Genomic DNA, 57,671 nt, shown 5'->3' with positions numbered 1-57,671 from the left:
CACGGGCACCGGCACCGGCACCCACCAGGGCGCCACCGCCACGCCCACCGCGCCCGCCGCGCAGCACGCGACCCAGACCGGCACCGGGGCCGCCGCCGTCGCGCAGACCTCCGTCGTCCCCAAGGGCGCGGTCGCCGCCGGCCCGGAGCCGGTCGCCGCCGACCACTCCCTCGCCTTCGCGGGCGGCGCGGCCCTGGCGGGAGCGGGCGCGGCCGGTGTCGCCCTGGCCCTGTTCCGCCGTCGCGGAACCGCCGCCTGACCCTCGTACGCCCCACGCCCCACGCCCCACAGGGGCCCGGTGCCCCGCCCTTCCCCGGGCGGGGCACCGGTCGTTCAGCCGCGCTCGGCCGCCAGGGCCGCCAGTCGCGCCAAGGCGCCGTCGAGGACCTCGCGGGGCGGGGAGGCGAGGCCGACGCGGACGGCGTCGGGCGCCGTGCCCGGGCCGACGGCGAAGGCGCTGCCCGGCGTGACCGCCACGCCCGCGCGGTCGGCGGCGGCAGCCGTGAAGGTCTCGGCCCGCCACGGCGCGGGCAGTTCCCACCAGCAGTAGTACGCGTACGGGGAGGTGCGGAGGGCGAAGCCGTCGAGCCGGCGCAGGACCAGGGCGTGCCGGGCCTCCGCCTCCGCCCGCTTGGCGGCGGCCGCCTCGGCGACCGTGCCGTCCCCGGCCCACCGGGTGGCGGCCGCGAGGGCCAGCCCGCCCACCGTCCAGGCACCCGAGCGCAGGGCGTCGGCGACGGCGGCGCGCAGCCGGCCGGGCACCACGAGGTAGCCGACGGTCAGGCCGGGGGCGAGCCGCTTGGAGAGGCTGTCGACGAGGAGGACCCGCTCGGGGGCGTGGGCGGCGAGCGGCGCCGGCGCGTCCGGCACGAGGAACGCCCAGGTGGTGTCCTCGACGGCCGTCAGGTCCAGACTCCGCAGCAGCTCGGCCAGTTCGGCCCGGCGTCCTTCGCCGGCGGTCGCGGACGACGGGTTGTGCAGGGTCGGCTGGAGGTAGACGGCGGCGAGCGGCGCCGCCCGGTGGGCCGCCGCGAGCGCCTCGGGCCGTACCCCCTCCGCGTCCAGGGCTAGCGGCACGAGACGGATGCCGAGACGCTCGGCGACCGCCTTGACCAGGGGATACGTGAGCGCCTCGACGCCCAGCCGGCCGCCGGGCGGGACCAGCGCGGAGAGCGCGGCGGCGATCGCCTGCCGGCCGTTCCCGGCGAAGAGGACCCGCTCGGGGTCCGGCGCCCAGCCGGGCCGGGCGAGGACGGCCGCCGCCGCCTCCCTGGCCTCCGGGGTGCCGGTCGCGGCGGCCGGGCCGGAGACGGCCTCGGCGAGGACGTCGGGCCGGGCGAGCGCGGCGAGCGCGCGGGCCATCAGCTCCGACTGGCCCTCCGCGACGGGGTAGTTGAGCTGGAGGTCGACGGGCGCCGCGCCGGTCGCCTCGGCGAGCGCGGGGCCGGGCAGCGGGGGAGCGGCCCGGACGAAGGTGCCGCGCCCGACCTCCCCGACGACCAGGCCCCGGCGGGCGAGTTCCCCGTACACCCGGATCGCGGTCGAGTTCGCGATGCCGTGGCGGCGGGCGAACACCCGCTGCGGCGGCAGCCGGTCGCCCGGCCGCAGCCGGCCCTCCCGTACGGCCGTCTCGACGCGGTCCGCGATCCGCCGGTACTCCTCCACCCGGAAACCCCCTCCCCGGTGGCGGGGCCCTCGCGCCCCGAGCCATTGCACCGAGAGCAAAGATCTTATTGCACCGAGCCGGAGGCGCTGCCTAGCCTTCGGACATGCCCACCGTCGAAACCCTCGCCACCCACGTCTTCTACGAGGACCGGGGCACCGGACCCGCCCTCCTCCTCGTCCACGGACACCCCTTCGACCACACCATGTGGCAGCCCCAGATCGACCGCTTCTCCCGCACCCACCGGGTGATCGCCCCCGACCTGCGCGGCTACGGCAACACCCCGCTCGGCGCCATGACCCACTCCACCGACCTCGGCGAGTTCGCCGAGGACCTCGTCGAACTCCTCGACGAACTGCGCATCGAGGACTGCGTCCTCGCCGGCCTCTCCATGGGCGGCCAGATCGCCATGGAGCTCTACCGCCGCCACCCCGAGCGCGTCCGCGGCCTCGTCCTCGCCGACACCTTCCCCGCCGCCGAGACCGAGGACGGCAAGAAGGCCCGCAACGCCATGGCCGACCGCCTGCTGCGGGAGGGCATGCACGGGTACGCCGACGAGGTCCTGGACCGGATGGTCGCCCCGTACAACACCCACGCCGCACCCCACGTCCACCGCATGATGCGCGCCACCGACCCGGTCGCCGCGGCCGCCGCACTGCGCGGCCGGGCCGAACGCCCCGACTACCGCGAGACCCTCGCCGCCGCGACCGTCCCCGCACTCGTCGTCGTCGGCCGGGACGACACCTACACCCCCGTCGCGGACGCGGAGGAGATGCACGCCCTGCTGCCCGACTCCACCCTCGTCGTCGTCGAGCGGGCCGCGCACCTGCCCAACCTCGAACGGACCGAGGAGTTCGACGCGGCGCTCGCCGCGTTCCTCCGCTCACTCGTTCGGCCCAACTGAAAGTTCGCGATCATACGAATGCTCCGACGATGGGGCCATGAGCCAGAACACCGCACCCCGCAAGCCGACCCAGTCGAGCACCGCCGGATCCTGGGCCGCCGGAGGAACCCTCTTCGCCGGCGTCCTCATGCTGGTCACCGGCTTCATGGACATCTTCCAGGGCATCGCCGGCATCGCCGAGGACGACGTCTACACCCGCGTCGGCGACTACGTCTTCAAGTTCGACCTCACCACCTGGGGCTGGATCCACCTCATCCTCGGCGTCATCATCGCCATCGCCGGCTTGGGCATCCTCAAGGGCGCCGAGTGGGGCCGGATCGCCGGCATCTCCCTGGCCTCCCTCAACATCCTCTTCCAGTTCCTCTTCCTGCCCTACCAGCCGTGGTGGGCGCTCTTCTCCATGGCCGTCTCGATCTTCGTGATCTGGGCCCTGGCCACGGACGACGCGTACGGCGCCGACGAGAAGTACTGAAGGGCCGGCCCATGACCCTCGGAAGACGCACCACAGGCCTCGCGCTCGCCCTCGCCACCGGCACCACCCTCGCCCTCACCGGCTGCGACGCCGCCAAGGACGCCGCAAACGACGTCATCGCCTCCGCCACCGCCGCCGTCGCCTCGGCCGCCCAGGAGAAGATGAACGAGATCAAGGACGGGGTCGACGCCGCCGCCGACGTCAAAGCCGGCCAGACCAGCGTCGACGGGGACCGCACGGTCGCCGAGATCACCGCAACCAACCCCAAGGACAAGACCGCCGACTACACCGTCATGGTCAACTTCCGCGACGGCGACGGCAACCTCCTCGACTCCGTCGTCCTCAACATCGACGGCGTCGAACCCGGCAAGTCCAAGTCCGGCACCGCCCGCAGCAACCGGACCCTCACCGGCGACACCACCGCCGAGATCGCCCAGGCCCTGCGACACTGACCTCCGTGGACCGAGCCCTTGCCGCCGAACCCGCCCCCGACCCCACCCCGGACCCCGCGCGGACACACCCGCCGGAACCCCGGCGGCCGGTGCGGCCGCACGAGCCCGAGCCCGCACCCGCCCGCCCGCACGAGGCCGTGACGGCCACCGCGCCGGCCGCCCCCGCACCGCCGTCCCTCCGGCCCAGGCACCGCTTCGGCGCCTGGGCCGCGGGGCTGCTGCTCGCCGCACCGGCCGTGGTCACCGGCTGCCGACTGCTCGACACGGACGCGGTCACCCCCGTACCGCAACTCCTCGCCCTCCTCCCCTGGCTCACCGTCCCCGCCGCACTCGCCGTACTCCTCGCCGCCGCGGCCCGCCGCCGCCCCCTCACCCTCCTCGCCGTCGTCGTCCTCGGCGCCACCGCCTGGAGCTCCCTGCCCCACGCCCCGCGCACCGTCACCTCCCACGGCCCGCCCCTCGCCCGCGTCAAAGTCATCGCCTCCAACGTCGAATTCGGCCAGGGCACCGACGCGTTGACCGACATCGTCCGCCGGGAACACCCCCAGCTCGTGTTCGTGTCCGAATGCGACCGCGCCTGCGGACGGACACTGACCACGGCCTTCGCCGCCGAGCTCCCCCACCACGCCGCCGTCGAAGCCGACGGCTCCGTCGGCTCCGTACTTCTCAGCGCCTACCCGCTCGTCGACCGCGGGACCATCCCCGCCACCATGGGAATGCCCGGCGCCACCGCCGACATCGCCGGCACACCCGTCCGCCTCCAGCTCGCCCACCCCATGCCGCCACTGGCCCACCAGGTGCCGCTCTGGAAACGCGAACTCCGCCGGATCGCCGACACCGCCGCACGGCAGACCGGCCCCACACTCGTCGCCGGCGACTTCAACGCCTCCCAGGACCACGCCGCCCTCCGCGCCGTCCTCGACGCCGGCCGCCTCCACGACGCCGCGCGGTCGGCGGACGCGAGCCGCACGCCCACCTGGCCCATGGAAGGACCCCTCCCGCCGTTCGTCCAGATCGACCACGTCCTGGTCAGCGACGACTTCACCGTCCGCGACGTCCGCTTCCTCGACGTCGCCGGCTCCGACCACCGCGCCGTCCTCACCGATCTCGACCTGCGCGCCCCGCGCTGATCCGCCACGCTGGAAGGCATGGACAACGAGGAGATCCTTGACGACATCGGCGCCCTCGTCGAAGAGGAACGCGCCCTCCGGCAGCGCACCGGCGGCCTCCTCCCCGAGGAACGCGCCCGCCTCGCCGAACTCGAGGTCCGCCTCGACCAATGCTGGGACCTGCTCCGGCAGCGCCGCGCCAAATCGACCCCCTCCGCCCCGCGTTGCAGACACCCGTTCCGCCGAGGCGCTCCCCATCCCCACGCCGTTGCGGGCAATCGTTCCGCCGGGGCGGTGCCCACCCGTCCCGCCCCAGCGGGGCGATTGCCCACACGGCGGTGGGCGGAGGGCGGAGCCCACGCGGCAGCGGGCGCGGGCCCGGACGGTGAGCGGTCCGGCGGGGCCGGGGTGAGCGGTCTGGCGGGGCCGGGGTGAGCGGTCTGGCGGGGGCCGGGAGATGGGGGGTCCGGCGGGGGCCGGGAGATGGGGGGACAGTACGTTGGGCGTATGGTGCGGAGTGATCGGTATGGGCGGCTTGCGCCGCCTGTTTGGCTGACCGCAGGGCTGAAGCCGACGGCGACGCCGATCCCCTGGGCCGCCGCGACCCGCGCGTCCGTCGCGATGGCGGCACCGCTCGCGGTAGGGATGGCGGTGGACGAGCCGGCGTACGGGGCACTGGTCTCCATGGGCGCCCTGTCCGGGGTCATCGGCGACACCGCCGACGCCTACCGGATGCGGATCTTCAACATCGCCGTACCGCAGCTGTTCGGTGCGCTCGGCGTCACCCTCGGCACCCTCGTCTTCGGGCACGGCTGGGTCGCCGTCGCCGCGCTGACCCTCGTCGCGCTGCTCTCCGGGATGATCTCGTCGATCGGGGCGGTCGCCTCCGTGTCGGGGCTGCTGCTCCTGCTGAACTCCGTGGTGGGGGCGGGGCTTCCGATGCCGGGGCCGTGGTGGAAGGCGCCGCTGCTGCTGACGGTGGGCGGCCTGTTCGTGCTGTTTCTGACTCTTCTGGGGTGGCCGCTGCGCCGCGCCGCCCCCGAGCGGGCGGCGGTCGCGGCGACGTACCGGTCGCTGGCGGAGCTGTACGAGGCGACGGGGACGTCCGCGTACGACGAGCGGCGGCAGGCGGTCACCGCCTCGCTCAACCAGGCGTACGACCTGGTCTTGGCGCGGCGGACCCGCCAGCACGGCCGGGCGCCGGTCCTGGTCCGGCTGTCGTCGCAGCTCAACGTGCTCGTACCGCTCCTGGAGGCCGCGCCGGCCGCGCATCTGAGGGCCCGGTTGTTCGGGCCGCTGCCGACGGCGGTCCCGGCGGCCGTCCGGGAGCTGGCGGACGCAGTGGAGGAGGGCCGCACGGGGGCCCCGACGCTCGACCTGCCCGTGCCGGAGCGGCCGGCGGAGAAGGCGGTGGACCATGCCCTGCGGCATGCGGTGGCCGTCGTCCACGGGACGGACCCCGACCCGTTCAACGTCGACGACCGGCTCGGGCGGCCCGCCGCGCTGCGGGTCCGGGCCCGCCGGGCGGCCCGCGCGGTGCTGTTCTCGGAGGCGTCCTGGCGGTACGGCCTGCGGCTCGCGCTGTGCATCGGCCTGGCGCAGGCGTTCGTCTCGCTGATCCCCGTGCCCCGCTCGTACTGGGTCGCGCTGACCGTCACGTTCGTGATGAAGCCGGACTTCGGGTCGGTGTTCTCGCGGGCCGTGCTCCGCGCGGCCGGCACCGCCGCGGGTCTCGTCCTCGCCGCGCTCGTCCTCGCCGAGGTGCCCCGCGGCTGGTGGGACGTGCCCGTGATGGTGGTGCTCGCGGCCCTGGTCCCGGCGTTCTCCGCGAAGGGGTACGCCTTCCAGACCGCGGCGATCACCCCGGTCATCCTGCTGCTCTCCGACGTGCTCAACCACCAGGGCTTCGACCTGGTCATGCCGCGGCTCTACGACTCGCTGATCGGCTGCGGCATCGCCCTGATCGCCGGCTATCTGCTGTGGCCCGAGTCCTGGCACACCCGTATCGGGGACCGCCTCGCGGACGCGGTGGCCGACACCGCCGCCTATGTGGCACGGGCCTTCGGGAAGGAGGCGGCACGGACCGACCACGCCGACCGCCACCGGGCGCGGCGCAAGCTCTACCGGGACCTGTCGGCCGTGCGCTCGGAGTTCCAGCGCGCGCTGACCGAACCGCCGCCGACCGGGACCAGGGCCGCCGCCTGGTGGCCGCTCGTGGTGGCCGTCGAACGGATCGTGGACGCGACGACGGCGGCCCGGATCCGCGTGAGCCACGGAGCTCCCGCCCCCGACCCGGCCGAGGTCGCCGCCGTGGAGCGCGAGTTGCGTGAGCTCGCGGACGGGCTGCGGGCCTCCGACACCCTGGTCGAGGTCCGTTCGGAACTCCCCGGGGACGAGAGCGGAGTCCTCGAACCACTCCGCCAGGAGGTCCGCGCGGCCCGCGCCATCGCCAGTCCCGACCTGCGGTAAACCTCCCCAAGGGGGCGTACCGGCGGACTTACCGGCGGTCACGGAACGGAACCTTCCCCACCGCCGTTACCGGAAGCCACCCGGGCGACTACGATGCGCTCGATTCACCGTGATCCGCACCCGCCGCCGTCGGCAACCGGCCCGGCGAGCGGCCCACTTCGCCCTGCCCTCGCCCTGCCCTTCGCACCGCACTCCGCACCGCCCTCCGCCCCGCACCCGCTCACCCCCGGCACCGCTCACGGACCACCCCCCTCACATCACCTCGCCCCGAGGACACGCCATGCGCACCACTACGAACAGAGGGCTCCAGCCCAACGTCCTCGGCACCTTCGACACCATCGTCATGGCCGTCGCCGGCAGTGCCCCGGCGTACTCGCTCGCCGCGACCACCGCCGTCCTCTTCGGCGCCGTCGGCTACGCGGGACCCGCCGCCCTGCTCTACTGCGCGATACCGATGCTCGGCATCGTCCTCGCCTACGCCCGCCTCGGCCGGATCGACGTGAACGCCGGCGCCGGCTACTCCTGGGTGGGCCGCACCCTCCACCCCTTCCTCGGCTTTCTCTCCGGCTGGGCGCTGGTCTTCGCCGCCACCGTGTTCATGGTCGCCGGGTCACTGCCCGCCGGATCCCTCACGCTCTCGCTCATCGACCCCGACCTCGCCGCGAACACCCCGCTCGCGGCCGCCGTCGGCGCCGGCTGGTTCCTGATGATGCTGCTCGTCGTCCTGGGCGGCGCCCGGCTCACGGTCCGCGCGCAACTCGTCATGTCCGGCGTCGAGATGCTGATCCTGCTCGCCTTCGTGCTCGCCGCCGTCGCACACCGCGGGCGGGCCACCGCCTTCGACTGGTCCTGGTTCGCCCTCGACCGGTTCGACGGACCCCAGGGCTTCGCCGCCGGGGCTCTGATCGCCGCGTTCTACTACTGGGGCTGGGACGTCACCAGCAACCTCAGCGAGGAGACCCGCGACAGCCGCAGGACCGCCGGGCTCGCCGCGCTCGTCGGCGTCGGGTTCGTCTTCGTCCTCTTCGAGGCCTTCACCGTCGCCGTCAACGTGCTGCTGAGCGCCGAGGAGATCCGTACCGCCGGACCCAACGTCCTCGCCGTCCTCGGCCAGGAGATCTGGCCCGGCGTCGGCGGCAAACTCCTCGTCGTCGCCGTCCTCCTGTCGACCGTCGCCACCCTGGAGACCACCCTCCTCCAGGTCACCCGCTCGCTCTTCGCGATGGGCCGCGACCGGACCCTGCCCGCAGCGCTCGGCAGCGTGCACCGCCGCTGGAACACCCCGTGGGTCGCGGTCGTCACCGTCGGCGGCGCCGCCCTCGTCATGTTCGCCGCCGCCGCGGCCGCCGGCTCCGTGCAGAGCGTCCTCAGCGACGCCGTCGCCGCGATCGGCCTCCAGATCGCCTTCTACTACGGCCTCGCCGGCATCGCCGCCGTCGTCGCCTACAAGTCGCTCCTGCTGCGCTCCGTCCGCAACCTGGTCCTCGGCGGACTGTGGCCGCTGCTCGGCTCCGGGTTCATGCTGTGGGCCTTCGTCGAATCGCTCGGCGAACTCTCCACGACCGCCCTCGCCATCGGCCTCGGCGGACTGCTCCTCGGCGTCGTCCCGCTCGTCGTGTACTGGCGCAAGGGCAGCGACTACTACCGCCCGGCCCGCCTGGACGCCGTCCGCGCCCTCGCCGCCAACCGGGACTCCGGCCCGGCGACCCCCCGCGCCCGCACCGGCGACCACCAGAAGAGCTACGCGACCGACTTCTGATCCCGCCCCGCCGGCAGCCGAACCCGAAGGAGGCCCCCGATGGCCGTACGCCGCCGCTCCGCGCGCCCGGCGCGACCGGAGCGCTTCGTGCCCGACTTCGACCCGGACTTCGGCGACCGGGCGCTGACCGAGGCCCGGCACGACATCGTCATCGGCCGCTGGCAGGGCGTACGGAACCTGCTCGCCGGCACCGGGACCGGCACGGACTGGGCCCGCCGCACCCACCGCCTGCGGCTCCTCTCGCACGCCGCCGCCGGCAGCTCCACCGTCGAGACCTGGCGCGCCGCCGAACCCGGCAACCCCGACGCCGCCGTCCTGCGCGCCGCGACCGAGGTCGTACGGGTCTTCGACGCGGCCATCGCGGCAGGCCGCGGCGCCGCCCTCGAACGGGGCCGCATCGACGCCGCCGTCGACGCCTGCCGGAACGCCGCCGAAGCCGCCCCCGCCGACCCCATGCCGTGGGTCTCCCTGCTCTCCGTGGCCCGGCTCTACGAAGGCGGCGTACCGCGCCGCGAACTGCGCCACTGGTTCGACGAGTTGCGCCGCCGCGACCCGTACAACACCGAGGGCCACATCCAGGTCCTGCGGTACTGGTCCGCGCGCTGGCACGGCACCCACGGCAGCATGTACGACTTCGCCCGCGACGCGGCGGGCGTCGCCCCGCCCGGCTCCCCCCTGCCCGTCCTCGTCCAGGTCGCCCGCGTCGAGGAGTACCGCTACATCGCCGACGGGGCCCTCGGCCGCGGCCCGGTGCGCGGCTTCGACCAGCACTGGAAGCACGAACTCGCCGTCACCGAACTCCGCCGCACCCACGCCCGCTGGATCGGCGACCGCGACCCGCTGCGTCCCGTCGCCCCGGAAGAGGTCGCCGACCTCAACTTCCTCGCCCACGCCGCCTGCTACGCCGGCCAGGTCGACATCGCCCGCGAGGTCCTCACCATGCTCGGCCCCCGGGCGGCCTGGGTGCCCTGGGCCTACACGGGCGACCCCGAGGACCAGTTCACCCGCTTCAGGGAGGGCCTGGGAGTGGAGTGATCCCCCACCACCCAGGCCCCTTCAGTCCCTCGGGCGTCAGACGCCGATGTCGCGGCCGTCCGTACGCCACACGGCGACGACCGACGGACGGACGATCTTCCCCGGCCCGTCGGGCCACACCGAGGCAGGGTTCTCGACGGACGCGCCGTCGATCTCGCCCGGGTGCTGGACCGCGACCAGCACCCGGCGGTCCTGGATGATCGGACCGCAGGTCTCCGCGCCCCTCGGCACCGTCAGGAACTGCTTCAGCTCACCGCGCCGCTCACCGCGCGTGGCGACGCCGAACAGGCCGTCGTGCGACCCGAGCTGGTTGCCGTCGGTGGAGATCCACAGGTTGCCGTGCGGGTCGAAGGCCACGTTGTCCGGGCAGGAGATCGGCGAGACCTTCTCCTTCGGGAAGCCCGCGAAGTACGTCGCCGGGTCGTTGGGGTCGCCCGCGACGAGGAACAGCCGCCACGCGAACCCGTCGGACGCCGGGTCGTCCCAGTGCTCGGCGAGCTCCAGGACCTGCCCGTGCTTGTTGGCGTTGCGCGGGTTGGCCTCGTCGGCCGGCGCGTAACCCGCCTTGCCGCGGTTGGAGTTGTTCGTCAGCGCGACGTACACGCGGCCGCTGCGCGGCGACGGCTCGACGTCCTCGGGACGGTCCATCTTCGTGGCGCCGACCTTGTCACCGGCGAGCCGGGTGAAGACGTACACCTCCTCGGCCGTCATCCCCGGCACGTGCGACACGTCGCCCGTGGCGAGCGGGATCCACACGCCCGAACCGTCGAACTCGCCGTCGTTCGGGAGCTTCCCCGTGCCGTCGATCTCCGCCGCCGGCGAGTCGCCCGTCAGCCTGGCCACGTACAGCGTGCCCTCGTCGAGCAGCGTCAGGTTGTGCTCACGGGCCGCCCGCGAGCCCCCCTTCTTCATCCGCTTGCTCGACACGAACTTGTAGAAGTAGTCGAACCGCTCGTCGTCACCCATGTAGACGACCGGACGGCCGTCCTCGGTGAGCCGGGGCTGCGCCGCCTCGTGCTTGAAGCGGCCCAGCGCGGTGCGCTTCCGGGGCGTCGACTCCGGGTCGTACGGGTCGAGCTCGACGACCCAGCCGAAGCGGTGCACCTCGTTCGGCTCCTGCTTGAGGTCGAACCGCTTGTCGAACCGCTCCCACTTCCGCTCGGTCGCACCCGTACCGACGCCGTACCGCTTGTCGGTGGCGGAGCTGCCGTTGGCGAAGTACTGGTTGAAGTTCTCCTCGCCGTGCAGCGTCGTGCCCCACGGCGTGGTGCCGCCCGCGCAGTTGTTCAGCGTGCCCAGGACCGTACGGCCCTCCGGGTCCGCCGAGGTCTTCAACAGGTCGCTGCCGGCCGCGGGCCCCGTCACCTCGAACTCGCTCGTCGTGTGCAGCCGCCGGTTCAGGTGGTGACGGGTCACCGGCGTGAGCTTCCCGGTGCGGTGCTCCTCCTGGACCACCACGACCGACAGGCCGTGCGCCGCCCAGGCGATCTCCACCTGCTCGCGCGTCGGGTTCGCGGCGTCGTAGCCGCGGAACATCAGCACCTCGTCCGTGTACTCGTGGTTCGCCACGAGCACCTGCCGGCCGTGCTCGCCGCGCAGCGGCAGCAGCGACAGGAAGTCGTTGTTGTAGCCGAACTGCCCCGCCTGCGCCTTCGCCGTCTGCTTCTCCGAGTCGAACGCCGGCGCCCCCCGCAGGATCGGTTCGCCCCAGCGGATCACCACGTTCTGCGCGTATCCGGCCGGCACCGTCACCTGGTCGGCGGTGTTCGGTCCGACCGGCGCGAACCGGAGCCCGCGCGCCCCGTCCGTGACCCCCGGCTTTCCCCGCCCCTGCGGCTGCGCCTCCGCCGTCGGCGCGTTCCCCAGCACGACCGCCCCACCGGCCGCGGACGCCACCGTCACCACCGCCGCCGCCCGCAGCGCCGAGCGACGCGACAGCGCGCCGGCTATGACGTCGCCGACGTACTCGTTGTCGCTGGTGTTCGGCACCTCGTGGAAGCAGGCGTCCCCACACCGGTAGCGGCAAGTGAGAGCGGAACGGCCGCCTCCATGGGGGTTCGTGCTCAGCAGCGGCAGCAGTTTGCGCACTTCGTCCTCCTCCGGCGCAACACTGCGCCGACAAGCTGTCGGGAATCCTTCGGCCGCGACGCTATGTGTGCACCTCTGCACCGGGACGGCCGCCGAATGAACGCCGAATGAATGCACGGCAACCGCACACGACCGGGCCATCGAGGTGGCGGGGAGTGGCCGCTAACCTTACGTGTCCGCCCTGGCCAGGGATGATCGTCCCGAAACGCCCAGTACGGACATTCACACCGCACCCCACTCATGCGAAAGGGTTCGCCCATGGGTATTCGGAGCATGCTGCGCAAGGTGTTCGGCCGGGACCGCGAGGAATCCCCGGCAACCTCCGTCCCGCCCCAGACGCGTGAGACCCCCTCCACGTCCCCCGACACCCCCGAAGACGACGCCCGCCGCAAGGCCGACGAACTCGTCGCCGAGGCCTTCGACAACCCCCAGATCCCCAAGGCCCGCACCGCCACCCCGGCGGACACCGGCACCCCCGAGCCCTCCCCGGCGCCCACGGCCCCGGCAGCGGCCGAGCCCGAGGCGACCGACACGGCCGACGCCGACACGGCCGAGGCGGAGCCGGTGGCCGTGGCCGTCGAGGCCGAGGCCGTCGAAGCCGAGGCCGTCGAAGCCGAGCCCGTCCAGGCCGAGGCCGTCGAGGCCGAGCCCGCTGCGGCAGCGACGGAGCTGGAGGGTGCCGCCCAGACGGCGGCCGCCGCCGACGCCGACGCGGCTGAGGCAGGGGACGCGGACGCGGAGACCGAGGGTGCCGCCCAGGCCGCGGCTGATGTCGACGTGGTCGAGGCAGCGGACGCGGAGACCGAGAGTGCCGCCCAGACGGCGGCCGACGCTGACGCCGGTACGGCCGAGGCGGAGGCGGAGGCGGAGGCGATCGAGGACGCCACGAGCCCGGCCGAGGCCGAGGCCGAGGACACCGCGGCGGAGACGCAGGACGCCGCCGAGGCGACGGCCACGGCCGACGCCGACACGGCCGAGGCGGAAGCCGCCGCCGGCGCCGACGCGGCCCAGGCAGAGGACGTGGACGCGGACGTGGACGTGGACGTGGAGACGGAGGTCTCCGCCGAGGCGGCGACCGCCGCTGACGCGGACGAGGTCGCGGAGCCGGAGGCGGCGGAGCCGGTGGCGGAGGCGGCGGAGCCGGTGGCGGCAGCCGCAGAGCCGGTGGCGGAGGTCGCGGAGCCGGTGGCGGAGGCGGCGGAGCCGGTGGCGGCAGCCGGTGGGGCCGAGGCCGAGGCGCCTGCCGCTGTGGACGAGAGCCCGGCGGAGCCGGAGGCCGTGGCCGTCGAGGCGGCGGAGCCGGAGGCCGAGGCCGTCGAGGCGGCGGAGGCCGAGGCCGTCGAGGCGGCGGAGGTCGAGGCCGAAGGCGAGGACGGCGTGGCGCAGGGGCCGGCCGTGGGGCTGGCCAAGGTGAAGGCCGGGGCGCCGCAGCTGGCGGAGGCGTACAAGGCCGCCGGGACGGTGCTCAAGAAGGAGGGCCTGACGGGGGCGCGGGCGGCGGTCTACCTGGTGGTCGACCGGTCCGGTTCGATGCGCGGGTACTTCAAGGACGGCTCGGTGCAGCGGCTGGCGGAGCAGACCGTCGCGCTGGCGGCGCACCTCGACGAGGAGGCCACCGTGACGACGGTGTTCTTCTCGACGGACATCGACGGGACCGTCGACCTGGCTCCGGCGGACCTGACGCCCACGCGCGTCGAGGAGGTCAACGCCACCCTCGGCCGGCTGGGCCGTACGAACTACCACCGCGCGGTGGAGGAGGTCCTGGCCCACCACGCGAAGGGCGACCCGGCCCGGCCCGCCCTGGTGGTCTTCCAGACGGACGGCGCGCCGGAGTCGAAGACGGCGGCCGCGCAGGCGCTGGCCGAGGCGGCGGACCGTCCGCTGCAGTGGCGGTTCGTGGTGTGGGGCGAGGAGGACAACAAGGCCTTCGACTTCCTCCGGAAGCTCGACGGCACTCCCCGTACCGCCGTGCACTTCGCGGGCGTGACGCCGGTCGAGACGCCGCACGCCTCGTTCTACCGGGGCCTGCTCACCGGACTGGAGTTCTAGCGGGGCGGTCGGCGGCGGTGGTGGTGACCGGCGGGGTCACCACCACCGCGGCCCCTCACCCCCGCCCCGGCACCGGATCCGGGGTTTATCGATGTGAGGGGAGCTTCGTCGGCCCGTTAGGATTTCGGCCATGGCGGCCACTGGAACCGAGAAGCAGGGCTCGAAGGCGTTCTACGTCACGACCCCCATCTACTACGTCAACGACGCTCCTCACCTGGGCCACGCCTATACGACCGTCGCAGGCGACGTGCTCACCCGCTGGCACCGCCAGCGCGGCGAGAAGGTGTGGTACCTCACCGGCACGGACGAGCACGGTCAGAAGATCATGCGCACTGCCGAGGCGAACGGGGTCACGCCCCAGGAGTGGTGCGACAAGCTCGTCGAGGAGGCCTGGAAGCCCCTCTGGGAGCACCTGAACATCGCGAACGACGACTTCATCCGCACCACCCAGAAGCGTCACACCGACCGCGTCCAGGAGTTCGTGCAGGACCTGTACGACAAGGACGAGATCTACAAGGGCGGCTACGAGGGCCCGTACTGCGTGGGCTGCGAGGAGTACAAGCTCCCGGGCGATCTCATCGAGGCCGAGGACGGCACGAAGCTGTGCGCCGTCCACAAGAAGCCGGTGGAGATCCTCAAGGAGGAGAACTACTTCTTCAAGCTGAGCGAGTACGGCCCGAAGCTCCTGGAGTTCTACGAGGCGAACCCGGGCTTCATCCAGCCGGAGTCGGCCCGCAACGAGGTCGTGAACTTCGTCAAGCAGGGCCTGGAGGACCTCTCCATCTCGCGCTCGACGTTCGACTGGGGCGTCCCGGTGCCGTGGGACGACAAGCACGTGATCTACGTGTGGATCGACGCGCTCCTGAACTACGCGACCGCGGTCGGCTACAACGAGAACCCGGCGAAGTTCGACGAGACGTTCCCGGCGAACGTGCACCTCATCGGCAAGGACATCCTGCGCTTCCACGCGGTGATCTGGCCCGCGATGCTGATGGCGCAGGGCCTGCCGGTCCCCGGCCGGGTCGCGGCCAACGGCTGGCTGATGGTCGGCGGCGAGAAGATGTCGAAGTCGAACCTGACCGGCATCAAGCCGCAGGACCTGACCTCGCACTTCGGCGTGGACGCGTACCGCTGGTACTTCCTGCGGGCGATCGCGTTCGGCCAGGACGGTTCGTTCTCGTGGGAGGACTTCTCCGCCCGCTACACCTCCGAGCTGGCCAACGACTACGGCAACCTCGCCTCGCGCGTGGCGGCGATGGTCGGCAAGTACTTCGGCGGCGAGCTGCCCGCGTCGACGGCCGACGGCGACGCGGAGAAGGCCGTCCACGAGGGTCTGGCCAAGGCCGTCGCCGCGGCCGACGCCAAGATCGGCGAGGAGCTGGACTTCCAGGGCGGCATCCTGGCGATCTTCGACTTCGTGAAGCAGGTCAACGGCTACATCACGGAGCAGGAGCCGTGGAAGGTCGCGAAGGACGAGTCGGAGGAGGGCCGGGCCCGCCTGGCGACCATCCTCTACACGGCCGCCGAGTCCCTCCGCGCCGTCGCCGTCCTCCTCAACCCGATCATGCCCGAGACCTCCCAGGCCCTCTGGGACTCCCTCGGCGCCGAGGAGTCCCTGGGCGCCCTGGCCGCCCAGCCGGTCCAGGCGTCCGGGACCTGGGGGCAGCTGGCGCCCGGCGCGACGGTGACGAAGGGCGCGGTGCTCTTCCCGCGCCTGGAGGAGAAGAAGGACTGACGTCCCCCGTCGTACGCGGAAGGCCGCCTCCCCTCTGAACGGGGACGGCGGCCTTCCGCGTACGGTCACCAGGTCACCAGGTCAGCGCGAGGGCGGCGACGGCGGGGGCCATGTAGACCAGCGGGAAGGGCACGTGGCCGTAGGAGCGGGCGCGGATCACGGTGATCACGGCCCCGGTGAAGTACAGGATCAGCCCGATGGCGGCGAGGGTCCCGATGACGGGGACGAAGAACCCGACGACGAGCCCGACGGCCCCGGCCGCCTTGGCGGCGCCGAGCAGGTTCCACCACGACTCCGGCACGCCGTAGGCGGCGAGCGGCTCGACGACGAACGCGGCGCGGAAGAAGATCGCCGCCCCGGAGAACCCGGCCATGAACGCGGCGACGGCGGTGACGACGACAGCGGTGGTGGACATCTCGGTGAACATCGCGACGGCTCCTTCAGCCTCTCCGGTGTCCGCCTCGACCGAGCCGGACACAGCGCTGACGGAGCCCGGACGTCATGTGTGACGGCCCGAGCGAAGAACTTCAGTGGACCCAGTTCTTCAAGGGTTCCGTGTCCAGCTCCATCCCGACCGGCTCCGGCAGGGTGACCGTCTTGCCGAAGGGCACGGTCGCCACCATTTCGTACCGTTCCCCGTCCGGCTGGGAGTGGACCTTGACCTCGCACGTGGTCCGGTCGACGAGCAGGTACACGGGGATGCCGGTCTCGGCGTAGGCGCGCGGCTTCTCCACCCGGTCACGCCCCCCGGTGCCCGAGCCGCCGGACGTGACCTCGACGACCATCAGGACGCCGTCGGCGCTCGCCCACTCCCCCTGGCCGACGAACGTGTCGCTCGGGGCGAGACAGCCGTCGGGACGGGCGTTGCCCTTGCGGTACTTCTCCACTCTCAGGCCCTGGTCCGGGTAGAGCCACCAGCCCGGGTCGCTCTGGATGCAGAGGCGCGTCAGCCACTCGATGATCCGCCCGTGGTCCCCGTCCGGCAAAGCCCTCTCCCCGATCTTTCCGTCGATGAACTCCAGACGGAGGGACTCGTCCACGCGTTCGCCAAGGCGGGCGAGTTCCTCGAACCCCTCCTGCGTCAGGACGCTCACGGCAGACTCCTCCTGGATCGGTGGTGCCTTCCACGGTACGGGCTCCCCGGCCCGCGTGGCCGGGTTCGTCGCTGTCGCCATGACAGGCACCGTGGCATATGCCAGCGACCTGGGATCCGGGAATCTCAGCCCTTCACCCCTGTGGGTGACGCCGTGCGTCGAGTTCATCGACCCGCCCCACGGTGCGCCCCCGATCGCACACCTCGCACCCGCACCGAGGGTTCCGGTCTCCGCGCGGGTAAGGTCCCCCTCCGTTCGATCGTCTGACCGATTCCTTCACCCCCGGGGGCCCCAGCCATGTCCACATCGAAGCCCGCGCCGAGTCGCAGATCGGCTCTCGCCGTCCTCGCCGGAGTGGCGGCGGGCGGTTCGTTGCCCTTCGCCGTCGCCCCCTCGGCCAACGCCGCCGCCTCGGCCGCCGCCGCACCGTCCGGCACCCCCGCCACCACCGCCACGTCGGCCGGCACGCCGGTCCCCCCGGCACCCGGCGGGAAACTGCCGATGGTGGCCGATCCCGGCGACCCGTGGCACTTCACCGCCCATCCGTCCGGGGCGCTGACCACCCGCGTCCTCTCCGGCACCCCCGCGTGCCTGGAGGTGTCCGACGGCGCCGGGGTGCTCGCCACCCTGACCGCCGGTGCCAAGACGGTGACGGTGCGCGGCCCGAAGCGCTGGTTCACCGAACAGAAGAAGCCCTTCGCCGACGGCTTCGCCCGCACGACCACCACCGGCTGGGGCACCTCCCCCGGCGGCGGCACCTGGACCCGTCACAGCGGCGTGGCCGGGGACTACTTCCTGGAGTCCGGCCGGGCCGTCGTCAACCTCACCGCGAGCAACGCCAGCCGGCACGTCTTCCTCTCCGACCGGCTGGTCGGGGACTTCGACGCCGCCGCCCGTTTCTCCTTCGACAAGGTCCCCACCGGCGCGCCCGTCTCACTGGCGCTCTCGTTCGGGGTCCAGGACATCGACAACCACTACCGGGCCCGCCTTGAGGTGACCCCGGCCAAGGACGTCCAACTGGTCCTGGAGAAGGAACTCGCCGACGTCTCCGGCACCTTGAGCGCGGCCGTCACGGTCGGCACCGGATTCGCGGCCTTCGACCACTGGTGGGTCCAGGTGGAGAAGAGCGGTCCCGTGATCCGGGCCCGCGCCTGGCGCGACGGCACGCCCACGCCGGACACCTGGCACCACAGCGTGCGCGACCCCGAGCAGCGGCCGGACAAGGTCTTCGCCTCGGGCTCCCTCGGAGTCCGCGCCCTCGCCTCCCAGGGGGCCACGGTGCCGCTGGAGGCCCGGATCTACGACTTCGTGGTCACCTCCGCCGACTGGGCGGACCCGCCGGTGGTCTGCCACGACACCTGGGTACGGGTCCTTCCCGAGCCCTTCGACGGCACCTGGACCCCTGCGCTGGAGCAGCGCGTCCGCGCCTGGGCCGCAGACACGTCGCCCGACGCGCTCGCGTACGCCTCCATGTTCCGTCCCCACGCGCCCGCCGTCACCGACCCCGCGCTCCAGGGCGCCCAGGTGCTGGGCGCGTCCGGGTACAGCGAGACGGACGACGCCGGGCTGCGCTACGTCGGCGCCGACTTCCACGAGTACATGGGACTCGCCTGGACCTTCCCGGCCAGTGGCGAGAGCACCGGGACCCCGGAGGCGCGGTGGAAGGGCAATCTCGACTGCTCGGGCTTCGTCCGCATGGTCTACGGCCACCACATGGGCATCCCGATGGTCCTCTACAAGGACTACGACGGCCGCAACCTGCCCCGTACCTCGAAGAGGCAGGCCACGAACGGCCCCGGCACGGTCGTGGCCTCGGGCACCGACGCGCCGCCCTCACTCACCGCGCTGCGCATCGGTGACGTGGTGTTCTTCGACGCCACCACCGACCCCGACGACCCGGAGGCCACCGCCGGTGTGGTCGACCACACCGGCATCTACGTCGGCCAGGACCAGCACGGCGGTCTGCGTTTCGTGTCCAGTCGCAAGACCCCGAACGGGCCGACCATGGCCGACCTCGGGGCCAAGTCGATCCTGAACGGCGCGGCGACCGACCTGTACACCAAGTCCCTGCGCGTGATCCGGCGGTTCTGAGCCGGGCCGCCCGCGCCCCGTGTCCGGTGAGGACCGGGGCGCGGGGCGCGGGCGGTCGGTCGGTCGGTCGGTCGGTGCGGTCAGTGGCCCGACGCGTACGACACGAAACCCGCCCAGGCGGCCGGCGACAGCGCGAGCTGGGGACCGGAGAGGTTCTTGGAGTCGCGGACGTGGACGGTGGCGGGGGTGGTGGCGATCTCGATGCAGGAGTCGCCCTCGTTGCCGTCGCTATAGCTGCTTTTGAACCACGCCAGTTCGGTGGCGTCCCCGGTAGAGAACTTGCGGATCATGTCTCTCCCAGTAATTGCTCAATGAAGGCCAGCGACTCCCGGGGCGGGAGAGCCTGAGCCCGGATCGTGCCATACCGCAGCTCAAGGATGTGTACGCGCCTCGGGTCCGTGACGGGACGCCCATTGAACGCGCCGTCGGAGCGTCCCGTCGCCGTACCGTCCACGAACTTCAACAGCTCGATCCTGCCGTCCAAACCGGGATGAACCTCTACGCACGTCGGCATCACCTGAAGGGTGACGTTACGCAACCGGCCCACCTCCAGAAGACGTTCGAGCTGCCCTCGCCACACCATTGTGCCTCCCAACGGCCGCCGCAGAAGCGCCTCTTCCAGCACGAAGCCGAGCGAGGGCGCCGGGTCGCGCTCGAAGACGGACTGCCGCGCAATCCGAGCAGTCACCAACCGCTCCACCTCAGCCTGTGAATAAGGAGGTTGCCGCGACTCGAATGCGGCCCGAGCGTGTTCCGGTGTCTGCAACAGCCCGCTGATGCTGTTGCAGACGTACACACCGATCTCCACAGCCCGCGCCTCGGCGTCCGCCAGATCGCGCACCTTCTTCGGGTACCGGACCTTCCCCACGTCCTCCTTCATGGCGGAGAGCAGCCCCCCAGCCCCCAGCACCTCGTCCGCCTTGTCCAGGAACTCGGGGCGCGGGATCCGCTTCCCGCTCTCGATCTTGTAGATGAGGTCCTCGCCGTAACCGGTGGCCGCCCCGAGCTCGCCGGCCCGCATCCCCACCGCTTCCCTCCGCAGCCTCAACTGCCGTCCCACGGTGGCGACGACGGCCACACCCCAGTCGTCGTCCGGGTCGACCTCCCACCCCGGCTCGTCCGCCTCGGTCTTGAGTCGCTGCGCCCCACCGTCCACCGACATACCGCACCCTTCCCTGGCCCCTTCGTGGCGCGATGCCCCTACCCCTCCGGCGGGTCCGGACAGCCCGGACAGCAGTGGACAAGCTCCGGACAGTGACTCTACGCATCGGCGCCGTCACTGTTCACGGTAGCCGGGGGCGGCCACGCTCGGAGGCATGAGCCAGCAGAGCACCATCCAAATCCCTTCCCCCACCCACCACTTCAGCGTCCTCCTGTCCCCCACGCCACGCGGGGCACGGCTCGCGCGGCTGCTTGCCGTGGAGTGGATGCGGGATCACGAGGTGGTGCCGTACGGCGTGGTGGAGGTGGCAGCCCAGATCGTCGCGGAGCTGGCCACGAACGCCGCGACGCACGGCCGGGTCGCCGGCCGGAGCTTCCGGCTGGCGCTCATCGGCAGCGAGGAAGTCCTGCGGATCGAGGTCACGGACACCCGGAGGGAGAGCATTCCCCGCATCCAACAGACCTGCCCCGACGGCGACTCCGGACGCGGACTGCTCCTCGTCGAGGCGCTGGCCGACCGATGGGGCACCGAGCTCGGTCCCGTACCCAGGAAGACGGTATGGGCGGAACTCAACCCGCCACGCCTCTGACCTGCGAAGAAGGAGCGGTCACCGAACCCCTGGAAGGTGGAGTCCGGTGGGGCGGACGGTCTCCTCAAGGACGACCACAGAGAGAAAGAACCCGGACCAAACCCCACCCCTCCGCCCCGCTGGGGCGGACTCACTCGCTGGAGTGAAAAACCCCAAATCGGCTGGCTACAGGGCAGGTTGCTTGATCTACGCTCAGCGCGACACACACCGCATCACCACATGACCGCTGACATACGTCGGCCCCCGCCGGGACGGCAATCCCAATGCGAGGGCCTGACCACCAAGGAAGAAAAGCCCCTTCCCGATGGATACCCAAAACACTAGCGCGCGCCCGCGCCCCCAGTCCCGTAACGACGGGAAAAACCGCTCCTCCCGGGGTACGGACGGACGCCCTGGCGGCGTCGTCCACGACAACGCCCGCCACACCACCCGCTTCACGGTGGTCGGCAACCACCTGGCCCAGCACGGCGAGCTGTCGCTGACGGCCATCGGACTCGGCGTCCACATCCAGTCCCTGCCGAGCGGCGCACGGGTGGACATCGACAGCCTCGCCGCCCGCTTCCCCGAGGGGAAGACCCGGATCGCCAACGCCCTGCGCGAGCTGGAGGCCCACGGCTATCTGCGGCGCACGCGCGTCCGCACGGACGGGGGCCGCATGGTCACCCGTACGGTCTCCTGCAACCGGCCGGGCCGGACGGCCGGCGGAAACGAGCCGACTCCGCAGCCCCCGTCCCGGCCCAGGCGTACCGGGGAGAACCCACCACGCCGCCGCGCCCTGCCGACGGTCCCGGAGCCGGTGTACCCGACCCCGGATCTCCTGCGAACGGCCCTCGGTGTCCTCTCCGGCCTCCGCCGCACAGACCCCCGACTCCTGGTCTCCGCCACGGACGCGGAACACCTCGTCCCCGGCGTCGCCGCCTGGCTGGAGCGCGACCTCACGCCCGAGGCCGTTCACCGCGCCCTGACCCACGACCTGCCGCCGGACCCCCTCCACCGCCCGGCCGCCTTCCTGGCCCACCGCCTCACGGCCCAGCTCCCACCCCTGCCACCGTTCCGCACCCCGCACGAGGACCCGGCCGTCCGGCACCCCCTCCAGAACTGCGACACCTGCGACCGCGCCTACCGCGCCCCCGAACCGGGAAGCTGCGCCGGCTGCACGCGCAGCCCGTCACACCCCGAGGAACCGCCATGGTCGGGCGCGCAGGGGAGCGCGAGCGCCTGGTAGATGGGCGGAGGAGCGGCCGACCTCATCGAACGCCGACTGTGTCAGAGGACGCTGGCAGGATCACCTCTGTGAACGTCATCCGCACCACCCCGCCACGGCCGTTCGACGTGGCGGCGGTCTTCCCCGAACTGGCCCCGCTGGCACGCACGACGACCCGGCTGCATCCCCGCCCCGGCTCTCCGTCACCGTACGAGAGCTCGATCGGTGGACCGCTGCTGTGGCCTTCCGGGCAACCATGGCTGTACTGCGACAAGTGGCACGAGGGTCCGGTCTCCCCTCTCCTGCCCGTGGCCCAGCTGTACGCGCGCGACGTGCCCCAGCTACGGCCGCCCGGACGGACAGACCTGCTCCAGGTGCTGTGGTGTCCCTCGGAGCACCCACCGGAGTACAAACCTCCGACGAAACTGTTCTGGCGGACCGCCGCCGACGTCACCCAGGTCCTCGCCTCGCCGCCCAAGCCGTCCGACGTGCAGTACGGCTACACGCCGGAGCCGTGTGTGCTCGCACCGGAGCAAGTCACCGAGTACCCCAACTTTCTTGAGTTGAGCAAGGAGTTGCAGGAGCAGCTCAGCGACTGGAGCGCATGGCAGGCGGCCGGCGTCGAGATGGATGATTCCTATGAGGAGGCTCCGGAGGAGTTCTACTCCAACGAGCTGTCCGTCGCCCCCGGATGGAAGGTCGGCGGCTGGCCCCCGTGGGGCCTCACCGATCCCGCCGCCCGGTTCTGCATCAACTGCGGCACCGCGATGAACCCGCTGCTGACCATCGCCTCGTCCGAATGCCGTGACTACAGAAGGAGTTGGGTCCCGTACGAGGACCAAGGCATCGCCGTGCTCGACGACGACCCCGTGTCGAACCCTCCCGGTATCCAGGTCTCCGACGCGAATCATCTGCAGCTCTACATCTGCCGGACGTGTTCCACACACACCGACCTGATCCAGTAGGCCCTCGACAGGGGTACCCCTTTCGTACAGGGGAAAGTCCACCATCCAAGCCAACATGACGAGATCGGACCTTTGTTCGCTGCTCGTGTGAATGGGTGCGTGGAAACATGCGTGAGTGACGGAGAACAGGGACGGGGACGGGGACCGCATATCGGAGCCTCAACGGATGTCGAGGCTTGCGGATCTGGCGGCCGGATCGGTCCCCGGGGCGGCGCCCGAACCGGAGGCGATCGTCATGGCCCCGTCCTCACGGGCCGTGCCGCAGCCAGGGGCCGGGCCTGAACCCGGACCTGTGGACGGCGACGAGGTCGCGGTGGCGCGGCGGGAGTTTGCGCGTTTGCTGGGGGAGTTCCGGCGTACCGCCGTGCTGGTGCCGCACGACGACCACGGGAGTCTGTGGACGGCGGACTTCAACGGGGTCCGGTGGATCTGCGCGTTCTCCCACGAGGAGGCACTGGCGCGGTTCGCGGACGCGCGCGGAGAGTCGGCGCGGGAGTGGACGTACCAGACGATCCTGGGCGCACGGCTGCTCGACGTGATGGTGCCGTTGCTGCCGGGCCCGGGCGGGGTCGCGCTGGACGCGGGAAGCACGGACGGAATGGTCTTCCCGCCGGTGACGGGGATCGTCCCGGACGAGGTCAAGCAGATGCGCTGGGACACCATCCGTGACCAGCACACGTGGGACGGCGCGGACTGGAGCCCGGAGTCGTTCGAGGGCGCCCACCAAGAGGTCAAGCAGACCTGGAAGAACACCACGTACGACGTCGAGGACTCGATGCTCGACGGCTTGGAGCGCTCGGGTGTCATCGACTCGGGGACGCGGGACGGAGCGGACCAGAGACTCAAGGACCTGCTCGATCCGGACCGGGCGACCATCGAGCAGGCCGAACAGCCGCGTTGGGGGGAGAACCGCTGATGGTGGACTTCGGAGGTCTCCTCGACAAGGGCATCGACAAGATCGGTGACGGCATCGACAAGGGCAAGCAGGCCCTCGGCGAGGGCGTCGACTACGTCACCGACAAGACCGGTCAGGGCCTGGAGAGCCTGGGCGCGCGCGACTGGGCGGACGCGGTCGAGGACTGGGGCGACGAGACCGCGTCCTCCCTCGGCGCGCAGGTCGGGGAGCAGCAGCTCGGGCAGACCGAGGAAGCGAACGAGCTGATCCACGGCAAGCCGGAGAAGATCGCCGAGGCGGTGAAGAACCTCCGGGACTTCCAGGCGGCGTTCGACCTCGTCGGCGGCGGGATGAGGAAGCTCGACGCCGCTCACTGGAAGGGCGAGGCGGCCGACGCGTTCCGGGAGAAGTTCTCGACCCTGCCGACCGACTGGCTGCGCGCGGCGGACGCGATGGAGAACGCGGCCAAGGCACTGGAGACGTACTCCAAGGCGGTCGTGAGCGCGCAGGGCAAGGCGCGTGAGGCCATCGCGCTGTACAAGGAGGGCGACCAGGACTCCAAGACGGCGGTCGACACGTACAACAAGAAGGTCGACGCCTACAACGCGGCCCGCACCGGTGACAGTCCACTGCCGGTCCCGGAGCCCTTCTCCGACCCCGGCAAGGCCAAGCGGCAGCGGGCCAAGGAGATCCTCGACGACGCGCGGAAGGCGCGCAACGAGGCCGGGGACACCGCGAAGGCAGCCGTCAGCGCCGCCCTCGCACACGCGCCGAAGGAGCCGACGGGCCGCGAGCGGGCCAAGCTGGAGCTGATGGACTACGGCCTGAGCCAGGGCATCGAACTGGCCCACTTCGGCGGCGGAGTCGTCAAGGGCACGGCAGGTCTCCTCAGCTTCGTCCGCTCGGTCAACCCGGTGGACCCGTACAACCTGACCCACCCGGCGGAGTACTACAAGGGCGTCAACATGACGCTCGCCGGCCTGGTGTCCACGGCGGCCAACCCGGACCGGGCGCTGAAGAACGCCTGGGACGCGGCGAAGGGCGACCCGTCGGAGTTCCTGGGCAGGCTGGTGCCGGAGCTGCTCGGGACGAAGGGCGCGGGGGTGATCCGGGGCGGGCTGCGCGCCGGGATGAAGGACGTCACCAAGCACCTGCCCGACACGAAGAAGCCGGGCGGCAGCCGGGGTGACCAGGAGAAGGACCCGCACACCAACGGCAAGACGTGCGGCCAGACGGCCTGCAAGAACGACCCGATCGACATCGCGACGGGCCGCATGCTGCTGCCCCAGACCGACATCACCCTGCCCGGCTCGCTGCCCCTCGTCTTCCGGCGCACCTTCGACTCCTCACGCCGCTCGGGCCGCTGGTTCGGTCCGGCGTGGTCGTCGACGGTCGACCAACGACTGGAGATCGACTCCGAGGGCGTGGTCTTCAGCTGCGACGAGGGCAGTCTCCTGGCCTATCCGCACCCGGCCCCCGGTGTCCCGGTCATGCCGACCCACGGCCGTCAGTGGCCCCTGGACCGGGTCGAGGACGGCTACACGATCACCGACCCCGACAGCGGCACGGTCCGGCACTTCGTCGACCACAGTCACGACCTCGCGCTCCTGGCCCAGATCGACGACCGCAACGGCCGCTGGATCACCTTCGAGCACGACGCGGCGGGCGCCCCGACGGCGATCGTCCACCACGGCGGCTACCACCTGAAGCTCACGACGGGCGAAGGCCGGGTCACCGCCCTCCACCTCGCGGGCGCGGCGGCGGACGGGTCCGACCAGGAGATCCTGCGGTACGGCTACACCGACGGCCATCTGACCGAGGTGACCAACTCCTCCGGCCGCCCGCTGCGCTTCGGCTGCGACGAACACGGCCGCATCACGTCGTGGACGGACACGAACGGCAGCCGCTACGACTACGTCTACGACGACCGGGACCGCTGCACCTACCAGTCGGGCGCCAACGGCCACCTCGAAGCCACGTTCACCTGGGACGACATCGACCCGGCGACAGGGCTCCGCGTGACCACGTTCACCGACGGCCTGGGGAACACCGAGCGCCACCTGATCAACGACCGTGCGCAGGTCGTCGCGGAGATCGACGCGCTGGGCGCCGTCACGCGCTTCGAGTACGACAGCCGCAACCGACTCCTGTCCCGTACGGACCCGCTGGGGCACGTCAGTCGCTCCGCGTACGACGAGCACGGACGCATGACCGTGGCGGAACGCCCGGACGGACGGCGGGCCCGAGCCGAGTACGACGATCTCGGGTTTCCGATACGCATCGTCGGCACCGACGGCAACGTCACCCACCAGACCTTCGACGAGCGCGGCAACCGCACGTCGGTGACGGACCCCTTGGGCGCCCGGACCGAGTTCGCGTACGACGAGTCGGGCCGTCTCACGTCGGTGACGGACCCGCTCGGCGCCACCACTCACCTGGTTCTGGACAGCCGCGGCCTCCCCTGCGAGGTCACCGATCCGCTGGGTGCCACCACCCGCTACGAGCACGACGCCTTCGGCCGCACGGTCCGGGTCACCGACCCCCTCGGCGCGGTCACACAGCTGGAGTGGACGGTCGAGGGCCGGCCGTCCCGCCGCACCGCCCCCGACGGCACGACGGAGTCCTGGACGTACGACGGTGAAGGCAACTGCCTCAGCCACACCGACGCCATGGGTGCCACGACCCGCTTCACGTACACCGACTTCGACCTGCTGACATCCCGCACGGGCCCGGACAGTGTTCGCTACGAGTTCTCCCACGACACGAACCTGCGGCTGACGCGGGTGACGAACCCGCAGGGCCTGACCTGGGACTACGCCTACGACCCAGCGGGCCGACTGGTCACGGAGACGGACTTCGACGGCCGGGCGCTGAGCTACGGGTACGACGCGGCGGGCGGGCTGAGCTCCCGAGCGAACGGCCTCGGCGAAACCATCCGGTTCGACCGCGACGCCCTGGGCCGGATCGTCCGCAAGAACGCCGAAGGCGCGGTCAGCACGTACGAGTACGACGTCTTCGACCAACTGGCGGCGGCGGCCTGCCCGGACGCGACCCTGCACCGCCTCCGGGACCGCTACGGCCGCCTCGTCTCCGAGACGGTGAACGGCCGTACGCTCTCCTTCACCCACGACGCGGTGGGCCGGCGCACGGGCCGGACGACGCCGGGCGGTTCGACGAGCACGTGGTCGTACGACGCGGCGGGCCGCCGCACGGAACTGACGTCCTCGGGCCGGACGCTCACATTCGCCCACGACGCGGTCGGCCGCGAAACCAGCCGCCGCATCGCGGACTTCGCCGTCCTGACCACGTCTTTCGACCCGATGGGCCGCCTGTCCTCCCAGGAGGTCACCGACGGTACGAGCCGCCGCCTGCAGCACCGCGCGTACACGTACCGCGCGGACGGCGGGCTCGTCGGCATCACCGACGACCTCTCCGGCACGCGCCGCTTCGACCTGGACGGCACGGGACGGGTGACGGCCGTCCACGCCGACGCCTGGACGGAGCGGTACGCCTACGACGAGGCCGGCAACCAGACGGAGGCCTCCTGGCCGTCCACCCACCCGTCCCACTCCACGACGGGCGCCCGCACCTACCGGGGCACCCGCATCACCACCGCGGGCTCCGTCCGCTACGAACACGACGCCCAGGGCCGGACGGTCCTGCGCCAGAAGACCCGCCTCTCCCGCAAACCGGACACGTGGCGCTACGAGTGGGATACGGAAGACCGCCTGACGTCGGTGACGACACCGGACGGCACGATCTGGCGATACTCGTACGACCCCTTGGGCCGCCGAATATCCAAGCAATCCGGCCTAGAAGCAGTCCACTTCACCTGGGACGGCAACACCCTCTGCGAGCAGACGACCGCGGACGTCACCCTCACCTGGGACCACGCCGGCCCACGCCCCCTGTCGCAAACGGAACGCCGCACGGGCCCGGACTCCACCGACGAACGCTTCTTCGCCATCGTCACGGACCTGATCGGCGCCCCGACGGAACTCGTGGACGAATCAGGCGACTTGGCCTGGCGAACCCGTATGTCACTGTGGGGAACGACGACCTGGAACCGGGACGCCACGGCGTACACCCCACTCCGGTTCCCAGGCCAGTACTTCGACCCGGAATCAGGCCTCCACTACAACTACTTCCGCTACTACGACCCGGAATCGGCCCGCTACCTCAGCGGCGACCCCTTGGGCCTGACACCGGACCCGAATCCTGTGTCATACGTCCACAATCCACACACTTGGGGCGATCCGCTGGGATTGGCACCTTGCGAGGACTTCGCACCAGGGAAAACCCTGGGAGACGTCACCAAGGTCAAGGGGTGGGTTCCCGACTCCATCCCCGCAGAGGCGATGGAAGTCCTCCAGGACGTGAGGAAGTACAATTTGGGATGGTGGGGTGGACCCGGTTTCCACGGCCCGAAATGGTGGACGGAGCCCTTCGGGAACGACGGAAGGAATAACGGTCATAAACTCCCCACACACGAACCATCAGGAAAACCCATCACCTACACGGAGTACGGCACTTACCCCTCGCCGGACAATCCTGAACCAGGCGGAGAACGCTGGGTATTCGGCAGCGACGGGTCTTCCTACTACACTCCGACCCACTATCAGACGTACATCGTCGGAGAAAGTCCCAGGTGGGCCGAATAATGATTGAAGACTCCTCCGCCATCCATATCTCCCCCTGGCTGCATATCGTCACGCCGGGTGCCGGCGTTCCCCTTGGAGAGCTCCTCCCCAGGTCGGGAAGCGTTTACGTGGCATACCTGGACGGCCGAGAGATGACCGACGAGGTAGCGACGTTTCAAGAATTCCAGGAGGCGTTGAAGTTCCCAGATTATTTCGGCTGGAACTGGAATGCATTCCACGACTGCCTCCGCGACCTCCAATGGCTTTCGTCAGATCATCACGTACTGATCGTCGAATCGGCCGAACACGCGCTCTCCGAGGACGAGCCCGCCCGCAAGGAGCTTCTCTCATCTTTGTGGAACGCCGGTCGAAGGTGGTCCTACGTGAAACGCCCCGAGGGCGTAACTCTCACCAGGCTTTCCATCGTCCTGTCGACCGCCGAAGATTCCTTGCTCGACCTCTCCCACTACTTTCAGGAATTCGACGAGCATTAGGCCCATCGGGCACCTGACCGGCTTCCCGGAAGGGGAAGAGGTGCCGCGCGTCGATGGCGCGACGCTCGCACGGCATGCGAGGGGCCCGGAACCGTCATCGGTTCCGGGCCCCTCGGCACATGCCGGTGCTGCTGCTTACCGCGCCGCGTCCGGGTGGACCGCGTCCGTGATGTCGGTGGTCTTCTTCTCGACCGGCTTGCGGAGCTGGATGTTCAGCTCGCGCAGGCGGGACTCGTCGAGCTCGGTGGGGGCGCCCATGAGGAGGTCCTGGGCGTTGCCGTTGAGGGGGAAGGCGATGGTCTCGCGGATGTTGGGCTCGTCGGCGAGGAGCATGACGATGCGGTCGACGCCGGGGGCGATGCCGCCGTGCGGCGGGGCGCCGTACTCGAAGGCGCGGAGCATGCCGGCGAACTCGGACTCGACGGTCTCGCGGCTGTAGCCGGCGATCTCGAAGGCCTTGAACATGATCTCGGGCTCGTGGTTCCGGATGGCGCCGGAGGAGAGCTCGATGCCGTTGCAGACGATGTCGTACTGCCAGCCGAGGACGTCCAGCGGGTCCTGGGTCTCCAGGGCCTCCAGGCCGCCCTGCGGCATGGAGAACGGGTTGTGCGAGAAGTCGATCTTGCCGGTCTCCTCGTCCCGCTCGTACATCGGGAAGTCGACGATCCACGCGAAGCGGAAGACGTTCTCCTCGAACTGGCCGGCGCGCTTGGCGGCCTCGACCCGGACGGGGCCCATGATCTTGGAGACCTCGTCGAACTCGCCGGCGCCGAAGAAGACGGCGTGGCCCGCGGCGAGGCCGAGGCGCTCGGTGAGGACCTTGACGTTCTCCTCGGTGAGGAACTTGGCGATGGGGCCGGTGAGGGCGCCCTCGTCGCCGACGCGGACCCAGGCGAGGCCCTTGGCGCCGAGGGAGACGGCGAAGTCGCCGAGGCCGTCGAAGAACTTGCGGGGCTGGTCGCCGGTGTTCGGGACGGCCAGGGCGCGGACGTGCTTGCCGGCGAAGGCCTTGAACTCGGAGTTCTCGAAGACGTCGGTGATGTCGACGAGTTCGAGGTCGGTGCGCAGGTCGGGCTTGTCGTTGCCGTACTTGAGCATCGACTCGCGGAACGGGATCCGCGGGAACGGCGAGGTGACGTGGCGGCCGCCGCCGAACTCCTCGAAGAGCTCGGTCATGAGCTTCTCGATGGGCTGGAAGACGTCCTCCTGCTCGACGAACGACATCTCGACGTCGAGCTGGTAGAACTCGCCCGGCGAGCGGTCGGCGCGGGCGTCCTCGTCGCGGAAGCAGGGCGCGATCTGGAAGTACCGGTCGAAGCCGGAGATCATCAGCAGCTGCTTGAACTGCTGGGGCGCCTGCGGGAGCGCGTAGAACTTGCCCGGGTTCAGGCGGGACGGGACGACGAAGTCGCGGGCGCCCTCGGGGGAGGTCGCGGCGAGGATCGGGGTCGCCATCTCGTTGAAGCCGAGGGCCACCATCTTGGAGCGGATGGAGGCGATGACGGCGGAGCGCAGCATGATGTTGCGGTGCATGCGCTCGCGGCGCAGGTCGAGGAAGCGGTACTCCAGACGCCGCTCCTCGTTGACGCCGTCGTCGGTGTTGATGGTGAAGGGGATCTGCTTGGCGGCGCCCAGGACCTCGACCGTGGCGGCCTCGATCTCGATCTCGCCGGTCGACAGCTCGGGGTTGACGTTGTCCGCGCCGCGGGAGACGACCTTGCCGTCCACGCGGACGACGGTCTCCTTGGTCAGCTTGTCGAGGACCTCGGCGGCGGCGGTGCCGGGGCGGGCGACGAGCTGCGTGATGCCGTAGTGGTCGCGCAGATCGATGAAGAGGATGCCGCCCAGGTCGCGCCGATTGTGCAGCCAGCCGCTCAGCCGGACGTCGGTGCCGACGTCAGAGGCGCGGAGCTCGCCGCAGGTGTGGGACCTGTACCGATGCATCGTCGTTCATCCAGTCTTCGGGATCTCGGGTGAGGGGCCGCCGCCCTGTGGCCCCTGTCACGGATGTCACAGGACACGAGGGCAGACCCACCCAGAGTACCGGCCGGGCCGAGATCGGAATTCGAATACTCTCGGTGGCGACCTGGTGTCCGATATTCATAAAGTGGGGCAATGCGCACCGAGGACGTCCTGGCCGCGATCGCGACCGGCCTGTGGCGCTGGGACAACGCGTCCGGGATCGTCACTCTCGACGGTGAGGCAGCCCGGCTGCTCGGGCTGCCCGCGGCGCCGGTGCGGCTCTCCGAGGCGGCCGTGCGGTCGCGTTTTCACCCGGTCGACTGGAACGAGATCGACGGGGTGGTGAACCTCGCGGTCGCGGAGGGCACGCTCGCCGAGGCGCGGCTGCGGATCATGGACGAGCACGGACGGGTGATCCGTACCGTGCGGAGCAGGTCGAAGCCGCTGATCGAGGGGAACGACTACCAGCTGGTCGGCACGCTCCAGGAGGTCGCCGAGCAGTTGCCGGGCACCGCCGCGCGGACGCCCATCACGGGTGACTGGCGCCGGTCGCGGGAGGCGTTTCTGCTCGACGCGGGCCGGGCGCTGGCCGAGGCGCGGTCGACGGCCGAGGTGTTGCGGGTGGCGGCCTCGCTGTCGATGCCGGGTTTCTCGCCGGACGGGCTCGCGGTGTTCGGCGTGGCGGGCGAACGGCTGACGGTCATCGGGCACCACGGGCACAGCGAGGGCGACGAGGGACCGTTCACGTCGATGTCGCTGGGCACGGACTATCCGGCGGCGGAGGTCGTACGGACGGGGCGGGCGATCTATCTGCCGACGCCGGACGAGTACCTGCGCCGGTTCCCCATGACGTGGCCGCTGGCGCAGCGCTTCGGGCGCCGTTCCTGGGCGTTCGTGCCGCTGGTGGTGGCCGGGCGCACGATGGGCGCGTGGATGGCGGCCTTCAAGCATCCGGTGGCGTTCACGCCCGATGAGCGTTCGGTGCTGACGACGGTGGCGCGGATGCTGGCGCAGGCCCTCGCACGCGCGGGCGTGGCCGAGTCGGAGCGCGAGCTGTCGCTCGGTCTCCAGCGGACGATGATGCCGGTCCTGGGGCCGGGGATCCCGGGCATCCAGGTGGCCGCGCGGTACGTGCCGACGGGCGGCGGGCTCCAGGTCGGCGGCGACTGGTACGACATGATCCGGCTGCCCGGCGGCACCTCCCGCACGGGCGGGCGCGGCGCGGGGCGGATCGCGCTGGTCATCGGCGACGTACAGGGGCACGACGTGCGGGCGGCGGGCCTGATGGGGCAGCTGCGGATCGCCCTGCGCGCGTACGCCTCCGAGGGGCACCGTCCGGACGCGGTCCTGTCGCGGGCCTCGCGGTTCCTGTACGGGATCACGGACGGGGACGACGCGGCGGAGAACGGGGGCCCGCGGTTCGCGACCTGTCTGTACCTGGAGGTCGACCTGGAGACGGGGACGGTCGACATCGCCCGGGCGGGGCATCCGGATCCGGCGGTACGGATGAACGACGGAACGGTCCTGCTGAGACCGACGGCCGGCGGCCTGCCCCTCGGCATCGACCCCGACACCGACTACCCCACGACCCGGCTCACCCTGGACCCCGGCGAGACCCTGATGATCTGCACCGACGGGCTCCTGGAGACCGGCGGCCACGACCTGGACTCGGGCTGGGAGCGGGTCAGGGCGCTGCTGGAGTCCCATGACGGCGAGGACCTGGAGCACCTCGCCGACACCCTCGTGGAGGCCGTCCACGGGCCCGGCTCGCACCACACGACGGGCCCGCTCGCCGACCGCCGCGAGGACGACATCGCGGTGCTGCTGCTGTCCCGCAGGCCCGCGGGCCCGGTGGTGGAGGCCCCGCGCCGCACCCTGATGACGATCGCGCAGGCGGAGCCGGAGCGGATCGCCGAGGCGCGCGAGCAGCTGCGGCAGCTGCTGCACGACTGGGAGGACGAGGACCAGCTGGACTCGGCGGTCCTGATGGTCTCCGAGATGGTCACCAACGTCCTCGTCCACACGGACGGCGACGCGCTCCTGGTCGCCGAGGTCGCCTGCACCGAGAAGTCCCGCCGGCTGCGGGTCGAGGTCTCCGACACCAGCGACGAGCTGCCGCACAAGCGCCACCCCGGCGAGATGGCGTCCAGCGGCCGTGGCCTGGTCCTCATGGAGATGCTGGCGCACGCGTGGGGCGTCGACCCGCGCGGCGAGGGCAAGGCCATCTGGTTCGAACTGAACGAGCCCCCGACGGCCAACGGCTGCTGCGGCTAGGGCCTGTCCGGCCCTGATCCGCCGGACAGGCCTTAGGGCCTCCCTCGCGCGAGACCCCGCCGCACAGGGCCTCCCCCGCGAGACCCCCGGTCCCACCGGGCCTCCCACGGGCGGGGGCTCCCCGCCGGCCCGCGGGCCCCGTTCGCCGCGCGCCCCACGCGACCGCGTCGCAGACTGGACGAGTACGGCCGCCGGGGGGACCACGGAGCTTGCCATGGACACCCACAAGGTCGGGAGCGACACCACCGTCCTGGCCGACAGCCTCGAAATACCCGGGATCGGGCACATCCCCGTCAACGCGTACGTCCTCACCGCCACCGAACCCGTCGTCGTCGACACCGGGCTCTCGATAGCCGACCGGAACTTCGTCAACACGCTCGGCTCGGTCATCGACCCCGCCGACGTCCTCTGGATCTGGCTCACCCACCCCGACCGCGACCACACCGGCGGCATCTTCGACCTGCTCGTGGCCGCGCCCCGGGCGAAGGTCGTCACCACCTTCATCGGCGCCGGGATCATGACGACGGAACGCGCGCTGCCGATGGACCGGTTGTACTTCCTCAACCCCGGTCAGTCCCTCGACGTCGGCGACCGCATGCTGCACGCGTTCCGGCCGCCGCTCTTCGACAACCCCGCCACGGTCGGCTTCTACGACGAGAAGACCAGGATCTGCTTCTCCTCGGACTGCTTCGGCGGGCCGATGCCGACCGCCGAGCTGGCGGAGAGCGGGCACGCGAACGACCTCAAGCCGGAGGAGCTGCGGCAGGCGCAGCTGCTGTGGGCCACCTTGGACAGCCCGTGGGTGCACGTGGTCGACCCGGACAAGTTCCGGGCGACGATCGACCCGCTACGGGACATGGCGCCCGAGATCGTGCTGTCCACGCATCTGCCGCCGGCGGTACGGATGACGGCCTCGATGACCGACACGATCTCGATGGCCCCGGACGCGGACCCGTTCATCGGTCCCGACCAGGCGGCCCTCGAACAGATGCTCGCGTCCTTCGAGCCGGGCGGACTGCCGGCGGCGACCTGAGTGCTCCAGGCGTGCCGGGCGACCGCAGGGCGCGGCACCCGGAGGGGCGCCCTCCTGCGGGACGGCGACGGGCGGTTCCCGGCCGTGCTCAAGCCCCGCTGAGCAGCCCGCCGGGTGGCTGCCCGGCGTCCGGCTTCGGCGGCGGTGGGGCTCCGTACCGCGTCCGCAGCTCGCCGAGGACTCCCGTCGCGGCCGCCGTCAGCGGTACGGCGAGCAGCATGCCCAGGATGCCCGCGACGGACGCCCCGGCGGTGATCGCCAGCATCACCGCGGCCGGGTGCATCTGCACGGTCCGGCTCTGCACCATCGGCTGGAGGATGTAGCCCTCGATCATCTGGACGGCCAGGACGACGCCGAGCACCCACAGCGCGATGGCGAAACCCCGGTCGGCGAGCGCGACGAGGACGGCGACCGCACCGGAGAGGAACGCGCCGAGGTACGGGATGTAGGCGGTGACGAAGACGAGCGCGGCGAGCCCCACCGCGCCGGGGACGTCGAGGACGACGAGTCCGAGGCCGATGAGGACGGCGTCGACGAGGGCGACGAAGGTCGTCCCGCGCATGAAGCCCTCGACGGCCTCGAAGGCGCGGCGCGCCATGGCCTCGACGAGGTCGCCGGTGGCGCGGGGTGCGAGGGAGCGCAGGGCGCCGGCGGCCCGGTCGGAGTCGCGCAGGAAGAAGAAGATCAGCACCAGGGCGAGGGCGGCTGTGGCGAGCATCCCGCCGACGACGCTGAGGCCCGTGAGCACACCGGTCGCGGCGGTTCCGCCGAACTCCTTCAGGAGGCCCTCGGCGTTCGCGGCGAGGTCGTCGAGGGAGGTTCCGGCCGGGCCGAGGTGCTCGGCGATGTCGGTGGCGGCCTGCCGGAGGGAGGTGATGATCTGGTCGCCGGTCTCGATGAGCGCGGCGACGACGATGTACGTGGCTCCGCCGACGACCGCGAGGACGGCGACGACGGTGAGCGCGGCGGCGAACGACTTCCGGACCTTCATCGCCAGCAGGCGCCGGTAGAGGGGCCCGAGGAGCGCGGTGCCGAGGATCGCGAGGAGGACGGGGGTGACCACCGTCTCGAAGACGACGCAGATCCAGATCCCGAGGGCCGCGACCCCGGCCCCGAGCAGCAGGACGACACACCAGGCGGCGAAGCGACGGGCGGGTTCGGGGAGGAGCGGCGCTCTGGTCGTCTGCACCCGTCCACCGGACCACGCCCGTCGGCGTGTCGTCGCGCGCTGACGGCCGTATGAGTGACACTCCGTCAGCAGCCGTCGGCCTCGCGGCGCGTACGCCCGAGGGCGCCCGAACTCGCGGCGCATACGCCCGGCGGCACTACGCCGCACCGCGCGCGCCCGGCCGGCGCGTACCCCCGGCCGGCACGTACCCCGGCCGGCGCACACCCCGCCGGCGCCTACGGCCGGCCGGCCCGAACCGGCCGGCCCCTACGCACTCGGCCGGCCCGAAGCCGGCCGACCCCCCGTGCGTCCCGTCACTCGCCCATGCCGTGGACCGCCGGGATGGTGCCGAGGCGACCGGCCTGGAAGTCCTCGAAGGCCTGGCGGAGTTCGTCCTGGGTGTTCATGACGAACGGGCCGTAGTGGGCCATGGGTTCGCGGATGGGCTGCCCGCCGAGGAGGACGACCTCCAGGTCGGGGGTGTGGCCGTCCTGCTTCTCGTCGGCGCGGACGGTGAGGGCGCCGCCCTTGCCGAAGACGGCGGTCTGGCCCATGTGGACGGGCCGCTGATCGGCGCCGACGGTGCCGCGGCCGGCGAGGACGTAGGCGAGGCCGTTGAAGTCCTCGCGCCACGGCAGGTTGATCTCGGCGCCGGGGCGGAGGGTGGCGTGGATCATCGTGATCGGGGTGTGGGTGATGCCGGGACCCTCGTGGCCGTCGAGCTCGCCGGCGATGACGCGGAGCAGCGCGCCGCCGTCGGGGGAGGTGAGCAGCTGGACCTGGCGGCCGCGGATGTCCTGGTAGCGGGGGGCCATCATCTTGTCGGCGGCGGGGAGGTTCACCCAGAGCTGGAGGCCGTGGAAGAGGCCGCCGCTGACGACGAGGGACTCCGGCGGGGCCTCGATGTGGAGGAGGCCTTGACCTGCGGTCATCCACTGGGTGTCGCCGTTGGTGATGGTGCCGCCGCCGCCGTTGGAGTCCTGGTGGTCGAAGGTTCCGTCGATGATGTAGGTGACGGTCTCGAAGCCGCGGTGGGGGTGCCAGGGCGTGCCCTTGGGCTCGCCGGGGGCGTACTCCACCTCACCCATCTGGTCCATCATGATGAACGGGTCGAGGTACCGGTAGTTGATGCCGGCGAAGGCCCGGCGGACCGGGAAGCCCTCGCCCTCGAACCCCTGGGGGGCCGTGGTGACGGCGAGCACGGGGCGGGCGACGGCGTCGGACGGGGCGACGACGCGCGGCAGGGTGAGCGGGTTCTCGACAGTCACTGCGGGCATGACCGGACCTCCTAGGTGCGACCTTGTACGTCCACTTTAGTTGAACACTGAACTTCTTGCCACCCGGAACGCGGAACGCCCGGAAGGAATTCCTCCCGGGCGCTCCCCGACATCTCCTCGAGCCTCGGTCAGCCGTACATCCGCCGCATGGCGAAGTCGACCATCTGCTCCACGGCCTTCGCGTCGAAGACCATGCGGTGGTCGCCCTCCATGTCGAGGACGAAGCCGTAGCCGGTCGGCAGCAGGTCGATCACCTCGGCCCCGGTGATCACGAAGTACTTCGACTCCTTGCCCGCGTACCGCCGCAGCTCCTTGAGCGAGGTGAACATCGGGATGACCGGCTGCTGGGTGTTGTGCAGGGCCAGGAAGCCGGGGTTGTCGCCGCGGGGGCAGTAGACCTTCGACGTGGCGAAGATCTGCTGGAAGTCCTCCGGCGCGAGCGTGCCCGTCGTGAAGGCCCGCACGGCGTCCGCGAGCGAGGGCGGCGACGGCTCCGGATAGAGCGGCGCCTGCTGCTGCCCGTACCCGCCGGCCTGCATGCCGGCCTGCATGCCGCCCTGCGGCGCGTACTGCCCCTGCTGGGGCGGCGCGTACTGCTGCTGGGCACCCGGATTCTGCTCATAGCCGTACATGGGGCCAAGCCTATCGAGCCGGGCCGCGCGCGCCGCCCGATGGGCCGGATCGACGTCACGGACGTCACAGATGGCCGGATAGGGGTTGCTTCTTATTACTGATGGGTAGCATCATCGGAGAGAGCGTGTTGCTACTCGCTGGTACGTGTACGAGGAACCTGCCTCCCCGAGCCTTACGGAGCCGTCGCCATGGGGCACTACAAGTCGAATCTCCGCGACATCGAGTTCAACCTCTTCGAGGTGCTCGGCCGCGACAAGGTGTACGGCACCGGTCCGTTCGAGGAGATGGACGTCGAGACCGCGAAGAGCATCCTCGACGAGATCCGCCGTCTCGCCGAGAACGAGCTCGCGGAGTCCTTCGCGGACGCCGACCGCAACCCGCCGGTCTTCGACCCGGAGACCAACACCGCCCCCGTGCCGGCCTCGTTCAAGAAGTCCTACAAGGCCTTCATGGACTCGGAGTACTGGCGCCTCGGCATCCCCGAGGGCATCGGCGGCACCGTCTCCCCGCGCTCCCTCGTCTGGGCCTACGCGGAGCTGCTGCTCGGCTCGAACCCGGCCGTCTGGATGTACTCCTCCGGCCCGGCGTTCGCCGGCGTCCTCTACAACGAGGGCAACGAGGCGCAGAAGAAGGTCGCGCAGATAGCGGTCGAGAAGCGCTGGGGCTCCACCATGGTCCTCACCGAGCCCGACGCCGGCTCGGACGTCGGCGCCGGCCGCACGAAGGCCGTGCAGCAGGAGGACGGCTCCTGGCACATCGAGGGCGTGAAGCGCTTCATCACGTCCGGTGAGCACGACATGGAGGAGAACATCCTCCACTACGTCCTCGCCCGCCCCGAGGGCGCCGGCCCCGGCACCAAGGGCCTCTCCCTCTTCCTCGTCCCGAAGTTCGAGTTCGACTGGGAGACCGGCGAGCTGGGCGAGCGCAACGGCGTGTACGCCACCAACGTCGAGCACAAGATGGGCCTCAAGGCCTCCAACACGTGCGAGATGACCTTCGGCGACCAGCACCCCGCCAAGGGCTGGCTGATCGGCGACAAGCACGACGGCATCCGCCAGATGTTCCTCATCATCGAGTTCGCCCGCATGATGGTCGGCACGAAGGCGATCTCCACCCTCTCCACGGGCTACCTCAACGCCCTGGAGTACGCCAAGGAGCGCGTCCAGGGCACCGACCTGGCGAACTTCATGGACAAGGCCGCGCCCAAGGTCACCATCACGCACCACCCCGACGTCCGCCGCTCGCTGATGACGCAGAAGGCGTACGCGGAGGGCATGCGCTCCCTCGTCCTCTACACGGCCTCCGTGCAGGACGAGATCGCGATCAAGGAAGCGGCCGGCGAGGACGCGAAGGCGCTGCACGGCCTGAACGACCTGCTGCTCCCGATCGTGAAGGGCTACGGCTCCGAGAAGGGCTACGAGCAGCTCGCGCAGTCGCTCCAGACCTTCGGCGGCTCCGGCTTCCTGCAGGAGTACCCGATCGAGCAGTACATCCGGGACGCCAAGATCGACACCCTCTACGAGGGCACCACCGCCATCCAGGGCCAGGACTTCTTCTTCCGGAAGATCGTCCGCGACCAGGGCGCCTCCCTGAACGCGCTGTCCGAGGAGATCAAGAAGTTCCTCGCGGTCGGCACCGGCGGCGACGACCTGGCCGGCGCCCGCGACGCGCTCGCCAAGGCGGCCGTCGACCTGGAGGCCATCGTCGGCACGATGATCACGGACCTCACCGCCACCGGCGAGGACGTCCGGAACATCTACAAGGTCGGCCTGAACACCACCCGCCTGCTGCTCGCCTCCGGCGACGTCGTCGTCGGCTACCTGCTCCTGCGCGGTGCCGCCGTCGCCGCCGAGAAGCTGGCCGCCGGCGCCACCGGCAAGGACGTCGCCTTCTACCAGGGCAAGATCGCGGCCGCGAAGTTCTTCGCCGCCAACGTCCTGCCGGGCGTCGGCGCCGAGCGCGCGCTCGCCGAGGCCGTCGACGGCTCGGTGATGGACCTGGACGAGGCCGCGTTCTAACCGACGCCTCTCGTCCTGCCGGTACGGCCCGTCCCCGGGGAGGGGGGCGGGCCGTACCTCCTTTTCCGGGGCTCGGCTCGCCTCCGGGGCGCATGAGCTCCGGGCCCGTTCCCCCGGCGCCCGTTCCTTTTTCCGGGGCCCCGTATTCGTATTCCGGTCCGGCCGTAAGGTGACCTCATGAGCAGCGCAGCTTCCCGTCCCACCGCCGGCCCCTTCGACCGCGGTCACACCGACGACCTGATGGCCTTCCTGACGGCCTCGCCGACGCCGTACCACGCGGTGGCGACCGCCGCGGAGCGGCTGGAGAAGGCGGGCTTCCGCCGTGTCGAGGAGACCGCGGCGTGGGACGGGACGACGGGCGGGAAGTACGTGATCCGCGGTGGCGCGATCATCGCCTGGTTCGTGCCGGAGGGCGCCGCCCCGCACACCCCGTACCGGATCGTCGGCGCGCACACCGACTCGCCCAACCTGCGCGTGAAGCCGCAGCCCGACATGGGCGCGCAGGGCTGGCGGCAGGTCGCCGTCGAGATCTACGGCGGCCCGCTGCTCAACAGCTGGCTCGACCGCGACCTGGGCCTGGCCGGCCGGCTGACCCTCCGCGACGGCTCCCAGACGCTGGTGAACATCGACCGGCCGCTGCTGCGCGTGCCGCAGCTCGCCGTCCACCTGGACCGCGGGGTCAACGACGGCATGAAGCTGGAGCGCCAGCGCCACATGCAGCCGATCTGGGGCCTGGGCCCCGTCCACGAGGGCGACCTGATCGCCTTCGTCGCCGAGGAGGCGGGCGTCGACGCCGAGGACGTGACCGGCTGGGACCTGATGGTCAGCGCCATCGAGCCGCCCGCCTACCTGGGCCGCGACCGCGAGCTCCTCGCCGGCCCGCGCATGGACAACCTGATCTCGGTGCACGCCGCCGTCGCCGCGCTGATCGCCGTGGCCGGCCGCGCGGACCTGCCGTACATCCCCGTCCTCGCCGCCTTCGACCACGAGGAGAACGGCTCCGAGGCCGACACCGGCGCCCAGGGCCCGCTGCTCGGGAACGTCCTGGAGCGCTCGGTGTACGCCCGCGGCGGCGGCTACGAGGACCGCGCCCGCTCGCTCGCCGGCTCGGTCTGCCTCTCCTCCGACGTCGGCCACGCCGTCCACCCCAACTACGCGGAGCGCCACGACCCGACGCACCACCCGCGTCCCAACGGCGGCCCGATCCTCAAGGTCAACGTCAACCAGCGCTACGCGACCGACGGCGCCGGCCGGGCCGCGTTCGCCGCCGCCTGCGAGAAGGCCGGCGTGCCGTGGCAGTCCTTCGTGTCCAACAACGACATGCCCTGCGGCACGACGATCGGCCCGATCACGGCCGCCCGCCACGGCATCACCACCTTCGACATCGGCATCGCCTGCCTGTCGATGCACAGCGCCCGTGAGCTCTGCGGCGCCGAGGACCCGTACCTGCTCGCGAACGCCCTGGTCGCCTTCCTGGAGGGCTGACCTTCCGCGTGCGACGACGACGGCCCACCCGCAGGACGCGGGTGGGCCGTCGTCGTACCACGGGGTGCTAGCCGTCCATGCCCGCCAGGATGAGCGGCAGGCGGGCGACGCCGTCCGCGGTGACCTTCAGCGGGACGCCCCAGTCCTGCTGGTGGACGTGGCAGGCCGGGTACTCGTTGGCGGGGTCGTCGTCGCAGGAGGCCGCCATGGCGGAGACGTGCAGGACGCCCTCGGTGATCTCCGGGTTCAGGTCGAGCTCCCGGAAGAGGTCCGTGCCGGTGCCCTCGCCCGCGACGAGGAGCTCAGGCGGGGTCGAGGAGACCAGGAGCCGGGTCGAGGGGCCGTAGCGGTCGTCGAGCTTCTGGCCCGTCGGGGCCTGGAAGACGACGTCGAGGCGGAGGCGACCCGGGGCGACCTCGGTGGCCTCGCGGCGGGTGCGGTGGGCGACCGCGTCGACCTGGACGGCCTCCTCGGGCAGCCGCAGCCGGGTCAGCCGGTGCCGGGCGGACTCGACGACCACGATGTCGCCGTCGACGAGGACGGCGCCGCTCGGCTCCCGCAGGTCGGTGGCGAGCGTGGTGACCTCGCCGGTGGCGGGGTCGTAGCGGCGCAGGGCGTGGTTGTACGTGTCGCTGACGGCCACCGAGCCGTCGGGCAGCGCGGTCACGCCCAGCGGGTGCTGGAGCAGGGCCTGGCCGGCGGCTCCGTCGCGGTGGCCGAAGTCGAAGAGGCCGGTGCCGACGGCGGTGTGCACGACGCCCTCGGTGTCGATCCAGCGCACGGCGCTCGTCTCGGAGTCGGCGATCCACAGCCGGTCCTCGGTGGCGGCAAGACCGGACGGCTGCGCGAACCAGGCCTCGGCGGCGGGCCCGTCGACGAGCCCCTCGTTGGTGGTGCCGGCGGCCACCTCGACGGTGCCGGTCTCCGGGTCGTACGTCCACAGCTGGTGGACGCCGGCCATGGCGATCCACACCTTGCCCCGCCACCAGGCCACGTCCCACGGCGAGGACAGGTCGACCTCCAGGGCCGGACCGGAGGTGGGGGAGCCCTGCCACCACTGCCGGCCGGTGCCCGCGACGAGCTCGATCCCGCCGCTCTCGGGGTCGAGGACGCGCAGGGAGTGGTTCACGGTGTCGGCGACGACGACCCTGCCGTCGGGGAGGGTCGCGAGGCCCTGCGGCTCGCGGAACACGCCCTCGCCGATGCGCCGCACGACGGTCTCGCCGTCCGCCGCCAGTTCGACGAGCTGGTGCCGGGTGGTGTCGGAGACCAGGAGGTTCCCGTTGGCGAGGAGGACCGCCTTGCCGGGGAACCGGAGGTCGGTCGCGACCGGCTCCGGCGCCACGTACGGGCCGTCGCCGCGCCGCAGGGTGCCCTTGGCCTCGTGCTCGGCCTCCAGCTCCTCGACGAGGGTGCGGATCGCGTTCGCGTGCCCCTCGCCGGCGTGCTGGGCGACGACGTACCCCTCGGGGTCGATCACCACGAGCGTCGGCCAGGCGCGCACGGCGTACTGCTTCCAGGTCGCGAGCTCCGGGTCGTCGAGGACGGGGTGGTGCACCTCGTAGCGCTCGACGGCGTCGACGACGGCCTGGTGCTCGGCCTCGTGCACGAACTTCGGCGAGTGCACGCCGATGATCACGAGGGTGTCGCGGTGCTTCTCCTCCAGGTCGCGGAGCTCGTCGAGGACGTGCAGGCAGTTCACGCAGCAGAAGGTCCAGAAGTCGAGCAGAACGATCTTTCCTCGCAGGTCGGCGAGGGTCAGGTCGTCTCCACCCGTGTTCAGCCAGCCGCCCTTGCCGATCAGCTCGGGGGCGCGGACACGGGCACGTCGGGGCGCGGGTGCGGGCGCGGAGTCGTTCATGGTTCAAGAGTGCCGTACCGGAGGATCGTGGGGGCCGGGTGGGGCGGGGACGCGTGTCCGGGGGCCGGGCCGCGGGGTGGGCCGGCCGGTACGACGGGCATGGCCGGGATCCCGGACGCGCCCACCCGCCGCTTCGGGTGAAAGCGACCGATACGGGGCAGGCATGGCGTCGTGAAATATCTCGTACGGGACAAGATCTTCGCGATCGGCGACGACTACTGGATCGAGGACGAGCAGGGCCGCCACGCCTTCCTCGTCGACGGCAAGGCCATGCGGCTGCGCGACACCCTGGAGCTGAAGGACCCCGAAGGGCAGGTCCTCGTCACCCTGCGGCAGAAGATGTTCAGCCTGCGGGACGCGATGACGATCGAGCGGGACGAGCGCCCGCTCGCGACCATCCGCCGCAAACGGCTCTCCCTGCTGCGCGACCACTATCGGGTGACCCTCGTCGAGGGAACCGAACTGGACGTCAGCGGCCGTGTTCTGGACCGGGAGTTCACCGTCGAGTACGACGGCGAACTCCTGGCCCACATCTCCCGCCGGTGGTTCCACGTCCGCGAGACCTACGCGGTGAACGTGGTCCGCGAGGACGCGGACGCCGCGCTGCTCGTCGCCGTCGCGGTGTGCGTGATCCGGATGGCGGAGCGGGAGCGGGAGGACTGAGACCCGCTCAGACGGCCTTCGTCAGCGCCTGCTCCAGGTCCTCCCACAGGTCCTCGACGTGCTCGATGCCGACCGAGAGCCGGACCGTGCCGGGGCCGATGCCGGCCGCCGCGAGGGCCGCCTCGTCGAGCTGGTGGTGGGAGGTCGAGGCCGGGTGCATGACCAGGGTCTTCACGTCGCCGAGGGAGACGCTGAGGGACGCGAGCCTTACCGACTCGACGAAGGTGCGGCCCGCGTCCCGGCCGCCGGCCAGGTCCACCGAGATCACGCCTCCGCCGCCGGACAGCAGGCGGGCGGCGATCTCCCGGTCCGGGTGGCTCGCGAGGGCGGGGTGGCGGACGGCCTCGACCGCCGGGTGCGCGGCGAGCCGGCCCGCGAGCTCGGCGGCGCTCGCACACTGCCGCTCCATGCGCAGGGACAGCGTCTGCATGCCGCGCAGGGTGAGCCAGGCGGCGAACGGGTCGGTGGAGGCGCCCTGTTCGACGGCGTGGCGGCGGACGCGGCCGTACAGGTCCGGGTCCTTGAAGACGGCGACGCCGCCGAGCACGTCCGCGTGCCCGGACAGGTACTTGGTGGCCGAGTGGACGACGATGTCGGCGCCGTGGTCGAGCGGCCGGCAGAGCAGCGGGGAGGCGAAGGTGTTGTCGACGGCGACCGGCACCCCGGCCTCGGCGGCGACGGCGGCGAGCGCGGGGATGTCGGAGACGCGGGTGGTCGGGTTGGCGATCGTCTCCAGATGGAGCAGCCGGGTCTCGGGCCGCAGGGCCGCCCGCACCTCCTCCGGGTCGGTGCCGGAGACGTACGTGACGTCGACGCCCCAGCGGGCGGCGAGGTCGGTCAGGACCGAGTACGTGCCGCCGTACAGGCAGGTCTGGGCGATGACGTGGTCGCCGCTGCCCAGCAGGCTCTGGAGGACGGAGTTGATCGCGCCCATGCCGGAGGCGAAGGAGATGCCGGCCGTGCCTCCTTCGAGGCGGGCGACGGCGTCCTCCAGGGTGCGGACGGTGGGGTTGCCGAGGCGGTTGTAGAGGAAGGCGGTGGAGGAGGTGAAGGCGGTGGCGAGGTCGTCGGCCGAGTCGAAGGCGAAGACGTGCCCCTGGTGGAGGGGGACGCCCAGCGGCCTGCTGCCCGTGACCTCCACGTGCGGCGGGTGGACGGCGAGCGTCTCGGGTCGCGGTGACGAGTCGGCGGCGGAGGACGGGTTGACGGCGTGGTCCCGGTCGGCATGGCTCATGGGACCCAGTCTGCGCACTGGCCGTTTGCCTTCCCAGAGCCAATCCCCGCAGATTGGTTCGTCAATGGTTCGGCATGGGGCCGGCACCGGGGCGGCACCGGGTCGGTATGGGTTCGTCGAGGGAGCAGACCGCATGCACAGCACCGTCAGCCCGTTCACGCTGCGCCCTTGGCAGGAGGGGAAGGGGTACGAACGGCGGGTCGGATGGCGGGGCGAGTCCGCCGAGTTCGGCGGGGTCACCGTGGAGGCGCCGCTGCGGCAGACCACGCCGCAGGTGGCCGTTTCGGAGCTGCGGGGCGGTCTGCTGCCGACGGCGTCGTACGAGACGCGGGGCATCCACACGGACGTGGCGCGGCTGCCGACCCTGAACCGGGCGACCCTCCGCGTCGGCGACGCCCTCGTGTCCATGACCCGCAACCGGCTCGGCGCGACGGCCCGTCAGCGGGCGCTGCACCTGCGGTACGGCGGCGACCGCTACCGCCTGTGGGCGCGGGACCGGCGCTCCTGGGTGCTGACCCGCGAGGCGGACGACGAGGACCCGGGCGTCACCGTGGCGATACGCGGCGCCGGGCGCGGCAGCCGGCGCCGGCTCGACGTCACGGTGTCGGGCCGGGCCGGCGGGGCGGACCTGTCCTTGGCGCTGGTGTTCGCGGGGGTGGACCGGGCGGCCCTCACCCGCGGGGGCGCGGTGCGCGCGGGCCTGTCCCGGGTCGGCGGGTTCTGGGCGGAGTCGCAGTACTGAGCCGCGGGGGCCGCCCGGTGCCGCCGGCCCGGCGCCGTCAGACCCGGCGCGGCGCGGCGATGCCCAGCACGCGGTCCTTGAGCGCCGGGAACTGTTCGCGGGTGGCGGCGACCTTGGCGGGGTCGAGGACGACCCGGAGGGTCTCCTCGTCCGGTCCGGCCTCTGCGAGGACCTCTCCCCAGGGGTCGACGACGATCGAGTGGCCGGCCTGCTCGACGCCCGCGTGGGTGCCGGCGGTGCCGCAGGCGAGGACGTAGGCCTGGTTCTCGACGGCGCGGGCCTGGGCCAGGAGCGTCCAGTGGGCGCGGCGGCGGGCGGGCCAGCCGGCCGGGACGACGAAGGCCTGGGCGCCGGCGTCGACGAGGCCGCGGAAGAGTTCGGGGAAGCGCAGGTCGTAGCAGGTGCCGACGCCGAGGGTGAGGTGCGGCAGGTCGACGGTGACGAGGTCCTCGCCGGCGGCCATCATGACGGCCTCGCCCTTGTCGAAGCCGAAGCGGTGGATCTTCCGGTAGGAGGCGACGAGTTCGCCGTCGGGAGAGAGGACGAGCGAGGTGTTGTAGAGGGCGCCGCCCTCCGCCTCGACGAACGAGCCGGCGTGCAGCCAGACCCCGGCGTCGCGGGCGGCCGCCGCCATCGCCTGGTGGGTGGGGCCGTTCAGCGGCTCGGACTCGGCCGCGAACAGCTCGTACGCGAAGGCCCCCATGGGCCACAGTTCCGGCAGGACGACGAGGTCGGCGCGGCCGGATTCCTCCCGTACGAGACGTGCCACGCGGGCGCGTCGGGAGTCGACCGGTTCGTCCGGGTCTACCGCGATCTGGATCAGCGAGGCGCGCACACTACCACCGTCCTGGCATTCGAGCCGTCAACACCGGCCTACGATCGTCACACGAAAGCACTGCCGGGGTGCCTTCGGGCAGCGTAACTTAGCGTCCGAGCCGCCCGTCCAGTCGTGTTTTCAGCCCGCGCACCGAAGAACCGCCGAGGGGTCCCGTGACCGTCCATCCCAGCCTCCAGAACTACGCCGACGCCTGGACCCACTCCATCGAGGCGATAGCCGAGTTGGTGCAGCCGCTCGTGGAGGGCGAATGGAACCGGCCGACGCCGTGCGTCGGCTGGTCGGTGCGGGACATCGTCTCCCATGTCATCGGCATGGAGACGGAGATGCTGGGCGACCCGCGCCCGATCCACTCCCTGCCGCGCGATCTGTACCACGTACGGAGTGACTTCGCGCGCTACATGGAGGTCCAGGTCGATGTGCGGCGGCACCACACCGCCCCGGAGATGACCTCGGAGCTGGAGTACATCCTGATCCGCCGGGCGCGGCAGCTCCGCAACGAGAACCGCTCCCCCGAGCACCTGATCCGCGCTCCCCTCGGCGCCGAGCAGTCCCTCGAGCTGGCCTACCGGCTGCGCGCCTTCGACGTGTGGGTGCACGAGCAGGACCTGCGGACGGCGCTCGGCGCCCCGGGCAACCTGGACTCGCCGGGCGCGCACGTCGCCCGGGACCTCCTCCTGGAGGCGCTGCCGAAGGTGGTCGCCAAGGACGCCGGGGCACCGCCGTCGTCGGCGGTGGTCCTCGACGTGACCGGTCCGGTGGAGTTCCTGCGGACGATACGGGTCGACGCGGAGGGCCGCGGTTCGATCGACGGCGCGCCGTCGCTGGGCCCCGCGGTGACGCTGGCGACGGACTGGGAGACGTTCGTCCGCCTCGCCTGCGGCCGGGTCCGTCCGGCCGACGTCGCCGACCGGGTGAAGGCCGAGGGCGACGAGGACCTGGCACGGGCCATCCTCGACAACTTCGCGGTGACGCCCCGGTAGGGCCCGCCGCGGGCCGGGGGCTTCGCCGGCCCGCCCCGGCAGGCCCGGCCAGGCCGCCGGGGGCCTCTCCGGCCGCCCCGGCAACGCCCCTACGCGGGCACGTGGACGGCTTCCACGCGGCTGGCGACGAGCCGTTCCCGTTCCCTGCGGTGGGTGCGGGCCTTGAGGCGCAGGATCTGCACCACGCCGACCGCCTCCAGGACGAAGACCGACGAGAACGCGATCCGGTAGTTGTCGCCGGTCGCGTCGAGCAGCACCCCGACGGCGAGCAGGGTCGTCATCGAGGCCACGAACCCGCCCATGTTGACGATGCCGGACGCGGTGCCCTGACGTTCCGGCGGATTCGCCGGCCGGGCGAAGTCGAAGCCGATCATCGACGCGGGTCCGCAGGCGCCGAGGACCGCGCAGAGCGTGACGAGCAGCCACATCGGGGCGTGGTCACCGGGGTACGCGAGGGTGGCCCCCCACAGCAGCGCGGTGGCGGCGACGGTGCCGAGGGCGAGCGGTGCGCGGGCCGTGTGGTGGCGGGCGATGATCTGCCCGTACGCGAGGCCGACGACCATGTTCGAGAGCACCACCAGGGTGAGCAGGGCCCCGGCGGTGGACCGGGACAGGCCCTGCGCCTCGACGAGGTACGGCAGCCCCCACAGCAGCAGGAACACCATCGCGGGGAACTGGGTGGTGAAGTGGACCCACATGCCGAGCCGGGTGCCGGGTTCCCGCCACGACTCGGCGATCTGCCGGCGGACGAAGGCGGCGCCCGCGTGCGTGGAGGGCTGGGGCTCGTACCCCTCGGGGTGGTCCTTGAGGAACAGCAGCAGCAGGACGAGGACGACGACGCCGGCGAGCGAGCTGCCGACGAAGGTGGTCGTCCAGCCGAGGCCGTGCAGGGCGCGGGCGATGAAGACGGTGGAGACCAGGTTGCCCGCCATGCCGAAGAGGGCTGCGACCTGGCCGATGAGCGGGCCGCGGCGGGCCGGGAACCAGCGGCTGCCGAGCCTGAGGACGCTGATGAACGTCATGGCGTCGCCGCAGCCGAGGAGGGCGCGGGAGGCGAGCGCGGTGCCGTAGGAGGGGGAGAGCGCGAAGCCGAGCTGGCCGACGGTGAAGAGGACGACGCCGAGGGCCAGGACCTTCTTGGTGCCGAGCCGGTCGACCATGAGGCCGACGGGTATCTGCATGCCCGCGTAGACGAGCAGCTGGAGTATGGAGAAGGTGGAGAGCGCGGAGGCGTTGACGTCGAAGCGGTCGGCGGCGTCGAGGCCGGCGACGCCCAGGGACGTGCGGAAGATGACGGCGACGAAGTAGACGGCGACGCCGACGCCCCAGACGAGCGCGGCGCGGCGGCCGCCGGGCGGGTCGCCGGGCAGGGTGACGGCGGAGCCGTAGGCCCTGTTCACCGGTCCTCACCCCGGACCAGGACCTTGACCCAGCTGAGGTGCTGGCGGACGCAGTGGGCCGCGCCCTCGACGTCGCCGGCGCGGATCCGGTCGAGGATCTCGGCGTGCTCGGCGATGTTCTTGGCGACGCGGTCGGGCTGGGACTGCATCACGGCGACGCCCATGCGCAGCTGGCGGTCGCGGAGCTGGTCGTAGAGGCGGGAGAGGATCTGGTTGCCGGCGTGCTGGACGATCTCGGCGTGGAAGCAGCGGTCGGTGACCGCCACCTCCGCGAGGTCCCCGGCCGCGGCCCGCAGTTTCTGCTCCTCCAGGAGCTCCTCGAGGCGGGCGATCAGCGAGGCGGGCGCGGGCACGGCCCGGCGGACGGCGAACTCCTCGACGAGCAGCCGGGTCTCGACGACGTCGGCGATCTCCTGGGCGGAGACGGCGAGGACGAGGGCGCCCTTCTTCGGGTAGAGCTTGAGCAGCCCTTCCATCTCCAGCTTGAGCAGCGCCTCGCGCACGGGCGTCCTCGACACCCCCACCGCGTCCGCGAGTTCGCCCTCGGTCAGCAGGGTTCCCCCCTCGTAACGCCGGTCGAGCACGGCCTGCTTGACGTGCATGTAGACACGGTCGGCGGCGGGTGGCTGCTTGGTGGGCAGCGGGACGGGACCGGCGGGCGCTGATGGCATGCGCACAGCATAGATACAACAGAGGTGCAACAGGCAGCCTCGTCCGCGATGTGGACGCGGCAGCCGGAGGGGCCGGGCGCCGCCGGGATCAGGCGGAGACGGCTGCGATGATCTCGCGGATCCGCCGGACCGACGACCGCCGGTGCGGCAGGGGCGCCACCTGCTCGACGACCGCGCCGAGCCACTCCGCGTCGCCCAGCCGATGCGTCAGCTTCGCCTCGGAGAGCGCCCGGAAGAGCTCGATCACGAGGTAGATGTGCACACCCGTGTAGCGGCGCTCGTGGTGGCTGTAGCGCGCGTACCAGTCGTCGTACGGATGGCGCACGAGGGCGTGTACGGAGCAGGCGTCGCGGCCCATGTCGATGGCGTCCGACTGAGCGGCCCAGACGAGTGCGGTACCGCCGCGGGTCGCCATCCAGGCCCGGTAGGTGGTGCGGATGCCCAGCTCCATGACCCTGGACCACGGCAGGACCTCCAGCGGCTCCGCAGTGCCGTTCGCCCGGTGTTCCATGCCTTCGGCGGTCAGGACCAGGCACATCCCTCCGGCGCGCTCGGGATCACCTATCACCCATCGGTCCCCGACCAGTTCCAGCGGTCCCAGCTGTCCCATGGACTTCCCCCTCGAAGCGTGAGACACAAAGGGAAACACCCGGCCGGGGATGGTGTCATCCCCGGCCGGGTGTTTCACGTGAAACGTCGCAACTCGGGCCTCACGCCCAGGTGATGAGCCGCTTCGGCTGCTCCAGTACCGCGGCGACGTCCGCGAGGAACTTGGAGCCGAGCTCGCCGTCGACCAGGCGGTGGTCGAAGGAGAGGGCCAGCGTGGTGACCTGGCGGGGCTTCACCTTGCCCTTGTGGACCCACGGCTGGAGCTTGATCGCACCGACCGCGAGGATCGCGGACTCGCCGGGGTTCAGGATGGGCGTACCGGTGTCGACGCCGAAGACGCCGACGTTGGTGATGGTGAAGGTGCCGCCCTGCATCGCCGCCGGCGTGGTCTTGCCCTCGCGGGCGGTGGCGACGAGCTCGCTCAGGGACTTCGAGAGCTCGGGCAGGGTCTGGGCGTGCGCGTCCTTGATGTTCGGCACGATCAGACCGCGCGGGGTGGCCGCGGCGATGCCCAGGTTCACGTAGTGCTTGAGGACGATCTCCTGCGCCGCCTCGTCCCAGGCCGCGTTGATCTCCGGGTTGCGCTTGACCGCGACGAGCACGGCCTTGGCGATGAGGAGGAGCGGGTTGACCCGCAGGCCCGCCATGTCCTTGTCGGACTTGAGCTCCTCGACCAGCTTCATCGTGCGCGTGATGTCGAAGGTCACGAACTCGGTGACGTGCGGTGCGGTGAAGGCCGAACCGACCATCGCCGCCGCCGTGGCCTTCCGTACGCCCTTGATGGGCACACGGGTCTCCCGGGCGTCGGACGCCACCGCCGCGACGGGCACCGCTGCCGGGGCCGGCACGGGCGCCGGGGCAGGGGCCGGGGCGACGGGCGCGGGCGCCGGAGCGGCCACCGGCGCGGCCGCCGCGTGGACGTCCTCGCGGGTGATGACGCCGTCCGGGCCGGTCGGGGTGACCGTCGCCAGGTCGACGCCGAGGTCCTTCGCGAGCTTCCGGACCGGCGGCTTGGCCAGCGGCCGGTCGGCGACCGGCGCGTGCCCGTTGAGCTGCTCCGGTACGGACACGGCGACGGGCGCGGTCTGGGCCGGCGCGGGGCTCCCGGCTCCCTTCCGCGGCCGGCGCTTGGTGGAGCTCGCGGCCACGCCGTAGCCGACCAGGACCGGCTGGCGGCCCTGCGGCTCCTCCTCGGCGACCGGCGCGGCAGGAGCGGCGGCCGCCGGGGCGGGCTCGGCCACCGGGGCCGCGGGGGCCGCCGGAGCGGCTTCGCCGCCGACGTTCACCGAGATGATGACCTGGCCGACGTCGACCGTCGTCCCCTCGGGGAAGAGCAGCTCGTGGACCGTGCCGTCGAAGGGGATGGGCAGTTCGACGGCGGCCTTGGCCGTCTCGACCTCGATCACGACCTGGCCGTCGGTGACGGTGTCACCGGGCTGGACGTACCACTTGAGGATCTCGGCCTCGGTGAGGCCCTCGCCCACGTCGGGCATCTTGAATTCGCGGATCGTCACGGTGCTCTCCTCAGTACGCCAGCGAGCGGTCGACGGCGTCGAGCACGCGGTCCAGGCCCGGCAGGTACTCCTCCTCCAGGCGCGCCGGCGGGTACGGCGCGTGGTAGCCGCCGACCCGCAGGACGGGGGCCTCCAGGTGGTAGAAGCAGCGCTCGGTGATCCGGGCGGCGATCTCCGCACCGGAGCCGAAGAACACCGGCGCCTCGTGGACGACGACCAGGCGGCGGGTCTTCTCGACCGAGGCCTGGATGGTGTCGAAGTCGAGCGGGGAGATCGAGCGCAGGTCCACGACCTCGATCGACTTGCCCTCCTCGGCGGCGGCCTCGGCCACCTCCAGGCAGGTCTTCACCATCGGGCCGTAGGCCACCAGGGTGAGGTCCGTGCCCTCGCGGGCGACCCGGGCCTTGTGCAGCTCGCCCGGGATGGCCTCGGTGTCGACCTCGCCCTTGTCCCAGTAGCGGCGCTTGGGCTCGAAGAAGATGACCGGGTCGTCGCTCTGGATCGCCTGCTGGAGCATCCAGTAGGCGTCGTTGGAGTTCGCCGGGGTGACGACCTTGAGGCCCGCGACGTGCGCGAAGAGCGACTCGGGGGACTCGGAGTGGTGCTCGACGGCGCCGATGCCGCCGCCGTACGGGATGCGGATGACGATCGGCATCTTCACGGTGCCGAGCGAACGGGCCCGCATCTTCGCCAGCTGGGACACGATCTGGTCGTACGCCGGGAAGACGAAGCCGTCGAACTGGATCTCCACGACCGGGCGGTAGCCGCGCAGGGCGAGACCGATCGCGGTGCCGACGATGCCGGACTCGGCGAGCGGGGTGTCGATGACCCGGTCCTCGCCGAAGTCCTTCTGCAGCCCGTCGGTGATCCGGAAGACACCGCCGAGCTTGCCGACGTCCAGGCCCATGATCAGGACCTTGGGGTCGGTCTCCAGGGCCTTGCGCAGCGACTCGTTGAGCGCCTTCGCGAGGGGAAGCTTCTGAACAGCCATGATTACTCGGCCTCTCCGCCCTCGAAGGACGCCTGGTAGGCGGCGAACTGAGCGCGCTCCTCGTCGACGAGCGCGTGCCCGTCCGCGTACACGTTGTCGAAGATCGCCATGTGCTCCGGGACGGGCATGGCGCGGACGACCTCGCGGACGTGCTTGCCGAGCGCCTCGCTCTCCGTCTCCAGCTCCTCGAAGAAGGCGGCGTCGGCGTGGCCCTCGTTCTCCATGTACGTCTTGAGGCGCTGGATCGGGTCCTTCGCCTCCCACTCCTCGCGCTCCGCGTCCCGGCGGTAGCGGGTCGGGTCGTCGGAGGTGGTGTGGGCGGCCATGCGGTAGGTGTACGCCTCGATGAGCGTCGGGCCCTCGCCGCGGCGGGCGCGCTCCAGCGCCGACCGGGTCACGGCCAGGCACGCGAGGACGTCGTTGCCGTCGACGCGGACACCGGGGAAGCCGAAGCCGCGGGCCCGCTGGTAGAGCGGAACGCGGGTCTGCTTCTCGATGGGCTCGGAAATGGCCCACTGGTTGTTCTGGCAGAAGAACACGACCGGGGCGTTGTAAACCGCGGAGAAGACGAACGACTCGTTCACGTCGCCCTGGCTGGAGGCGCCGTCACCGAAGTACGCGATAACGGCGGAGTCCGCACCGTCCTTCGCGATACCCATGGCGTAGCCGGTGGCGTGCAGGGTCTGCGAGCCGAGAACGATCGTGTACAGGTGGAAATTGTTGGTGTTCGGGTCCCAGCCACCGTTGTTCACACCGCGGAACATGCCGAGCAGGTTGGTGGGGTCGACCCCGCGACACCAGGCGACGGCGTGCTCACGGTAGGTGGGGAAGACGTAGTCGTCGTCCCGCAGCGCGCGGCCGGAGCCGATCTGAGCGGCCTCCTGGCCGAGCAGCGAGGCCCACAGGCCCAGCTCGCCCTGGCGCTGCAGCGCGGTGGCCTCGGCGTCGAAGCGGCGGCTGAGGACCATGTCGCGGTACAGGCCGCGCAGCTCCTCGGCGCTCAGATCGATGTCGTAATCGGGGTGCTGGACGCGCTCTCCTTCGGGCGTCAGCAGCTGGACGAGCTCGGGCTCCACAGCGTCCGCCTCGGCGCGCGTGCTCGTCTTCTTGGTGGTGCCAGTGCTCGCGCTTGCGGTGCGCTTGGTGCCGCTGCTGCGTCGCGTCGTCTTGCGCGCGGCAGTGCTCTCCACGGTCACGTGCGTGCTCCTCCGTCGGTCCGGCCCCCGGGTTCGCCGGTAAGGCCAGTGCGGCTCTCCGCCTTATCCGTACCCTTCGCACGGGGTGGGTGCGACGCGGCCGGGGTCGGGCGTGACAGGTGCCCCGGCGAGCGCCCCTGTCATAGGCACGTTACCCACAGCGCAGCATTCCCGCGAAACCCCACTTGACCTGCGATTTTGCTTGGATTTCCAAGTAAATCGAGAAAAGCGGGAAGCGCGGCTGGTCAGCGCGTCGGCAGCGGCTTGAAGGGGCCGCCGGAACAACGGGCACGTTATCCCGCGCACCCCGGGCGCGGGAAGAGCCAATATGTGAGACTGACGTCGTGCGCGAAGATGGAAAAATCCGGGTATTTCTGCTGGACGACCATGAAGTCGTCCGGCGCGGCGTCCACGAGCTGCTCTCCGTGGAGGACGACATCGAGGTGGTCGGCGAGGCCGGCACGGCGGCGGACGCGCTGGTCAGGATCCCCGCGACCCGCCCCGACGTCGCGGTGCTCGACGTCCGGCTGCCCGACGGCAGCGGCGTGGAGGTGTGCCGCGAGATCCGCTCGCACGACGAGTCGATCAAATGCCTGATGCTGACGTCGTACGCCGACGACGAGGCGCTCTTCGACGCGATCATGGCCGGGGCCTCGGGTTACGTCCTCAAGGCCATCCGGGGCAACGAACTGCTGAACGCCGTGCGGGACGTGGCGGCCGGCAAGTCGCTGCTCGACCCGGTGGCGACCGCCCGCGTCCTGGAGCGGCTGCGCGACGGCAACAACCCCAAGGGTGACGACAAGCTCGCCAACCTGACGGAGCAGGAGCGCAGGATCCTGGACCTGATCGGCGAGGGCCTGACCAACCGGGTGATCGGCGAGCGGCTCCACCTCGCGGAGAAGACCATCAAGAACTACGTCTCCAGCCTGCTGTCGAAGCTGGGCATGGAGCGGCGCTCGCAGGCCGCCGCGTACGTGGCACGGCTCCAGGCCGAGCGTCACTGACCTCCGCACGGCTCCGGACCGGTTCGTACCTCACCCGTACGGACCAGACCGGGGCCCCAGGTCGTTTTCGGGACCTACGTCCCCGCCGAACCGGGGCAGGGGCCCCTTTCCCGACACGGTGCCGGTGGCGGACAGTGGAACCATGTCCACCGACGAGATCCGCGCCATCGAGCTGCTCCGCCGCGTGTCCTACGGCCGAGTGGCGACGAGCATGCGGGCGATGCCGTTCGTCGCCCCCGCACGGCACATCGTTTCCGACGGCCGCGTCCTGCTCCGGATGCACCAGGGGCTCGACTACCACCGTGCCTGCAACGGCAGCGTCGTCGCGTACGGGGCGGACAACCTCAACTCCGGGTCCGAGAACCTCTGGTCCGTGCAGTTCACCGGCACCGCCGAGATCGTCGAGCCGACCGCCGAGGAACTCGCGGCCTTCGGGCCCGAACCGGAGACCGTGGACGGCGAACCGTTCGTCCCGGTCTTCATGCGCATCGAACCGCAGTTCGTGACGGTGCACGCGCTCGACTACACGAGCGAGACCCCGACGGCCCGGGCCGCCACCCCTTCCGTAAGGCGACACCTCCACCACGTAGCGTGATCTAACATCTGGCGGGTGCCGCGCTCATCTGAACACCCCGCCGCGCCGCCCGACGCCTCGGCAGGCACCTGCCCGGTGGCCCCCGGGCCCGTCGGTGCCCCGCCCGCCGGACGGCACGCGCGTCCTGCGGGTGCCCCGCCCGTCCGCACACTGCTGCGCCGCCACCGGCACGCCGGAGAGCCCCTCGCCTGCGTGCCCGTCACCGAGGGCCTGCTCAACCGAGGCTTCCGCCTCACCACCACGCGCGGCACGTACTTCCTGAAACAGCACCTGGACGCGCCCACCGCCGACCGCGCCACCATCGTCCGCCAGCACCGCGCCACCCAGCGCCTGCACGCCCTCGGCCTGCCCGTCGCCCCGCCGCTCGCCGACGCCGAAGGCCGCACGGTCGCCGTCGTCGACGGCCACTGCTACGCCCTGCACCCCTGGATCGACGGCCGCCACCGCGACGGCGCCCAGCTCACCGCCGGCTGCTCCCGCCGCCTCGGCACCCTGCTCGGACAGGTCCACATCGCCCTCGACCGGGTCATGGAACCCTCCGGCCCGGCCGGCCCGCCCCACTCCGACGACCGCGCCAGCGCCGACCTCCAGGACACCTTCCGGGCCATCGACGAACTCATCCGCCTCGCCCGCGCGCACCGCCCGCGCGACAGCTTCGACGCGCTCGCCGAGCACCGGCTCAGGGAGCGCCGCCGGCTGCTCGCCCAGCACGCCCACCACCGGCCCCCGCCGGCCGCCGCCGCCGGCTGGGTGCACGGCGACTTCCACCCCCTGAACCTGCTCTACCGGGGCGCCGAGCCCGCCGCGATCGTCGACTGGGACCGGCTCGGGGTCCGTCCCAGGGCCGAGGAGGCCGTCAGGGCCGCCGCCATCTTCTTCGTACGGCCCGAGGGCGAGCTGGCCCTGGAGAAGGTCCGGGCGTACGCGCGCGCGTACCGGCGGGCGACCGGTGCCTGCGGCGGCGAGCTCGCGACGGCGGCGCACCGGGTGTGGTGGGAGCGGCTCAACGACTTCTGGACGCTGCGCTGGCGCTACCAGCTGCACGACCGAAGGGCCGACCCGCAGTTTCCTGCGGTGTCGGCCCTGGCGGTCTGGTGGACCCGTGAGTACGAGGCGGTGCGCGACGCGTTCGCCGGCTGAGGCCGGGGCCCGCGGGCGGTCGTGTCAGCGGGCCGATCCGGTCGACGGAGGGGTGCCCGGGTTCCCGCCGCCGCCCGAGTCGTCGGTGGGGTCGGTCCCCGGGTCCGTGGTGGGGTCGGTCGGCGGCTCGCTCGTGCCGGTCGGCGTGCCCGTGGGCTCGGTCGGCGGCTCCGTGGTCGGTTCCGTCGGCGGTTCCGTCGTCGGCGTGCCCGTGGGCTCGGTCGGCGTGCGCGTCGTCGGCGGGTTCCACGGCTCCTGGGTCGCGCCGCCGTCCGAGGTGCTCTCCTGCGTCTGCTCCTCGGTGGGCTCCTCCGACGGCGTGGGCTCCTCGGAGGCCGTCGACGGCGAGTTGCTGACGGTCGTCGGCGTCTTCACGTCGCCGTTCTTGTCGGCGGCCTTGTCGATCGCGTACACGACACCGGCGACGACCGCGATCAGCGCGAGCGCGACGAACAGCCACAGCTTGCCGCGGCCGCCGTTGCCACCGCCCTGCGAGCCGTACGACCCGTCCTGGCCGTAGCCGCCGGTGCCGCCCGTGCCGCCGTCGTAACCGCCGTACCCGCCGTCGTCCGGGTTCATCGGCGGGAGGAGCGGGCCCTGCGCGGTCTCCCCGTGCATGGGGTGGCCCATCGCGGTGGTCGCGGCCATGCCGCCGGCGGGGGTGCGTCCGCCGTCGTGCATGTCGACCGGTCCGGTGTTCCAGGTGCCGGTGTGGCCGCCGAGCTGCTGGAGCATCTGCAGGCCGTACTGGATGAGCCCGCGCATCTCCTCGGCGCTCTGGAACCGGTCGTCCGGGTCCTTCGCGAGGGAGCGCATCACCAGCCCGTCGAGCTCCGGCGGCACCCCCGCGGTGACCTCGGACGGCGGGACCGGCGCGTCCTGCACGTGCTGGTACACGACGGAGAGCGGCGTCTCGCCGGTGAAGGGGGGCCGCAGCGCGAGGAGTTCGTAGAGCAGGCAGCCCGTCGCGTACAGGTCGGAGCGGTGGTCGACGGCCTTGCCGAGCGCCTGCTCGGGGGAGAGGTACTGGGGGGTGCCCATGACCATGCCGGTCTGGGTCATCGTCGACTGCGCGCCGTGCAGGGCACGGGCGATGCCGAAGTCCATGACCTTCACCGCGCCGGTGTGCGTGATGATGACGTTCGCCGGCTTGATGTCGCGGTGCACGATGCCGTGCTGGTGCGAGTAGGCCAGCGCCTCCAGGACGCCGGAGACGATGATGAGGGCCTGCTCGGGCCCGGGCGCCTCGGCGCTGAGCAGCAGGTCGCGGATGGTGCGGCCCTCGACGAGCTCCATCACGATGTACGGCACGGGCCGGCCGGACACCAGGTCCTCGCCGGAGTCGTACACGGCGACGATGGCGTGGTGGTTGAGGCCGGCGACCGACTGCGCCTCGCGCGTGAAGCGGGCCTTGGAGACCGGGTCCTCGGCGAGGTCGGCGCGGAGCAGCTTCACCGCGACCGTGCGGCCGAGCCGTACGTCCTCGGCGGCGAAGACCTCCGCCATGCCGCCGC

At 71.7% G+C, this 57,671-nt stretch carries 47 protein-coding genes and 1 pseudogene (2 of these 48 only partly in view); 28 read left to right on the top strand and 20 right to left on the bottom strand.

Features of this window, described 5'->3' with window-relative positions:
* A protein-coding gene (locus tag OO54_RS04545) for a hypothetical protein (RefSeq protein WP_033201538.1) crosses the window boundary here: on the top strand, window positions 1-259 show its final stretch. The gene continues 839 nt to the left of window position 1, outside the view; only the last 259 of its 1,098 coding nucleotides appear in the window; the start codon falls outside the window, past its left edge; the stop codon is at window positions 257-259.
* 74 nt (window positions 260-333) lie between these two features.
* Here the strand turns inward: OO54_RS04545 and OO54_RS04540 are convergent, their stop codons facing one another.
* On the bottom strand, window positions 334-1,665 hold the full coding sequence (locus OO54_RS04540) for an aminotransferase-like domain-containing protein (protein ID WP_033201537.1): 1,332 nt from the start codon (window positions 1,663-1,665) through the stop codon (window positions 334-336).
* 104 nt (window positions 1,666-1,769) lie between these two features.
* On the opposite strand from OO54_RS04540, the gene OO54_RS04535 reads away from it, so the two are divergent.
* From OO54_RS04535 to OO54_RS04500, 8 genes are all read left to right on the top strand, one after another.
* Window positions 1,770-2,567, top strand: coding sequence for an alpha/beta fold hydrolase (locus OO54_RS04535; protein WP_033201536.1), 798 nt, complete (start codon window positions 1,770-1,772; stop codon window positions 2,565-2,567).
* A 37-nt stretch (window positions 2,568-2,604) separates the two neighbouring features.
* The gene (locus OO54_RS04530; RefSeq protein WP_033201535.1) at window positions 2,605-3,039 is read left to right on the top strand and encodes a DUF7144 family membrane protein; all 435 of its coding nucleotides are present in this window, start codon (window positions 2,605-2,607) and stop codon (window positions 3,037-3,039) included.
* 11 nt (window positions 3,040-3,050) lie between these two features.
* Window positions 3,051-3,491 (top strand): hypothetical protein, encoded by a 441-nt coding sequence (locus OO54_RS04525; protein WP_033201534.1) that lies wholly within the window; start codon window positions 3,051-3,053, stop codon window positions 3,489-3,491.
* Window positions 3,492-3,628: 137 nt separating this feature from the next.
* Complete coding sequence (locus OO54_RS04520) at window positions 3,629-4,621, top strand: endonuclease/exonuclease/phosphatase family protein (protein WP_051786706.1); 993 nt, start codon at window positions 3,629-3,631, stop codon at window positions 4,619-4,621.
* Between the two features lie 18 nt (window positions 4,622-4,639).
* Window positions 4,640-5,035, top strand: a complete 396-nt coding sequence (locus OO54_RS48695; protein WP_033201532.1) for a DUF2630 family protein — start codon at window positions 4,640-4,642, stop codon at window positions 5,033-5,035.
* A gap of 72 nt (window positions 5,036-5,107) precedes the next feature.
* Window positions 5,108-7,069, top strand: a complete 1,962-nt coding sequence (locus tag OO54_RS04510) for an FUSC family protein (protein ID WP_033201531.1) — start codon at window positions 5,108-5,110, stop codon at window positions 7,067-7,069.
* Window positions 7,070-7,349: 280 nt separating this feature from the next.
* The gene (locus OO54_RS04505; RefSeq protein ID WP_033201530.1) at window positions 7,350-8,828 is read left to right on the top strand and encodes an APC family permease; all 1,479 of its coding nucleotides are present in this window, start codon (window positions 7,350-7,352) and stop codon (window positions 8,826-8,828) included.
* 39 nt (window positions 8,829-8,867) lie between these two features.
* Window positions 8,868-9,863 (top strand): hypothetical protein, encoded by a 996-nt coding sequence (locus tag OO54_RS04500; protein ID WP_051786699.1) that lies wholly within the window; start codon window positions 8,868-8,870, stop codon window positions 9,861-9,863.
* A 36-nt stretch (window positions 9,864-9,899) separates the two neighbouring features.
* On the opposite strand, the gene OO54_RS04495 is transcribed toward OO54_RS04500, so the two are convergent.
* Window positions 9,900-11,951, bottom strand: a complete 2,052-nt coding sequence (locus OO54_RS04495; protein ID WP_033201529.1) for a PhoX family protein — start codon at window positions 11,949-11,951, stop codon at window positions 9,900-9,902.
* A gap of 258 nt (window positions 11,952-12,209) precedes the next feature.
* Between OO54_RS04495 and OO54_RS42990 the strand changes: the two genes are divergently transcribed.
* A complete protein-coding gene (locus tag OO54_RS42990) occupies window positions 12,210-14,000 on the top strand; it encodes a VWA domain-containing protein (RefSeq protein ID WP_033201528.1) in 1,791 nt (596 codons plus the stop codon).
* Window positions 14,001-14,130: 130 nt separating this feature from the next.
* A complete protein-coding gene (gene metG / locus OO54_RS04485; RefSeq protein WP_033201527.1) occupies window positions 14,131-15,735 on the top strand; it encodes a methionine--tRNA ligase in 1,605 nt (534 codons plus the stop codon).
* A gap of 73 nt (window positions 15,736-15,808) precedes the next feature.
* Here metG and OO54_RS04480 read toward each other — a convergent pair whose 3' ends face one another.
* Window positions 15,809-16,162, bottom strand: coding sequence for a DoxX family protein (locus tag OO54_RS04480; protein WP_234439356.1), 354 nt, complete (start codon window positions 16,160-16,162; stop codon window positions 15,809-15,811).
* 100 nt (window positions 16,163-16,262) lie between these two features.
* The gene (locus tag OO54_RS04475; protein WP_234439357.1) at window positions 16,263-16,829 is read right to left on the bottom strand and encodes a Uma2 family endonuclease; all 567 of its coding nucleotides are present in this window, start codon (window positions 16,827-16,829) and stop codon (window positions 16,263-16,265) included.
* Between the two features lie 297 nt (window positions 16,830-17,126).
* Here OO54_RS04475 and OO54_RS04470 point away from each other — a divergent pair, with 297 nt between their 5' ends.
* Window positions 17,127-18,920 carry a C40 family peptidase gene (locus OO54_RS04470; protein ID WP_033201526.1) on the top strand — a complete coding sequence of 598 codons (1,794 nt, stop codon included), beginning with the start codon at window positions 17,127-17,129 and terminating at the stop codon, window positions 18,918-18,920.
* 80 nt (window positions 18,921-19,000) lie between these two features.
* Here OO54_RS04470 and OO54_RS04465 read toward each other — a convergent pair whose 3' ends face one another.
* Window positions 19,001-19,210, bottom strand: coding sequence for a DUF397 domain-containing protein (locus tag OO54_RS04465; protein WP_033201525.1), 210 nt, complete (start codon window positions 19,208-19,210; stop codon window positions 19,001-19,003).
* Window positions 19,207-20,082, bottom strand: a complete 876-nt coding sequence (locus tag OO54_RS04460; protein WP_033201524.1) for a helix-turn-helix domain-containing protein — start codon at window positions 20,080-20,082, stop codon at window positions 19,207-19,209. The genes OO54_RS04465 and OO54_RS04460 overlap by 4 nt, the downstream gene beginning before the upstream one ends.
* 154 nt (window positions 20,083-20,236) lie before the next feature.
* Between OO54_RS04460 and OO54_RS04455 the strand changes: the two genes are divergently transcribed.
* The 6 genes and pseudogenes from OO54_RS04455 to OO54_RS42240 all read left to right on the top strand — a co-directional run bounded on the left by OO54_RS04455 (window position 20,237) and on the right by OO54_RS42240 (window position 28,869).
* Complete coding sequence (locus OO54_RS04455) at window positions 20,237-20,671, top strand: ATP-binding protein (protein WP_051786697.1); 435 nt, start codon at window positions 20,237-20,239, stop codon at window positions 20,669-20,671.
* A 304-nt stretch (window positions 20,672-20,975) separates the two neighbouring features.
* The gene (locus tag OO54_RS04450) at window positions 20,976-21,896 is read left to right on the top strand and encodes a helix-turn-helix domain-containing protein (protein WP_078905035.1); all 921 of its coding nucleotides are present in this window, start codon (window positions 20,976-20,978) and stop codon (window positions 21,894-21,896) included.
* A gap of 68 nt (window positions 21,897-21,964) precedes the next feature.
* Window positions 21,965-22,840: a hypothetical protein gene (locus OO54_RS04445; RefSeq protein WP_033201523.1), complete on the top strand. Its 876-nt coding sequence runs from the start codon at window positions 21,965-21,967 to the stop codon at window positions 22,838-22,840.
* A 166-nt stretch (window positions 22,841-23,006) separates the two neighbouring features.
* A pseudogene (locus tag OO54_RS47090) lies at window positions 23,007-23,480 on the top strand (SseB family protein); the annotation flags it as partial.
* A 275-nt stretch (window positions 23,481-23,755) separates the two neighbouring features.
* On the top strand, window positions 23,756-28,396 hold the full coding sequence (locus tag OO54_RS04435; RefSeq protein WP_033201522.1) for a putative T7SS-secreted protein: 4,641 nt from the start codon (window positions 23,756-23,758) through the stop codon (window positions 28,394-28,396).
* Window positions 28,396-28,869: a barstar family protein gene (locus tag OO54_RS42240; protein ID WP_051786695.1), complete on the top strand. Its 474-nt coding sequence runs from the start codon at window positions 28,396-28,398 to the stop codon at window positions 28,867-28,869. Before OO54_RS04435 ends, OO54_RS42240 begins: the two co-directional genes overlap by 1 nt.
* Window positions 28,870-29,004: 135 nt before the next feature.
* Here the strand turns inward: OO54_RS42240 and aspS are convergent, their stop codons facing one another.
* Window positions 29,005-30,813 (bottom strand): aspartate--tRNA ligase, encoded by a 1,809-nt coding sequence (gene aspS / locus OO54_RS04425; RefSeq protein ID WP_033201521.1) that lies wholly within the window; start codon window positions 30,811-30,813, stop codon window positions 29,005-29,007.
* Between the two features lie 171 nt (window positions 30,814-30,984).
* Between aspS and OO54_RS04420 the strand changes: the two genes are divergently transcribed.
* Window positions 30,985-33,105, top strand: coding sequence for an ATP-binding SpoIIE family protein phosphatase (locus OO54_RS04420; RefSeq protein WP_033201520.1), 2,121 nt, complete (start codon window positions 30,985-30,987; stop codon window positions 33,103-33,105).
* A gap of 214 nt (window positions 33,106-33,319) precedes the next feature.
* Window positions 33,320-34,138, top strand: coding sequence for an oxygen-binding di-iron domain-containing protein (locus OO54_RS04415; RefSeq protein WP_033201519.1), 819 nt, complete (start codon window positions 33,320-33,322; stop codon window positions 34,136-34,138).
* Between the two features lie 88 nt (window positions 34,139-34,226).
* Here OO54_RS04415 and OO54_RS04410 read toward each other — a convergent pair whose 3' ends face one another.
* From OO54_RS04410 to OO54_RS04400, 3 genes are all read right to left on the bottom strand, one after another.
* The gene (locus OO54_RS04410) at window positions 34,227-35,327 is read right to left on the bottom strand and encodes an AI-2E family transporter (protein WP_033201518.1); all 1,101 of its coding nucleotides are present in this window, start codon (window positions 35,325-35,327) and stop codon (window positions 34,227-34,229) included.
* Between the two features lie 293 nt (window positions 35,328-35,620).
* Entirely contained in the window at window positions 35,621-36,583 is a 963-nt protein-coding gene (locus tag OO54_RS04405) for a pirin family protein (RefSeq protein WP_033201517.1), read from the bottom strand.
* Window positions 36,584-36,711: 128 nt separating this feature from the next.
* The gene (locus OO54_RS04400; protein WP_033201516.1) at window positions 36,712-37,215 is read right to left on the bottom strand and encodes an SseB family protein; all 504 of its coding nucleotides are present in this window, start codon (window positions 37,213-37,215) and stop codon (window positions 36,712-36,714) included.
* Window positions 37,216-37,404: 189 nt separating this feature from the next.
* Between OO54_RS04400 and OO54_RS04395 the strand changes: the two genes are divergently transcribed.
* Window positions 37,405-39,234 carry an acyl-CoA dehydrogenase gene (locus OO54_RS04395; RefSeq protein ID WP_033201515.1) on the top strand — a complete coding sequence of 610 codons (1,830 nt, stop codon included), beginning with the start codon at window positions 37,405-37,407 and terminating at the stop codon, window positions 39,232-39,234.
* 177 nt (window positions 39,235-39,411) lie between these two features.
* Window positions 39,412-40,719, top strand: coding sequence for a M18 family aminopeptidase (locus OO54_RS04390; protein WP_017240311.1), 1,308 nt, complete (start codon window positions 39,412-39,414; stop codon window positions 40,717-40,719).
* A 67-nt stretch (window positions 40,720-40,786) separates the two neighbouring features.
* Here OO54_RS04390 and OO54_RS04385 read toward each other — a convergent pair whose 3' ends face one another.
* Entirely contained in the window at window positions 40,787-42,580 is a 1,794-nt protein-coding gene (locus OO54_RS04385; protein WP_033201514.1) for an NHL domain-containing thioredoxin family protein, read from the bottom strand.
* Between the two features lie 171 nt (window positions 42,581-42,751).
* Between OO54_RS04385 and OO54_RS04380 the strand changes: the two genes are divergently transcribed.
* Entirely contained in the window at window positions 42,752-43,243 is a 492-nt protein-coding gene (locus tag OO54_RS04380) for an LURP-one-related/scramblase family protein (protein WP_033201513.1), read from the top strand.
* 7 nt (window positions 43,244-43,250) lie between these two features.
* Here the strand turns inward: OO54_RS04380 and OO54_RS04375 are convergent, their stop codons facing one another.
* Window positions 43,251-44,477 carry a trans-sulfuration enzyme family protein gene (locus OO54_RS04375; RefSeq protein ID WP_033201512.1) on the bottom strand — a complete coding sequence of 409 codons (1,227 nt, stop codon included), beginning with the start codon at window positions 44,475-44,477 and terminating at the stop codon, window positions 43,251-43,253.
* A 133-nt stretch (window positions 44,478-44,610) separates the two neighbouring features.
* Between OO54_RS04375 and OO54_RS04370 the strand changes: the two genes are divergently transcribed.
* On the top strand, window positions 44,611-45,219 hold the full coding sequence (locus OO54_RS04370) for a hypothetical protein (RefSeq protein ID WP_033201511.1): 609 nt from the start codon (window positions 44,611-44,613) through the stop codon (window positions 45,217-45,219).
* 37 nt (window positions 45,220-45,256) lie between these two features.
* Here OO54_RS04370 and OO54_RS04365 read toward each other — a convergent pair whose 3' ends face one another.
* A complete protein-coding gene (locus OO54_RS04365) occupies window positions 45,257-46,054 on the bottom strand; it encodes a carbon-nitrogen family hydrolase (RefSeq protein WP_033201510.1) in 798 nt (265 codons plus the stop codon).
* 155 nt (window positions 46,055-46,209) lie between these two features.
* On the opposite strand from OO54_RS04365, the gene OO54_RS04360 reads away from it, so the two are divergent.
* The gene (locus OO54_RS04360) at window positions 46,210-47,037 is read left to right on the top strand and encodes a maleylpyruvate isomerase family mycothiol-dependent enzyme (RefSeq protein WP_033201509.1); all 828 of its coding nucleotides are present in this window, start codon (window positions 46,210-46,212) and stop codon (window positions 47,035-47,037) included.
* Between the two features lie 89 nt (window positions 47,038-47,126).
* On the opposite strand, the gene OO54_RS04355 is transcribed toward OO54_RS04360, so the two are convergent.
* The 6 genes from OO54_RS04355 to pdhA all read right to left on the bottom strand — a co-directional run bounded on the left by OO54_RS04355 (window position 47,127) and on the right by pdhA (window position 53,418).
* Window positions 47,127-48,437, bottom strand: a complete 1,311-nt coding sequence (locus OO54_RS04355; RefSeq protein WP_033201508.1) for an MFS transporter — start codon at window positions 48,435-48,437, stop codon at window positions 47,127-47,129.
* Window positions 48,434-49,108, bottom strand: a complete 675-nt coding sequence (locus tag OO54_RS04350; RefSeq protein ID WP_033201563.1) for a GntR family transcriptional regulator — start codon at window positions 49,106-49,108, stop codon at window positions 48,434-48,436. The genes OO54_RS04355 and OO54_RS04350 overlap by 4 nt, the downstream gene beginning before the upstream one ends.
* Window positions 49,109-49,196: 88 nt before the next feature.
* A complete protein-coding gene (locus OO54_RS04345; RefSeq protein WP_033201507.1) occupies window positions 49,197-49,718 on the bottom strand; it encodes a hypothetical protein in 522 nt (173 codons plus the stop codon).
* Window positions 49,719-49,818: 100 nt separating this feature from the next.
* A complete protein-coding gene (locus tag OO54_RS04340) occupies window positions 49,819-51,210 on the bottom strand; it encodes a dihydrolipoamide acetyltransferase family protein (protein ID WP_051786703.1) in 1,392 nt (463 codons plus the stop codon).
* A 31-nt stretch (window positions 51,211-51,241) separates the two neighbouring features.
* Window positions 51,242-52,222: an alpha-ketoacid dehydrogenase subunit beta gene (locus OO54_RS04335; RefSeq protein ID WP_017240322.1), complete on the bottom strand. Its 981-nt coding sequence runs from the start codon at window positions 52,220-52,222 to the stop codon at window positions 51,242-51,244.
* Window positions 52,223-52,224: 2 nt separating this feature from the next.
* On the bottom strand, window positions 52,225-53,418 hold the full coding sequence (gene pdhA, locus OO54_RS04330; protein WP_033201505.1) for a pyruvate dehydrogenase (acetyl-transferring) E1 component subunit alpha: 1,194 nt from the start codon (window positions 53,416-53,418) through the stop codon (window positions 52,225-52,227).
* 344 nt (window positions 53,419-53,762) lie between these two features.
* Between pdhA and OO54_RS04325 the strand changes: the two genes are divergently transcribed.
* The 3 genes from OO54_RS04325 (at window position 53,763) to OO54_RS04315 (ending at window position 56,157) form a co-directional block, all read left to right on the top strand.
* Entirely contained in the window at window positions 53,763-54,422 is a 660-nt protein-coding gene (locus tag OO54_RS04325) for a response regulator (protein ID WP_017240324.1), read from the top strand.
* Window positions 54,423-54,564: 142 nt separating this feature from the next.
* Window positions 54,565-55,017, top strand: a complete 453-nt coding sequence (locus OO54_RS04320) for a pyridoxamine 5'-phosphate oxidase family protein (RefSeq protein WP_033201504.1) — start codon at window positions 54,565-54,567, stop codon at window positions 55,015-55,017.
* Between the two features lie 75 nt (window positions 55,018-55,092).
* Entirely contained in the window at window positions 55,093-56,157 is a 1,065-nt protein-coding gene (locus OO54_RS04315) for a phosphotransferase (RefSeq protein WP_033201503.1), read from the top strand.
* Between the two features lie 24 nt (window positions 56,158-56,181).
* On the opposite strand, the gene OO54_RS04310 is transcribed toward OO54_RS04315, so the two are convergent.
* Window positions 56,182-57,671 carry the 3' portion of a protein kinase domain-containing protein gene (locus OO54_RS04310; RefSeq protein WP_033201502.1) on the bottom strand. 112 nt of this gene lie beyond the right edge of the window, so only the last 1,490 of its 1,602 coding nucleotides appear in the window; its start codon lies off the right edge, out of view; it ends in the stop codon at window positions 56,182-56,184.

This window comes from Streptomyces wedmorensis, assembly GCF_000716445.1.
GTDB classification, from domain to species: domain Bacteria; phylum Actinomycetota; class Actinomycetes; order Streptomycetales; family Streptomycetaceae; genus Streptomyces; species Streptomyces wedmorensis.
This window is presented reverse-complemented; position numbering and strand designations above follow the sequence as displayed.

Coding starts and splice junctions, on each gene's coding strand:
- OO54_RS42240 (WP_051786695.1), top strand. CDS start 28,396: ATGATTGAAGACTCCTCCGCCATCCATATCTCCCCCTGGCTGCATATC.
- OO54_RS04385 (WP_033201514.1), bottom strand. CDS start 42,580: ATGAACGACTCCGCGCCCGCACCCGCGCCCCGACGTGCCCGTGTCCGC.
- OO54_RS04415 (WP_033201519.1), top strand. CDS start 33,320: ATGGACACCCACAAGGTCGGGAGCGACACCACCGTCCTGGCCGACAGC.
- OO54_RS04390 (WP_017240311.1), top strand. CDS start 39,412: ATGAGCAGCGCAGCTTCCCGTCCCACCGCCGGCCCCTTCGACCGCGGT.
- OO54_RS04450 (WP_078905035.1), top strand. CDS start 20,976: ATGGATACCCAAAACACTAGCGCGCGCCCGCGCCCCCAGTCCCGTAAC.
- OO54_RS04525 (WP_033201534.1), top strand. CDS start 3,051: ATGACCCTCGGAAGACGCACCACAGGCCTCGCGCTCGCCCTCGCCACC.
- OO54_RS04530 (WP_033201535.1), top strand. CDS start 2,605: ATGAGCCAGAACACCGCACCCCGCAAGCCGACCCAGTCGAGCACCGCC.
- OO54_RS04400 (WP_033201516.1), bottom strand. CDS start 37,215: ATGTACGGCTATGAGCAGAATCCGGGTGCCCAGCAGCAGTACGCGCCG.
- OO54_RS04500 (WP_051786699.1), top strand. CDS start 8,868: ATGGCCGTACGCCGCCGCTCCGCGCGCCCGGCGCGACCGGAGCGCTTC.
- OO54_RS04535 (WP_033201536.1), top strand. CDS start 1,770: ATGCCCACCGTCGAAACCCTCGCCACCCACGTCTTCTACGAGGACCGG.
- OO54_RS48695 (WP_033201532.1), top strand. CDS start 4,640: ATGGACAACGAGGAGATCCTTGACGACATCGGCGCCCTCGTCGAAGAG.
- OO54_RS42990 (WP_033201528.1), top strand. CDS start 12,210: ATGGGTATTCGGAGCATGCTGCGCAAGGTGTTCGGCCGGGACCGCGAG.
- OO54_RS04420 (WP_033201520.1), top strand. CDS start 30,985: ATGCGCACCGAGGACGTCCTGGCCGCGATCGCGACCGGCCTGTGGCGC.
- OO54_RS04395 (WP_033201515.1), top strand. CDS start 37,405: ATGGGGCACTACAAGTCGAATCTCCGCGACATCGAGTTCAACCTCTTC.
- metG (WP_033201527.1), top strand. CDS start 14,131: ATGGCGGCCACTGGAACCGAGAAGCAGGGCTCGAAGGCGTTCTACGTC.
- OO54_RS04435 (WP_033201522.1), top strand. CDS start 23,756: ATGGTGGACTTCGGAGGTCTCCTCGACAAGGGCATCGACAAGATCGGT.
- OO54_RS04505 (WP_033201530.1), top strand. CDS start 7,350: ATGCGCACCACTACGAACAGAGGGCTCCAGCCCAACGTCCTCGGCACC.
- OO54_RS04375 (WP_033201512.1), bottom strand. CDS start 44,477: ATGAGCCATGCCGACCGGGACCACGCCGTCAACCCGTCCTCCGCCGCC.
- OO54_RS04465 (WP_033201525.1), bottom strand. CDS start 19,210: ATGATCCGCAAGTTCTCTACCGGGGACGCCACCGAACTGGCGTGGTTC.
- OO54_RS04345 (WP_033201507.1), bottom strand. CDS start 49,718: ATGGGACAGCTGGGACCGCTGGAACTGGTCGGGGACCGATGGGTGATA.
- OO54_RS04405 (WP_033201517.1), bottom strand. CDS start 36,583: ATGCCCGCAGTGACTGTCGAGAACCCGCTCACCCTGCCGCGCGTCGTC.
- OO54_RS04370 (WP_033201511.1), top strand. CDS start 44,611: ATGCACAGCACCGTCAGCCCGTTCACGCTGCGCCCTTGGCAGGAGGGG.
- OO54_RS04455 (WP_051786697.1), top strand. CDS start 20,237: ATGAGCCAGCAGAGCACCATCCAAATCCCTTCCCCCACCCACCACTTC.
- OO54_RS04335 (WP_017240322.1), bottom strand. CDS start 52,222: ATGGCTGTTCAGAAGCTTCCCCTCGCGAAGGCGCTCAACGAGTCGCTG.
- OO54_RS04510 (WP_033201531.1), top strand. CDS start 5,108: ATGGTGCGGAGTGATCGGTATGGGCGGCTTGCGCCGCCTGTTTGGCTG.
- OO54_RS04350 (WP_033201563.1), bottom strand. CDS start 49,108: ATGCCATCAGCGCCCGCCGGTCCCGTCCCGCTGCCCACCAAGCAGCCA.
- OO54_RS04480 (WP_234439356.1), bottom strand. CDS start 16,162: ATGTTCACCGAGATGTCCACCACCGCTGTCGTCGTCACCGCCGTCGCC.
- OO54_RS04320 (WP_033201504.1), top strand. CDS start 54,565: ATGTCCACCGACGAGATCCGCGCCATCGAGCTGCTCCGCCGCGTGTCC.
- OO54_RS04460 (WP_033201524.1), bottom strand. CDS start 20,082: ATGTCGGTGGACGGTGGGGCGCAGCGACTCAAGACCGAGGCGGACGAG.
- OO54_RS04340 (WP_051786703.1), bottom strand. CDS start 51,210: ATGCCCGACGTGGGCGAGGGCCTCACCGAGGCCGAGATCCTCAAGTGG.
- aspS (WP_033201521.1), bottom strand. CDS start 30,813: ATGCATCGGTACAGGTCCCACACCTGCGGCGAGCTCCGCGCCTCTGAC.
- OO54_RS04470 (WP_033201526.1), top strand. CDS start 17,127: ATGTCCACATCGAAGCCCGCGCCGAGTCGCAGATCGGCTCTCGCCGTC.